Raw genomic sequence first — 57,671 nt, forward strand, 5'->3', positions numbered from 1 at the left:
ATCCACCGCCCGCACCTGCGCGGTGGAGGAACCACGCAGCTGCCCGGTCATCCGTGGCGGCACGGTGCAGCAGTTCCCCGATGCCGCAGCCGTCGATGCCTGTCCACACCTGCGGACAGGCGGGGGCGGTTCGGCGACGTGCATTCCCGTGACCGCAACCGGTCGAGCCGTCGGTGTGCTGCACGTGCCGGGCCCCCCGGGCCAGCTGCCGTCGCCGACGACTGTCGCGTCGCTGGAGACCACCATCACCGCGGTCGGCCGCCGGCTGGACCTGCTGCGGGTGATGGAGCGCACCGAGCTGCAGGCCGCCACCGACTCGCTCACCGGCCTCATCAACCGACGCTCGGTGGAGGGGGTGGCCGCGGACCTCCTGCGCCAGCAGGTGCCGATGGCCGTGGCGCTCGCCGACCTCGACCACTTCAAGCGTCTGAACGACACCCACGGCCACGAGCTGGGCGACCGCGCGCTGCGCCTCTACGCCGCCACCCTCCGTGGATCGATGCGCGAGGCCGACATCGTGTCGCGGTACGGCGGCGAGGAGTTCCTCGTCCTCATGCCCGACACCGACCTGGCGACCGCGGCGGCGGTGCTCCAGCGGAGCCGTGTCCGCCTCGCCGCAGCCCTCGAACGTGCGCAGATGCCGACGTTCTCCGCCTCCTACGGCCTCGTCCACAGCGGTGGCAACGACGACCTGGTCGAGCTGATCCGGCTGGCCGACCGAGCCCTGTACCGAGCCAAGGAACGCGGCCGGGACCGGGTCGTCATGGTGGATCCGGACGCTGCCGCAACGGATCCCTTCACCGTCGTGGCCCCCTCCCCGGGCGATCGCCACCTCGACGACGAAGTCAACGCCGCCGATGTGCTGGACAGCCTCCGCACCTGACGTCGCCGTCCGGCGCCACGGACACCAGCAGGACACGAGAGCGGAGACGTCGAATCACACGACATGAGCCGAATCGCAAACCGTCGTGTCCCCTCACTGCTGGCCGTGCTCGCGTTGATCGCGACCCTCTCGGGTCCGGCAGTCGCGCAGGCCGACCCCGGTGGGGAGACCCCGGACGGGGTGCTCGTGGAGGCCGACGACTTCACCGGCACGGCCGGACCGCTCACCGAGGGCCAGCTGGAGGTGGCCGTCCTCTCCACCCGGGCCGCGACGGTCACCGGCGGTGACGCCCTGATCGGGGTCCGAGGGGTCGACGGCGACCGGGTGACCGTGCACGCGAACGGCGTCGACGTGACGGACGCCTTCGCCAGCGAACCGGACGAGCTGAACCCCGGTCGGACGATGCTGGTCGGGCTGGTCGACGAGCTCGACGTCGGGGCCAACGACGTCACCGTGGTCGCGACCCACCCTGTCCACGGCAGCCGCACGGCGAGCCTGCCGATCGACAACCACCCGATCACCGGACCGGTGTTCTCCGGTCCCCACCAGGAGCCGTTCGCCTGCCGCGTCGCCGACCTGCACGACTACTCCCCCGAGCCCCGCGGCACCGACGGCAAGGCGTACCCCGTCCAGCTCGACGACGACTGCTCGATCGATCCCTACGTCCGCTGGTATTACCTGGCCGGCGCCGGTGACCCCACGGACTTCGACCCCGTGCAGGCCGCCGACGACGAGTCGGCCGCCGGGCTGGCCCTTGACTGGAAGCCGCTGCTGGACCCCTGGGGCGAGTACCCCGCCGACCTCTCGACGACGGTCACGACCGAGGGCGACGTCGTGCCGGCCATCGCCCGGGTCGAGACCCGCACCATCAACCGGGGCATCACCCGGGTGGCCATCCTCGACGACCCGGCCGATCGTGGGCCCGAAGCCCCCTTCGCGATGCCCGACGCGTGGAACGGCAAGGTCGTCTACAACTGGGGGGCCTCCTGCGGCATCGGCCGACAGCAGGGCATCAACACGCCGAACGAGGTGCTGTCCGGTGGTGTCGACGCCGGCGGCGAGGCGCTCGATGTCGGCCCCGAGATCTTCCGCCCGGCGGTCCTCCAGGGATACCTGGTCCCGCACTCGTCGATGACGATCTTCAACACCCACTGCAACTCGGTGCTGTCGGCGGAGACCATGATGATGGTCCGCGAGCACCTCATCGAGGCCTACGGTCGGTTCGACTGGATCATGGGCAACGGTGCCTCCGGTGGCGCCATCCAGCAGCACACGACCATGAACTCCTACCCCGGGCTGCAGGACGGCGGCCTGCCGCTGGTCAGCTTCCCCGACGTGATCACCACCGCGATGAGCCCGGCCGACTGCCGGCTGCTGCGCCAGTACTTCGCGCTGGACACCCAGCTGCTGCCCGGCCAGGCACAGCTGCAGGACGGGATAGGTCGTGAGGTGCCGGTCACCGCGGGCGGCCTGACGCTGGAGCAGCGCAACGCCATCACCGGCCACGAGTTCCAGGGCATCTGCGAGGACTGGGACGACATGTTCGCCGACCTCCTGGTCGCCGACGTGGACTGCTCCCGGATCCCCAACGACCTGCGGTACAGCCGCGAGGAGGGGGCGGTCAACATCCCCGGAGTCACGCAGCGCTGCACCCTGCAGGACAACCTCGTCCACTACCTGGGCGTGGACCCCGACACCGGCTGGGCCCGCCGTCCCGTCGACAACGTCGGTGTGCAGTACGGCTACCGGGCGCTGCTGGACGGGGTGATCGACACCGCCCGGTTCCTGGACCTCAACCGCAACGTGGGGTCCTTCGACGACGAGGGCTACGGCCCGTGGCACCCGGGTGAGGACCCCCACGCCGAACCCGGCGACGTCCAGCCACGCATGTCCATGGACGTCGACCTCGTCGAGGACCTGTACCGCTTCGGCTTCGTCACCGGCCGCGGCGCGATGGACCAGGCCCCGATCATCGACGTGAACCTGTACGCCGACCCCGTGCCGATCCTGGGCTTCCACGACCAGGTCCGCGGCTACATGATGGCCGAACGGCTGCAGGAGACCTTCGGTGAGCGGTCCTCCCACGCCGTCTGGTCCGGCGTCCTGCTGACCAACGACGCCTGGTCGACGATGGCCTCGTGGCTGGACGGCATCGAAGCTGCACGCACCGCCAGCGGCGGGGTCTCCGACGACGGGTCGTGGGCCGACGAGGTCGCGGCCGCACGTCCTGCACAGGCCGAGGACAGCTGTGTCGTCACGACGGCTGGCTACTCCCCCATGCCGCTGGCGGCACCGGGCCTTGCGTCGGCGGACGGCGACGGCGCCTGCGAGCAGGTGTTCCGTGTCGGCGGCAGCCCCCGCATCGCTGCCGGTGGCCCGACCACCGAGGACATCGTCAAGTGCCGGCTGACCACCCCGGAGCGGGCCGACTACCCGGGGGTGTCGTTCACCGCCGACGAATGGGGCCAGCTGCTCGAGATCTTCCCCGACGGGGTCTGCGACTGGACCCAGCCGGGCGTCGGGGAGGTGTCACGCTCCCTGGTGTGGCTGGACTTCGGCGACGACGACCGGGTGCTGGACGAACCGGTCGTCATCCCCAACACGGTGGCCCGCACGCGCTGACGCGCGGTCGTCGGGGTGCGCGCGCCCGTTCGTCCCGGGGCGGTCCCGGCCCACGAGGGGTGATGGCACACTCCGGACTCGAGGAGGACCCGTTCCTGCGACGGGTTCGCGATTCTCGGAACCCACGGTCTATCTTGTGACCCGACGGTGACCCGGGGGGCGAGGGAGACGCGTGGAGCAGTACCGGGAGGTGTTCGTCGACAGACGGGCACGTGCGCTGTTCCTCTCTGCCGCGGTGTCGGGCCTCGGCGACTGGATCGGCCTGGCCGGCCTGGTGGTCCTGGCCTACCAACGGTCCGGTTCGCCCATCGGCGCCGGGGCCCTGTTCGCGATCCAGGGCGGTGCCGCGGTTGCCGCGACGGTGCTGCTTGGCCCCTGGCTGGACCGGTTCGAACGCAGCCGGGGACTGGCTGCCACGTACGCCGTCGGCGCCGCGGCGCTGCTGCTGCCGCTCGTCGTCGGCGGCCTCTGGCCGCTGCTGGTGACCGCCGGCATCGTCGGGGCCCTGCGCCCGACCGCAGCCGCACTGCGCCATGCGATCGCCGGGGCCGAGCTTCCCCCCGAGCTGCTCGGGCCGGTGGTTGCCCTCCAGAAGGCCACCGGTGACGCCACGGCCGCGGTGGGACTCGCTGCAGGTGGTGCGGTGACGGTCGCCCTCGGGGCATCGCTGTCGCTGGGGCTGGACGCCGCCACCTTCGCCGTGGCTGCCGCGATGGCGCTGACCCTGCCGCACAGCCGGGGCGCCCTCGACGTCCGACGTGGTGCGCTCGTCGGGGCGAAGCTGTGGCTCCACGACCGCCACCTGCGGTTCCTGATGCTCGTGCTCATCGTGCTGGCGATGGTCTCCGCCCTGCCCGAGACGCTCGCGCCTGCCGTCGCCGGCGACAGCGGCTGGCTGCCGGCGGTCCTGGCAGCGCAGGCGTTCGGCTCGGCCATCGGGGGTGTCGTGCTGGGCCACCGCGACGACCTGGAACGCTCCGGACCGCTGGTCATCGGCATGGCCGCGGTCGCCGTCACCCTTGCCCTGGGGGCCGCCGCCGCCCTGGGGCACCCGGTGTGGCTGGCCGTCGCGAACCTGCTGCTGGGCCTGGCCCTCGGGGTCGGCGTGCTGGCACAGACCGCGTTCACCCGCTCGGCTCCCAGCGACCTGCTGGGTGCTGCGGTGGCGTCGGCCATCACCGCCGTCCTCGCCGCCGAGGGACTCGGGTCGCTGGCGCTCGGCGCCATCGCCGAACGTGGCGGTCCCGAGGCCGGCTACGCAGCGGCGGCCGCGGGGGTCGCCGTGGCGGCGATCGCCCTGCTGCGCACGGTCGACGACAACGCGCCGACCTACCCCTCCTCGTCGTCCTCGGTGTCGCCGCCGGCGCCCACGGCCCCGCCCGCCCCTGAGGCGTCGCGGCGCAGGTCGCGGGACGTGCGCACGTAGGAGCCCAGCCGGTCCTCACCGGTCCGGCGCAGGCGGTTCTTGCGGTACATCGCCCACAGGTCGGCGTCGACGTCGTCGATCGTGCCGACCGTCCCTGCGTCCCGGGAACCGTTCTGCTCCGGCGGGACCAGCTGCAGCTGCGCGAGGGGCCGGTGGGTGCGGAACTCCACGTCCAGTCCCGGGGTCGTCAGCTCGATGATGGTCGGCAACAACGACACCCACCACCCGGTCTCGATGATGCCCTCGAAGACGGTGTGGTCGGTTCGCGGGGGCAGGTTGGCCGGCCCGCGCACGAGGGTCGACCACCCCGGGGCGGTGCGCACGAGGACACCGCTGTACATCTCCACGCGGTTGGGGGCGTTGGGATCGGCGTTGAACAGCCCCGGTGTGTCCTCCTCCAGCCCCTGCTCCCGGAACTCGGCCGGATACCGCGTGCGGTAGTGCTCGATCCACGACGGGACGATGCCCTCCTCGCCGGGGGTGACGCGGTGCCAGGTGCCCTCGGGATCACGCCAGCTGGTCTGCTGCCCGTCGAAGCGCAGGGCGAAGTCCATCGGCGGGTACACGTACCACCCCAGCGACGTCGCCCCGACGACGGGCGGGCAGAACCGCAGCGCCTTGCTCGGCAGGTTGCGCACCATCGATCCGCCCGCCGGTGTGGGGCGTGGGGCCCCGGGCATCATCTGGTACAGCTCGATCAACGGACGCTCGGCGTCGCTCGTCCCCATCCTGTGCCTCAACCTCCATGCAGTCCGGCCGGCACCGTAGCCCACGACCGCCGAATCGTCGTGGTGGCAGGGTCGGTTCTACGCTGTCCGATCATGAGCGATGCCATGCCGGACCGAGCCGCCTGGACCGAGAGGGCCACCAAGGAGTTCAAGGGGGTTGCCCCCGAGGACCGACCGTGGCGCACCCCCGAGGGCATCGACGTCAAGCCGCTGTACACCGCCGACGACGTCGCCGACCTTCCCGACCCCGGGTTCCCCGGGTTCCCGCCCTACACCCGTGGGCCGTACGCCACCATGTACGCCAACCGGCCGTGGACGATCCGCCAGTACGCCGGGTTCTCCACCCCCGAGGAGTCCAACGCCTTCTACCGCCGGGCGCTGGCTGCCGGCCAGAAGGGCCTCAGCGTCGCCTTCGACCTGGCGACCCATCGCGGGTACGACTCCGACCACCCCCGCGTCGTCGGTGACGTGGGCAAGGCGGGTGTGGCCATCGACTCCGTCGCCGACATGCAGATCCTGTTCGACGGGATCCCGCTGGACGAGATGAGCGTGTCGATGACCATGAACGGCGCCGTGCTGCCGATCATGGCCTGCTACATCGTGGCCGGCGAGGAGCAGGGGGTGGCGCACGAACAGCTCAGCGGGACCATCCAGAACGACATCCTCAAGGAGTTCATGGTCCGCAACACCTACATCTACCCGCCGGGCCCGTCGATGCGGATCATCTCCGACATCATCGGCTACGCCTCGCGGGAGATGCCGCGGTTCAACACCATCTCCATCTCCGGGTACCACATGCAGGAGGCCGGGGCGACGGCCGACCTGGAGCTGGCGTTCACCCTCGCCGACGGCGTGGAGTACGTCCGTGCGGCACGCGCGGCCGGGCTGGACGTCGACGCCTTCGCGCCCCGCCTGTCCTTCTTCTTCGCCATCGGCATGAACTTCTTCATGGAGGTCGCCAAGCTCCGGGCTGCCCGCCTGCTGTGGGGCGAGCTCATGGAGCAGTTCGAGCCGGCCAACCCCAAGAGCCGGATGCTGCGCACCCACTGCCAGACCTCAGGGGTGAGCCTGACCGAGCAGGACCCGTACAACAACGTGGTCCGCACCGCCGTCGAGGCCATGGCTGCCGTCCTCGGCGGCACACAGAGCCTGCACACCAACTCCTTCGACGAGGCGCTCGGCCTGCCGACGGACTTCTCCGCCCGGATCGCTCGCAACACCCAGCTGATCCTGTCGGAGGAGACCGGCATCCCCAACGTGATCGACCCGCTGGCCGGCAGCTACTACGTCGAGTCGTTGACCCATGCCCTCGCCGACCGCGCCCGGACGATCATCACGGAGGTCGAGGAGCTCGGCGGCATGACCAAGGCCGTGGAGTCGGGCATGCCCAAGCTGCGCATCGAGGAAGCCGCCGCCCGACGGCAGGCCCGTGTGGACCGCGGCGAGGACGTCGTGGTCGGCGTCAACAAGTACGTGCCCGACGACGTCGAGCAGGTCGACGTCCTCGACATCGACAACACCGCGGTCCGCGAGGCCCAGGTCGCCCGCCTGGAGCGCCTCCGCGCCGACCGTGACGAGGACGCCTGCCGCGCCGCGCTCGAGGCGCTGACCGAGGGTGCCCGCGGTGACGGGAACCTGCTGGAGCTGTGCGTGGCGGCCGCGCGGGCCCGTGCCACCGTGGGGGAGATGAGCGACGCGATGGAGGTCGTCTTCGGACGCCACCAGGCCACGATCCGCTCCATCAGCGGCATCTACGGCGCGGCGTACGAGGGCGACGAGGACTTCGCGGCCGTCGTCGCCGACGTCGAGGCCTTCGCCGAGGGCCACGGGCGTCGACCGCGCATGCTGGTCGTCAAGATGGGACAGGACGGCCACGACCGCGGCGCCAAGGTCATCGCCACGGCGTTCGCCGACCTCGGCTTCGACGTCGACGTCGGCCCGCTGTTCCAGACCCCTGCCGAGGCCGCCCGCGACGCCATCGACAACGACGTGCACGTCATCGGGGTGTCCTCCCAGGCCGCCGGACACAAGACCCTCGTGCCGCAGCTGATCCACGAGCTCCGCGACGCCGACGCCGGGGACATCCTCGTCGTCTGCGGCGGCGTCATCCCGCCGCAGGACCACGCGATGCTGCGCGAGGCAGGTGTGGCCGCGATCTTCGGCCCCGGGACCAACATCCCGACGGCCGCACGTGAGGTCCTGTCCCTGCTCGATGCCTGAGCCGTCGTCGGTCGAGACGCTGGCAGCCCGCCTGGTCGACGGGGACCGGCGGGCGCTGGCGCGGGCCATCACCCTCGTCGAGTCGACGCGCCCCGACCATCGGGCCCGGGCGGCAGCCCTGCTGGATGCGGTGCTGCCGCACACCGGGACGGCGATCCGACTGGGCGTCTCCGGACCGCCGGGAGCCGGGAAGTCGACGTTCCTCCAGGCCTACGGCCTGCACCTGATCGTCGACCGCGGACAGCGGGTCGCCGTGCTGGCAGTCGACCCGTCCTCGACGCAGTCGGGCGGATCGATCCTGGGCGACAAGACCCGGATGCCGCGCCTCGCCGCCAGGCCCGAGGCGTTCATCCGACCCTCACCCGCCGGCGATTCGCTCGGTGGCCTGGCCCGACGAACCCGAGAGGTGCTGCTGCTGTGCGAGGCCGCCGGGTTCGACCACGTGCTGGTCGAGACCGTGGGTGTCGGCCAGTCCGAGACGGCGGTCGCGGGCATCATCGACACGATGGCGCTGCTGCTGCCGCCCGGGGCGGGGGACGACCTGCAGGGCATCAAGCGAGGCGTGATGGAGCTCGCCGACGTCGTCGTGGTCACCAAGGCCGACGGCGACCTCGCACCGGCCGCACGCATGGCCGCCGCCGACGCCAGGCAGGGGCTTGCCCTGCTGCGTCGTCGTCATCCGGGTTGGGACCCGGTGGTCGTGCTGACGTCGGCGCTGGAGGGGCACGGTGTGGACGAAGTCGCCGACGCGGTCGCTGCGCACCACCAGCACATGACCACCTCCGGCCAGCTGCAGGTGCTGCGGCGCCAGCAGGACCTCCAGTGGCTGCACGATCAGGTGACCGAGGGACTACTGGCGGCCTTCCGCGCCGACCCGACCTCGGCCGCGGCCCTGGAGCAGGCAGCCCACGCGGTTCGTTCCGGTGTCCGCAGCCCCACGCGGGCCGCCCAGGACGTCCTGAGGACCGCGCAGCACTCCTGACCTTTTTCCTCCACGGACCTGGCGCGGGACTCAGGTTCCCGTTTCGGGAGCCGAGTGGATCCTCGTCATGTCCCACGTGCTCCAGCGAGCGGTCGTCCGACGAGCAGCCACCCTGGCGGTGGTGCTCGGCCTCGTGCTGACCGGGGTGGTGACTGCGGCGCTGGCGTCATCGATGGACCGCGACCACGATGATCAGGTCGATCGGGCCACCGACGCGATGCTGGCCGCGCTCCACGCGGACCTCCATGCCCTGGAGTCCTCCCTGATCGCCATGCGGGACATCGCCACGATCCAGGCGCTGGCCCATCCAGCCGATCATGCGCTGGCGCATCCGGTCCTGCACGACTGGCCGATCCACACGCGCGAGATGACGACCTCGCTCGAGAACGGCTTCGACCAGGGCACCATCCCCCTCGCGCGTGCCGTGGCCCTCTTCCGTCGGGTGGAGCAGCGCGAGCTCGCCGCCTACGAGAACGCCATCAGCGACCGCGACGGCGTCGAGGTCACCGTGCACCCCTCTCCGACGGACCAGGCCTTCGTCGTCGAGCGCGTCGTCCCCCACGCACCCAACAGCAGCGCCCTCGGGTTCGACCTCGCCAGCGAACCAAACCGTCTCGCGGGCATCGAGGGTGCGAGGGACTCCGGCCTGCCCACGATCAGCGCGGCGGTCGAGCTGGTCGTGCCCGACGACCCGGCTGCGGTCATCCTCTTCGTCCCGACCTACGACACCGGCGCCATCCCCTCGACGGTCGCCGCTCGCCGCGACGGCTTCGTGGGCGGCTTCCTGGCTGCGGTCGAGCCGGCCGCCCTCGTCGACCGGGGACCGGCAGCCGCCCTCGCCCTGGACGTCCAGGTCTGGGACCTCGGGCCGGGTGCCGGCGGGTCGATCGAGCCGACGCTCCTCGTCGGGGACCCGACGGCGACCACGACGGCCTCGGCCAGGCTGGACGTCGCGGGACGCACATGGGAGGTGCGAACGTCTCCGACGGCCGCCTTCGCCCGGACCAACCGGTGGCCGGTGCTCGCACTCGGTGCAGCTGGCCTGCTGCTGACCATCGTCATCGCCGCCCTCGTCCACGTGCTCCGGACACGGGAGGCCACTGCCCAGGCCCAGGTCGAGGTTCGCACCGCCGACCTGCGCCGCAGCCAGGACGAGCTGGAAGCGGCCAACGCGGAGCTGCGACGGACCGACCAGTCGCGAACCGAGTTCCTGGTCACGGTCTCCCACGAGCTGCGAACGCCCCTGACCTCCATCCGAGGGTTCGCCTCGCTGCTGGAGCACCACAGCCACGAGCTCAGCGAGGAGGACCGCAGGGACTTCGTCGGCCAGCTCGCCCGCGGGGCGGAGTCGATGTCGGACATGCTGCAGGAGGTCCTGGAGTTCGCCCGGCTCGAGCACGAACAACCGTCGCCCGTCACGATGGAGCTGGACCTCCAGCAGATGGTCGCCGACGTCGTCGAGCGCCTCCCGTTCGCGCACGTGGTCACCATCACGGTCGATGGGGCGGCCCGGTTCGCCACACCCAACGGTGATCCGGTGGCTGTCCGCCGAGCCCTGCACAACGTGCTGGACAACGCGTGGAGCTACTCCCCCGCCGACAGCCCGATCGACGTCACCGTCCGCCTGGTCGACGGCGCCGACTGGGTCGAGGTCGTCGTGGACGATCGGGGCCCGGGGGTCGCCCCGGAGGACCGCGAACGGGTGTTCCAGCGCTTCCACCGCGGACACGAGGCCCAGGTGAGCACGGTGGCGGGCACGGGCATCGGGTTGACGGTCGCCCGGGCCCAGCTGATGCGCATGGCCGGTCGCATACACCTCGAGGACGCCCCGAGCGGCGGGACGAGGGTTGTCATCGGTCTGCCCTGTGCTCAGGTCAGCGCCCGCCGGGCCGATGAGATGGCACCCACATCACCATGACCGCACCCCCACGCCTCCATCCCGCAGCGACCTTCCTCCTGGTCGCCGCGGGTACCGGTGTGCTCCAGGGGCTGGCGATCGCGCCGGTGGGGGCCGGAACGCCCATGTGGACCCCCGTGGGTGCGGTGGCGTTCGCGGCAGTCCTCTGCCGGCGACCCACGTTCGTGAGCGCGGCACTCCTCGGGGTCGTGGCGACGGTCCCGATCCTCGACGCGCGTCGACTGTTCGCGGCCCTGGGTTCGCTGGCGTTCTGCGCTGGACTGGCAGCCGTGTGGAATCGCCGGGCGCGATCCACCCGCCCCGAGTTCGACCTGACGTTCCTGGTGATGGCCTCCACCACGGTCGTCGCCACGGTTTCCGGTGCCATCACCGCCGCCCTGCCCCTCCCTGACGCCATCTCCGGCGACTGGATGACCGACGCGGTGGGTGCCGGCATGTCGCTGGCCACCACGCTCCTGATCATCGCCCCCATGGCCCTGCCCGCACCGACCGGCCGTCATTCGTGGTGGCCGACGGTGACCGCCAGCGTGATCCTTGCCGCAGCCGCCGGGGCGGCGATGACGACGCTCCCTGCCGTTCGCATCCTGGGGCTCGTGGCCGCGCCCGTCCTTGCCTCCCGTACTCGCCCCTGGCAGAACAGCCTCGTCCTGGGCCTCGGGTTGACCGGCGCGACCGCCCTCGCCGCGATGCCGGGCAACGAGATCACTGCGACCACCGCCCAGACCAGGGTCGTCGCCGTCGCGCTCGCGGTCTGCCTCATCCAGGTCGTGGCGTACCGGCTGGAACGCGAACGAGAGCGGGCAGCACGAACCGAGGCGACCCACCGGACCATCCTCGACTCCCTGGCCGAGGCCCTGCTCGTGCTCGACGGCGCCGGTCGGGTGCTGCGGATCAACCCTGCAGCCGGTCGGCTGTTCGCCATCGACCCCGACGCCACGATGGGTACGGCCAACAGCTTCGAGGGCTACGCGTTCACCGATCGCGACGGCCGCCCCATCGCGGCCGAGGATCTCCCCGCTGCGCGTGCCCTCGGTGGCCACCAAGTCGACGGCCAGCTCCTGTGCATGGAACGCCCCGACGGCACCCTCCGATGGATCAGCGCCTCGACGCGCCTGCTGCCCGGCTGCGAGGCCCCCGAGGATCCGGCCGTGGTCATGACCGTCACCGACGTCACCACGAGGCACGAGGCCGAGATGGCCTCGCGCGCCGAGACCACGCAGCTGCGACACCGCGCCCTGCACGACGGCCTGACCGGCCTGCCCAACCGCACCATGCTGATGGACAGGCTGGGCGAGGCACAGCGGACCGCGTTGCGGCGTGGGGCCGGCACCGGCCTGATCGTCGTCGACCTCGACGGCTTCAAGGGTGTCAACGACCACCTCGGCCACGCCGTTGGCGACGAGGTGCTCGTCCAGGTCGCGCTGCGCCTCCGCTCGACCCTGCGGTCCTCCGACACCGCCGCCCGGCTCGGCGGCGACGAGTTCGTGGTCCTCTGCGAGGACCTGCATCCTGGCATGGCCGACCTCGAGGTCAGGCACATCGCCCAGCGCCTGCAGGAGCTGCTGAACCAGGTCTACGTGACCACCAGCGGGCCGGCCGAGATCGGCGCCAGCGTCGGCTGGGCGATCGCGGGTCCGGGCGAGACCCTGGACCTCGACCTGGTCGTGAAGGCCGACGAGGCCATGCTGGCCGACAAGCGGGAGCGCAAGGGCGCACCCGAGGAGCAGCGGCCCGAGGAGCTGGCCCGAAGCGTCACCGTCCCCACCGCTGGTGAGGCGCTGACCGTCTACATCGTGGACGACGACCCAGCGATGCGGTTGCTGGCCGGCCGGATCCTGGAGTCCAGCGGCACCGACCTGATCGTCATCGGCGAGGCCGCCGACGGCGAAACGGCCATCAGGGAGATCGACGAGCTCGCCCCGGACCTGGTGCTGTGCGACGTCATGATGCCGGTCGTCTCGGGCCCCGACGTGGTCGTCGCCGTGCGACGCCACCTTCCCGATCAGCGGTTCATCTTCTGGTCCGCCACGTCCGCGCCGGAGCTCGAACGGTTCGAGGCCGAGCTGCAGGTCCCGTTCGTCCTGAAGGACCGCATCGAGGAGCTGCCCGCTGCGCTGCTGAGGGCAGCCGGTCGTGGACCGTCCGGCGCCCGGGGCGTCATCCCGCAGCCGGAGACGACCGTTCCCTCAAGGTGACCGCCCGTTCGACCGAAGAAGTGGTGAAAGGGACGCCTTCCCACGTCCGACGTCGCCACTGAACGGAAGAACCACACACATGCGCAGCAGCATCCGCCTCCGGTTGATGACCCTGATGCTCGTGCCCGCTGTGGCCATGCTGGCCCTGTCCGGCATCCAGCTGCGGGCCAGCACCGAGGTGCTGGCCCAGACCCAGCAGTTCGCATCACTCGTGGACCTCGCCGACGCCCAGTACTCGCTGGTGCACGACCTCCAGATCGAACGGACGAGGACCCTGGAGGCGTTCCACCTCGGCGACGACGGCGGCATGGACATGTCAGGTGAGGACCTGCTGGCCGCACGGACCACCACCGACACGAGCCTGGCCCGCATGCACGAGCTGGCCTCCCCCGCCCTGCTGGCGGAGCTGTCGGCCCCCGTGGCCGAGGCCGTCCAGCGTGCCCTCGACGCCGCCGACGACATCGTCGTGCGGCGCGGCGACATCGACGCGGGGAGCCTGCTCGACGCGCAGGTCCAGCAGGCCTACGACGTCCCGGTCAGCGCCCTGCTGGGGATCGATGACATCCTGATCCCCGAGGTGACCAACCCGGTCATCCACACCCGGCTGCTCGCCAGCGCCGCGTACGCCCGACTGAAGGCGACGGCGCTCGACCGTGGCGACACCATCCTGCTGGCCGTGGCCGGCAGCATCGACTCGGGCACCGCCGGCCGGCAGGTCTCCGCGCTGGCCAACCAGCAGGCGCTGTGGCTGGACTCCCTCCACCGGCTCGCCACCGACGCCGAGGTCGCGCTGCTCGAGGAGACCGCCGACATCGATCCCTCCAGCGAGGTCTCCCGGGTCGCCGGCGGCCTGCAGGCCGGCAACCTCGGCACGATCGACGAGATCGCCGCCGACAACCGGGATGCCGCCCGCACCCTCCGGACCGTCGAGCAGCAGATGGCTGCCACCAGCCTGTCCGCCGCAGACGAGCTCCAGACCGAGGCGACACGGACCACGCTCGTCATCGGCGGCCTCGTCGTGCTCGCACTCCTCTTCGGTGTCTACCTGGTCTACGCCCTGAGCCGCAGCGTGGTGCGTCCGCTGAACCGCCTGACGACCCTGGCGAGCCGCATCGCAACCGTCCTGCCCGACACCGTGGAGGCCGTGGGCCGCGGCGAGGACGTCGACACCACCGTCCTCGACGACGCCGTCAGCACCGAGCTGCTGAACCGGCGTGACGAGCTGGGCGACCTCGCCCGCGCCCTGGGCGCGGCGACCGACCAGGCGACCACGGTGGCCCTGGAGCAGGCACGCACCCGCCATGGTGTCGCCCAGACCATCTCCGACGTCGCCCGCCGGGAACAGTCCCTGGTGGAACGGCAGCTGTCGCTGCTGGAGACCATGGAGGAGCGCGAGGAGGACGCCGAGCAGCTCTCGCAGCTGTTCCGCCTGGACCACCTCGCCACCCGCATGCGCCGCAACGCCGAGAACCTGCTGCTGCTGTCCACCGGTCAGCTGCCCGGGTCCGGTGACGCCTCGCACCAGCCGCTGGTCGACGTGATCCGTACCGCCGCGGCCGAGACCGAGCAGTACGCCCGGGTCGACGTCCGGGTCGGCATTCCCGTCGACGTCAAGGGGTACGCCGCCACCCCGCTGTCGCACCTCCTCGCCGAGCTGGTCGAGAACGCCACGAACTTCTCCCCACCCAACACACGTGTGACGGTGACGACGGCCCGCGAGGCGAGCGGCGTCACCGTGACCGTCACCGACCGGGGCCTCGGCATGGACGCCCAGGACCTGGAGGAGGCCAAGGCGCGCCTGATGGCCCCGCCGCTGCTCGAAGCAGCCGAGTCCCGCCGCCTCGGCCTGTACGTCGTCGGCCTGCTGGCCCAGCGCCTCGGCGTCGCCATCGACATCCGGCCCGGCGAGCCCGCCGGCCTGCACGTGCTGGTGTGGCTGCCCGACACGCTCTTCGTCACCCCGCCCCAGGCCAGGAGCGGACCGTCCGGGTTGGCGTCGGTCGTGGCCCAGTCGGTCGAACCGGCTGCGCCGGCCGGGCCCATCCAGCCCGCGGCGTTGCTGTCGTCCACCCCGCCCGTGGAGCGCTTCGTGGAACCAACCCCGACCGGGGCACCCGCACGCTTCTCCGAGGACGCCGCTCCGGACGCCCTGTCGGTCATGCAGCGACTGCTCGACGCCAGCCCGGCGACGCCACCTCCGCTGCCGCCCGACGTCCAGCCCGTCGCCAGCACGCTGCCCACCCGGGCGCCCCTGCTCCCCCAGCGCCAGCCCTCCAGCGACGAACCGGCCAGCGGCTTGAGCCTGGCCCGTGCCAGCAACGGCAGGACCGTGGAGTTCGATCCGGCCGCCGTCTCGGACCTGATCAGCGGGTTCGACCAGGGGCCCCCGTCCGCGTCGTTCCCCGCCGGGACGGCCGAGCAGGCCCCGGTTGCCCCGCAGCAGCCCGCCGTCCAGACCCCACCGCCGGCGACTGCGACGCCCTCGACTGCATCACTGCCCTCGCCTGCGTCACTGCCCGTCGATGACGTCCCGGCGGCCGCACCCACTCCCCCCACCACCCCCTACGGAGGTACCTCGTCGTGGTCAACACCGTTCCCTCAGCGGGACAGCGCCAAGTGAACGCCGGCACCGACCTCAACTGGCTCCTCAGCGGGTTCAGCAGCCGGACGCCCGGGGTGATCGAGTCGGTCGTCGTCAGCATCGACGGCCTGCTCATCGCCGCCTCCGAGGGCCTCGACCGCGCGACCGCCGACCGGGTGGCCGCCGTCGCGTCCTCGCTGGCCTCGATCACCCGTGGCGCGTCCCGGGTGTTCGATGCCGGCAACCTCAAGCAGGTCATGGTGGCCTACGACAACGGCTACATCGTCCTCACGTCGCTGCGTGACGGCGCGGTCCTGGCCGTCCTGGCAACCGCCGGCAGCGACATCGGGCTGATCGGCCACGAGATGCGCACGCTGGGCCAGCAGGTGGGCACCGCGCTCAGCCCCCAGCTGATCGAGGACCTCCGCGCACAGCTACCACGGTGAGGGTGATCCAGACGTGAGCGAAGCACGCCGACTTCGACCCTACGCCCTCGTGGGCGGCAGGACTCGTGCCGAGGCGAACCTGTCCATGGAGTCCATGGTCGTCGCCAGCGGCGTCCAACCCGGCGAGGACGTCGGCCCCGAGCAGCTGGAGCTGCTGGAGCAGTGCCGAACGCCGCAGTCCCTGGTCGACCTCAGCGCCGGCCTCGACGTGCCGCTCGGCGTCATCCGTGTCCTGCTCGGTGACCTGCTCGCGTCCGGACTGATCAGCCACGCCGGCGCCGTCGAGGCACCGACCGCTGTCCCCGCCCACCGCGACATCACCCTCCTCGGTGAACTGCTCGACGGAATCGAGGCCCTGTAGCCATGACTGCCACGTATCCCTCTCAAAGCCCCTTCCCCAACGAGGCCCACTCGATGCACACCCCGCCACCACGCCCGGTGCGTCGAGGCCCCACGTCGGTCAAGATCGTGATCGCCGGTGGCTTCGGCGTTGGCAAGACCACCATGGTCACCGCCGTCACCGAGATCACGCCGTTCACCACCGAGGTGCCCATGACCGAGGCCAGCCTCGGCGTCGACGACACCTCCATCGTCGGTGAACGCAAGACCCACACGACCGTGGCCATGGACTTCGGCCGCATCTCCCTGGGCAACGACCTGTACCTGTACCTGTTCGGCACCCCCGGCCAGGACCGCTTCAGCTTCATGTGGGACGACCTGACGCAGGGTGCCGTCGGCGCCATCGTGCTGGTCGACACCCGCCGCCTCGAGGAGTGCTTCCCGGCGATCAACTACTTCGAGCAGAAGGGCGTCCCGTTCGTCGTCGCGATCAACTGCTTCGACGGCCAGGTGCTGCACTCCCCCGAGGCCGTTCGTGACGCCCTCCAGGTCGGCGAGGACACCCCCGTCATGCTCACCGACGCCCGCGACAAGGCCCAGGTCAAGGTCGCGATGGCCTCCGTCGTCCGCCATGCCATGGCCCGCGCCAGGGCCACGCTGGGTTAGCCGGTTCTCCAGCTCGTTGTTCGTTGGTCCTCGCTCGCGTTTCGCCGGCGCCCTGCGGCAGTCGGTGGTCACTTCGGTCGCCGTGGTCGAGGTGACGTGTGCGATAGGCACCCCTGGAGGTGGTCGACCCCACCCGGGGTGAGGCCGCGTGTGGGATGCACGCCCCCTCGTGTCGTGGATGCCACACCTCGCCCAAGGGTGGGTGCGATCAGCCGCACCTCAAGCTGTCGTTCCCACACACCAGTCGTGTGCGGAGCGCGCCGGCGTCCTCACGCACCCCCGCACGACGCCCGGTGGGGCCGCCGTGATCAGAAACGGCGTGCGCGATGGGCACCTCTGAGGATGGCCGATCCCACCCGGGGTGCGGCCGCGTGTGGGCTGCACGCCCCCTTGTGACGTCGAAGCCACACCTCACCCAAGGGTGGGTGCGATCAGCCGCACCTCAAGCTGTCGATCCCACACACCAGTGTGCCGGGGCCCACCGAGGTGCCAACGCACCGCCGCAGGGCGCCGACGACTCCGTGGTGGCTCCCGCAGTGCCCCGATGCGAAGCGAGGGGTCGAGGAAGCCGCCGCGGATCGTCGGTCACGAGCCCGAGGACCCGACGAGCGGAGCGAGGACCAAACCTATCCGCTGAACTTGGCCTTCAGGTAGTCCTTGTTCATCTGCGCGATGTAGTCCAGGGAGATGTCCTTGGGGCACGACACCGAGCACTCGCCGATGTTGGTGCAGGAACCGAAGAACGCCTCCATGGTCTCGACCATGTTGAGGGTGCGCTCGGTCCGCTCGGGCTGGCCCTGGGGCAGCATGTTGAGCTGGCTCATCTTGGCCGACGTGAACAGCTGGGCCGCACCGTTGGGGCAGGCCGCCACGCAGGCACCGCAGCCGATGCAGGCGGCCGCGTCGAACGCGTCGTCAGCGACGTCCTTGGGGACGGGGGTCAGGTTGGCGTCGGACGCCGACCCGGTCGGGACGGTGATGTAGCCGCCCGCCTCGATGATCCGGTCGAAGGCCGAGCGGTTGACCGCCAGGTCCTTGATGACCGGAAAGCCGGAGGCTCGCCACGGCTCGACGGTGATGGTGTCCCCGTCGCTGTACTGGCGCATGTGCAGCTGGCAGGTGGCCGTCGACCGCTGGGGCCCGTGGGCCTGGCCGTCGATCATCAGCCCGCACGACCCGCAGATGCCCTCGCGGCAGTCGTGGTCGAAGTGGACCGGCTCCTTGCCGTCGTTGACCAGCTGCTCGTTGAGCTGGTCCAGCATCTCCAGGAACGAGCTGTCCTCGCTGACCTCGTTGAGCTGGTAGGTCTCGAACGCACCGGCAGCATCGGGGGACGGCTGGCGCCAGACCTTCAGGGTGAGCTTCATCAGATGATCGCCTACTTGTACGAGCGGGTGGTCGGGGTGACGTTCTCGAAGACGAGCTCCTCCTTGTGGAGGGTGGCGTTCCCGGTGTCGCCGGTGAACTCCCACGCGCCGACGAACTGGAAGTTCTCGTCGTCGCGCCTGGCCTCGCCCTCCTCGGTCTGATGCTCTTCGCGGAAGTGACCGCCGCAGGACTCCTCACGCATCAGCGCGTCCTGGCACATCAGCTCACCGAGCTCGAAGAAGTCGGCGACGCGGTTGACCTTCTCGATCGACATGTTCATGGTGTCGGCGCTGCCGAGGACCCGCACGTCGGTCTCGAACTCCTCCCGGAGCGCCTTGATCTCGCCGAGCGCCTTCTCCAGGCCGTTGGCGTTGCGCGCCATGCCGCAGTTGTCCCACATGATCTTGCCGAGCTCGCGGTGGAAGTAGTCCACCGTCCGCGTCCCGTTGACCGACAGGTACTTGTGGATCCGGTCGCCCACGTCGGCTTCGGCCTGCTTGAAGACCGGGTCGTCGGTGGGCACGACCTTCTCGCCCAGCTTCGGAGCCAGGTAGTTGCCGATGGTGTAGGGCAGCACGAAGTAGCCGTCCGACAGCCCCTGCATGAGCGCCGAGGCACCCAGGCGGTTGGCGCCGTGGTCGGAGAAGTTGGCCTCGCCGGCGGCGAACAGGCCGGGCACGGTCGTCTGCAGCTCGTAGTCCACCCACAGCCCACCCATGGTGTAGTGGGGGGCCGGGAAGATGCGCATCGGGCGCTGGTAGGGGTTCTCCCCCGTGATGCGCTCGTACATCTCGAAGAGGTTGCCGTACCGCGCGCTGATGGTGTCCTCGCCCAGGCGCTCGATGGCGTGGGAGAAGTCCAGGTACACGCCGTTCTTCAGCGGACCGACCCCGAGCTCGGCGTCGACCATCGTCTTGGCGTTGCGGGACGCGACGTCGCGCGGGACCAGGTTGCCGAAGGAGGGGTACTTGCGCTCCAGGTAGTAGTCCCGGTCGGACTCGGGGATCTGGGCGGCCGGCTTGCCGGTGTCGTCGATGTCCTTGGGGACCCAGATGCGGCCGTCGTTGCGCAGCGACTCCGACATCAGCGTCAGCTTCGACTGGTGCTCGTCGGAGGAGGGAATGCAGGTCGGGTGGATCTGGGTGTAGCAGGGGTTGGCGAAGAACGCGCCCTTGCGGTGGGCGCGCCACGCAGCGGTGACGTTGGAGGCCATCGCGTTGGTCGACAGGTAGTAGACGTTGGAGTACCCACCGGTCGCCAGCACCACGGCGTGGGCGGAGTGGGAGGTGATCTCACCCGTCAGCAGGTCACGGGTGACGATGCCGCAGGCCTGGCCGTCCTTGACGACGACGTCGAGCATCTCCGACCGGATGTGCATCTCGACCGTGCCGAGGCTGATCTGGCGGGCCAACGCCTGGTAGGCGCCGAGGAGCAGCTGCTGGCCCGTCTGGCCACGGGCGTAGAACGTCCGGCTGACCTGGGCACCACCGAAGGAGCGGTTGTCCAGCAGGCCGCCGTACTCACGGGCGAACGGCACGCCCTGGGCGACCGCCTGGTCGATGATGTTGTTGGACACCTCGGCGAGGCGGTAGGTGTTCTCCTCGCGCCCGCGGTAGTCGCCACCCTTGATGGTGTCGTAGAACAGCCGGTAGACCGAGTCGCCGTCACCGTGGTAGTTCTTCGCGGCGTTGATCCCGCCCTGGGCGGCGATGGAGTGCGCGCGCCGGGGCGAATCGTGGAACGTGAAGCACTTCACGTTGTAGCCGAGCTCACCGAAGGTGGCCGCAGCGGCGCCACCAGCGAGGCCGGTGCCGACCACGATGATCTCGTACTTCCGCTTGTTGGCGGGGTTGACGAGCTTCATGTTGAACTTGTGGTTGGTCCACTTGTCCGCAAGCGGGCCGTCGGGGACCCTGGAGTCGAGCACGGTCATGTCGTTCCTCTCGGTTTCTTCTCGTCAGCCGTTCGTCCGCCGTGTCACTCGGCGGAGAACTCCTCGGCGATGGCCTGGCACTCCTCGCCGCAGTCGATCACGCCGAACATCGTCCCGAGCGGGTAGGTCAGGTTGATGCTGGTGACCACGACGGCCAGGCCGACCGCCAGGTAGCGACGCCACGGGTTGAAGCGCTTGCTGGACCATCCCATCGTCTGGAACAGCGACCAGGTGCCGTGGAAGATGTGCATGCCGAGGGCCAGGACGGCCACCATGTAGAACAGCGCCACGGGGATGCGGGACAGGCTGGCGACCAGGTTGTTGGTGATCGCGCCGCGGACGTAGTCCGGGTTGGCCAGGCCCCAGGTGAGGTCGGCCAGGTGGAACAGGATGAAGGCCAGCACGATCGTGCCCGTGTAGACCATCGTGCGCGAGGCGTAGTCGGCAGCGATGTACTCGCGCGGCGCCTGGTAGGCGACGGGACGCTTCTTGCGGTTCATCAGGGTCAGCGAGTACGCCGCGTGCACGTGGCCCACGAGCGCGCCGAGCAGGCCGAGTCGTCCGATCCACAGCAGGAAGGTGCGTGGCACGAGCGGCTCGCCGATGTCACGGAGACCCTCGCCGTACTCGGTGAACTTGGCCGCCCCCTCGAAGACGTGCAGGTTGCCGACCGCGTGGATGACGATGAACCCCAGGCCGATGATCCCGGTGAGGGCCATGACGTACTTCTTGCCCATGGCCGTGCCGTAGAAGTCACGGACCCACATCTTCGGGCGTTCACGGTGCGGAACCGGCGCCTTCTCGAGGGGCTTGATCGCGCCGTCATTGCTGCGCGGAGTCGTCGTGCTCATCGGTCCTGCTCCCAAGTGCGGAGATCGTCACCGACCATCGGAACCCTTGGCCGGGAGGGGTGTGTACAGCTAGCCGGCAGCGTATCAGCGGCGACCCCCGAAACGGGATTCCACGGATTCCACCCGCAACAGGGGTTGCTAGTTCAACGTTCAACTGTTACGTTTCCAACTACCACGAACGCGACGGGCCCCCGAGCCCTCGAACCCCACAGGAGATCAGCCATGTCCACCACCACCTCCAGCCTCGACCGCACCGTCGACGGGCAGCCCTTCCCCGCCGCCGGCACCTACACCATCGACGGATCGCACAGCTCCATCGAAGCCGTCGCCCGCCACCTGATGGTCACGAAGGTCCGCGGCCAGTTCAGCGACTTCGAGGGCACCATCACCGTCGGCGAGACGCCCGAGGACTCCGCGGTCCAGGTGACCATCAAGGCCGCCTCGATCGTGACCAAGGACCCCAAGCGCGACGAGCACCTGCGCAGCCCCGACTTCCTCGACGTGGAGCAGTTCCCCGAGCTGACGTTCCGCAGCACGAAGGTCGACAAGGGGTGGACGGTGACCGGCGACCTGACCATCCGTGGCGTGACCCGCGAGGTGCAGCTCGACACCGACTACATGGGCACCTTCCAGAACCCCTGGGGCCAGACCGTCGCCGCGTTCTCGGCGAAGACGACGCTGAACCGCGAGGACTTCGGCATGACGTGGAACGCCCCGCTCGAGGCCGGCGGCGTGCTGGTCTCCAAGGACCTCAAGGTCGAGCTGGAGATCCAGGCCCCGCTGGAGGGTTGACCAGCTGTCTCGGCAGCGGCCGCTCAGCCGGCTTCCGAGACGAACATCTTCGCGCGGTAGTACGCGAGCTCGTTGATCGACTCCCTGATGTCGGCCAGCGCCCGGTGGCCCCCGTCCTTGGCGGGGGCCGCTTCCACGATGTCGGGGTGCCAGCGGCGAGCGAGCTCCTTGAGGGTGGACACGTCGACGTTGCGATAGTGCAGGTGCCCTTCGAGGGAGGGCATGTACTTCTTGAGGAAGGCGCGGTCGGCGTGCACGGAGTTGCCCGCCAGCGGGGCGCTGCCCGAGGCGGGCACGTAGTGCTTGACGAAGCGCAGGACCTCCTGCTCGGCCTCCGCGACCGTCAGCTCGCTGGCCCGGATCTCGGCGGTGAGGCCGGACCGCTTGTGCATCTCCTTCACCCGTGGATGCATGCGGGCCAACGTGTCGTCGTCGGTATGGATGACGAGGTCGGGGCCCTCGTGGACCTCCTGCAGCTGCCCGTCGGTCACGATGGCAGCGATCTCGACGATGACCTCGCGGTCGGGGTCCAGGCCGGTCATCTCCAGGTCGACCCACACGAGGGGCCAGCTCAACGGTTCACTCACGTCCACACCTTCCTGTCGGCCCATGCGGTGACCGAACACCGGGGAGTCATCCCTCAGCCATCTCCGCGAGCTCCAGCCACCGCATCTCGGCCTCGTCGAGGCGGGTCATGACGGCGTTCAGCTCCTCCGACAGCGTCTGGGCACGCGCGTAGTCATCGGCGGCGTCGGCGAGCAGCTGGTGCAGCTCGTCGCGGCGCCTCTCCAGCCGGGGGATCTCCACGCCCAGCTGGCCGAACTCGCGCTTGTCGTTGTAGGTCAGCTTGGCCGGCCGGCTGCCGGTCTCCGCATCGCTCGAGCGGGCGTCGCGCTGGGCGGCGTCGTGGGCCGCTCGCTGGGCCTTGACCGCCGCGGCCTCGGCCTTCTGTGCCTCGCGGTAGGCCGTCCATCCGCCGGGCTGGTGTCGCAGGGTCCCGTCGGGTCTGATGGCGTAGAGGTCGTCGCACACCCGATCCAGGAAGTACCGGTCGTGGCTGGCGACCAACATCGCGCCGGGCCAGCTGTCGAGGTACTGCTCCAGCACCGTGAGGGTGTCGAGGTCCAGGTCGTTGGTCGGCTCGTCCAGGATCAGCAGGTTCGGCGCATCGGCCAGGACTCGCAGGAGCTCCAGGCGACGGCGTTCCCCGCCCGACAGCTCCTCGACGTAGGCTCGCTGGGCGGGCTTGGAGAACAGGAATCGCTCCAGCAGGTCACCGGCGCTGACGACCAGGCCGTCCACCGTGGACGCCTCCTCGGCGACCTCCTTGACCGCGTCGATCACGCGGGTGCGGGGCGGCATCGGCGTGGGGTCCTGGCCGTACCAGCCGATGTGCACCGTGTCCCCGATGCGCACCGAACCCTCGTCGGGCTCCAGCCGGCCGGCCAGCATGGCCAGCAGCGTGGACTTGCCCGAGCCGTTGGGCCCGACGAACCCCCAGCGGGCGTCCGGTGGGACCTTCAGGTCGACGTCGCGCAGGACGGTGCGGCCCTCGAAGGACTTGCCGGCGTTGTGGGCGTTGGTGACCTTCGAGCCGAGCCGCCGGGACGGCAGGTCGATGGACAGCTCACGCTCCTCGACCTTGACCGCGGCGGCGGCGACGAGGTCGGTGGCCTTGTCCACGCGGTGCTTGGCCTTGGAGGTCCGGGCCTTGGGGCCACGTCGCAGCCACTCGAGCTCGACCCGGGCCAAGTTGGACCGTTTCCGCGCCTCGGCCTGCTCCTGCTCCTGCCGGGCCGCACGGGCCTCGAGGTAGTCCGCGTAGGACCCGTGGTGGGTGAAGACCTGCCCCTCGGCCACCTCGATGATCCGGGTGGCCAGCCGGCCCAGGAGGTAGCGGTCGTGGGTGACGAACAGCAGGCTGCCGGACCGGGCGGTCAGCAACCCCTCGAGCCACTCGATCACGTCGGGGTCGAGGTGGTTGGTGGGCTCGTCGAGGACGAGCAGGTCGGGGTCGTCGGCCAGCACCTCGGCCAGGGCGACGCGGCGGCGCTGTCCACCGCTCAGCGTGCCGACGGGCTGGGTGATGCCGCCGAGTCCGAGGCGGTCCAGGTAGGCCTCGGCCTCCCTGGTGCCGCCCGCGGCCTCGACCGGGGTGAGGTCGGGCGTCAGGACGGGCTGCTGGTCGAGGTAGCGGACCCGAAGCCCGCCGCGGTGCACCACGCGCCCGGAGTCGGCCGGTTCCACCTTGGCGATGATCTTCAGCAACGTGGACTTGCCCGACCCGTTGATCCCGATGACGCCGCAGCGGTCCCCGTCGTCGATGCCGACGTTGATGCCGTCCAGCGGGCGCTTCTCGGCGTAGGCCTTGGTGACCGCCTCGAGGCTGACGATGTTGGTTGCCATCAGGCGCGAGGCAGGAAGCCGACCCGGTCCCGGACGGTGGCCATGGTGGTCTCGGCGATCGCGCGGGCGCGGTCGGCCCCGATGGCCAGCAGCCGGTCGATCTCGGCGGGGTCCCTGGACAGCTCGGCGTGGCGTTCACGGGCGGGCCGGAGGAACTCGTTGACACCCTCGGCAACGGCCTTCTTGAAGTCGCCGTACATCTTGCCCTCGAACTCGGCCTCGAGGTCGGGGATGTCGCGCCCCGTCACCGCCGACAGCAGGTCGAGGAGGTTGGTCACCCCGGGCTTGTCCTCGCCCGCACGTACCTCCGACCCCGAGTCGGTGACGGCACGCATGATCTTCTTGGCGGTCGCCTTCTCGGTCTCGTCCAGCATGATCGTGCCGGCGTCGGACTCCGCGGACTTCGACATCTTGTTCGTGGGCTGCTGGAGGTCCATCACTCGCGCGCCCGCCTTCGGCATGGTCGCCTTCGGCAGGGTGAAGGTCTCCCCGAAGCGCCCGTTGAAGCGCTGCGCGACGTCGCGGGTCAGCTCGATGTGCTGGCGCTGGTCCTCGCCCACCGGCACCTGGTCGGCCTGGTACAGCAGGATGTCGGCGGCCTGCAGGACGGGGTAGGTGAACAGCCCCGCGCTGACCGACTCCTTGCCGGCCGACTTCTCCTTGAACTGCACCATCCGGTTGAGCTCGCCCATCTGGGTGCTGCACGACAGGACCCAGGCCAGCTCGCTGTGCTCGCGGACGTGGGACTGCACGAAGAGCGTCGCCACCTCGGGATCCAGGCCCGCCGCGAGGATCCAGGCGGCCAGGTCGCGGCTCTTGGTCCGCAGGACCTCGGGGTCCTTGGGGATGGTGATGGCGTGGAGGTCGACGATGCAGAAGACGTGTCCGTCCTCCTGGTCGGCCGCCCAACGGCTGATTGCCCCGATCCAGTTGCCGAGATGGACATCGCCGGTGGGCTGGATTCCCGAGAACACGCGGGGCACGGTCTGGCTCCTTGCTGGTGGTGAAAGGGCTGGCAGCGTTCGTGCTGCGGCCGCCGATGGTAAGGGGTCGCCCGCGGGTAGGCTGCCGCAGCGGTGGAAGGAGACGTCGGCCCCTGGGGTGTCGTGGCCTCGCTGGTCCTCGTGGCCGTGGCGGCCGCGGCGTCGTGGCGCTTCCGGCTGGGCCTGGTCCGGCCCCTGCTGGAGTCCGCCGTCCTGGCCTGCGTGCAGCTGCTCGTCGTCGGTGCCGCGCTGCTCCTCGTCATCCGGCCCGAGCAGCCCCTGTGGTGGTCGTGGCTGTGGGTGGCCGCGATGATCGCCTACGCCGCGTGGACCGTGCGCCAGCGGGTGCCGACCGCGCCCGCCGTGCTGTCGGCGGCGTTGGTGTCCTTCGGCGTGACCGCGCTGGTGGCCCTCGTGGTGCTGTTCGGCCTGCAGGTGTTCCCGGTCGAGGGGCGCACCGTGGTGCCCCTCGCCGGCATGGCGGTCGGCAACTCGATGACCGCCGCGGTCGTCGCCGCCCGCACCCTGGTGGACCGCTTCAGCGACCAGCGCGGCCAGGTCGAGGCGTCGCTGGCGCTGGGGATGACACCCCCGCAGGCGGTGCTGCCGCTGGTCCGCACCGTCCTCCGTGACGCCCTGTCGCCCCAGGTCGAACGCACCCGCACCGTCGGGCTGGTGTTCCTGCCGGGCGCGATGGTCGGCCTGATCCTGGCCGGGGTGGACCCGCTGGACGCCGTCCTCGTCCAGGTCGTCGTGATGTACCTCGTCCTCGGTGCCGTCGCGGCCAGCGCCACCACGATCACGCTCGTGCTCTCGCGTCGGCTCTTCACCCCTGACTGGCGACCCCGTGTGCTTTCCTGACCACGAGGGGTAGTCACTTCGGACCACGAGGAATGGCTCGATCTGGCGATGTCGGGGTCAGATGTGCGTACGTACGCTCAAGGCGCCCCCTCCCCGACCCGATCGGCATCCCATGAGCCGTCTGCGCATCCTCGTCGTCTCCGTCGTCTCCGTCGCCATGCTGGCGACCTCCGTCGGACCCGCCGCCGCGATCGGCCTGGGCGTCAGCATCACGCTGCCGGGCATCGACCTGTCCGTCGGCGTCGACGGCCTGGACATCGAGCTGGGGCTGGACCTGTCCGCGGAGCAGCTGGCCTGGGGTGGCAGCGGCCCGACGGCGACCATGGCCCACGTGGCCGAGGCGATCGGCGCGGACGACCTGCACGCGGACGGCATCACGGGGGCCGGGGTCGGCATCGCGATCATCGACACCGGCGTCGCCGACGTGGCGGGCCTGGAGGACACCCTCCGAGGCCCCGACCTGTCGCTGGACGCCCCGGTCGAGGGGCACTACGGCGTCGACGACTACGGCCACGGCACCCACCTGGCCGGCCTGATCGCCTCGGACCGTCCGGACGCCCGCGGCATCGCCCCGGACGCCACGCTGGTCTCGCTCAAGGTCGGGGCCGGCAACGGTGCGGTCGACGTCTCCCAGACCCTCGCGGCCATCGACTGGGTCGTGCAGCACCGCGACGACCACGACATCCGGGTCCTGGTCCTGGCCTACGGCACCGACGGTACGCAGGACCCGCAGCTGGACCCGCTGTCCCACGCCGTCGAGGTCGCCTGGGACCACGGCATCGCGGTCGTGGTCGCGGTCGGCAACCACGGCGAGTCCCGCGACCCGGTGGTCAACCCGGCGACCAACCCCAACGTCATCGCCGTCGGCGCCGTCGACACCCGGGCCACGAGCACGACGCTGGACGACCGCATCCCGGCGTTCTCCGCGCCCGGCACCCCCGAGCGCCGCCCGGATGTCTTCGCACCCGGTGTGGGCATCGAATCCCTTCGCGCGGCCGGCGGCTACCTCGACCAGACCTACCCCGCTGCACGACGTGACGGCCAGCTCTTCCGCGGCAACGGCAGCTCCCAGGCCGCGGCGATCGTCGGTGGGGCGGCGGCGCTGCTGCTGCAGGCCCGGCCCGACCTGTCCCCCGACGACGTCAAGGCCGTGCTGTCCAGGAGCGCCACCCGGCTCGACAACCTCCTGACCGGTCAGGGCGTGATCGACCTCCCCAGCGCCCTGGCCACCCCCGCGGTGCTGACCGACCAGGACCACCCCGCCTCGACCGGTACCGGGTCCCTGGAGGCTGCCCGCGGCAGCACCCACCTCGGGGAGGCCGACGACCTGCTGGCAGGCGAGGTCGACGTGTTCGGCCAGCCGTTCGACAGCGCAGCATGGGCGCAGTCCGCCACCGCCGGCACGAGCTGGCAGGACGGGGTCTGGAACGGCACCCGCTGGGTCGGCAACGACTGGGTGGACGGCCGCCTGGCCGCGGTCCCGTGGGACGCGTCCACCTGGAACGGCTGGAGCTGGCACGGGTGGTCGTGGCACGGCTGGTCGTGGCACGGGTGGTCGTGGCACGGCTGGTCGTGGCACGCCCAGGGCTGGGAATGACCGTGACGGCAGCTGCCGGCTCCACCACCCCCGGCGCCGCCCGCCGGATCTGGCTGGGCTCCGCCCTCCTCGCCGCCCCCCTGCTGGCCGTCACCGCGTCGTGGGGACCGTTCACCGCGTCCTCGACCCAGCTGTGGCAGGCGGCCGTGGTCACCGCCGTCGTCGCCATCTGCGAACGGTGGGTCTCCATCACCGTCCGCACCGGGACGCAGAGCCACTCCCTGACGCTCAGCGAGGCCCCGCTGCTGATCGGCCTGTTCCTGCTGCCGGTTCCCCTCCTCGTCGGTGCCCGCGTCGTCGGCATGGTCCTGGCCAACCAGGTCCTGCGACGACAGCAGGGCTACAAGACCGCCCTCAACGTCACGCAGACCTGGACCGAGACGCTGGTCGCGGCCGGCCTGTTCGGTGCGGTCGCCGGGCTCGGCCTCGCCGTCCACGTCGAGCTGCTGGTCGTGGCCGGCATCGTGGGCGTCGTCGTCAACACCATCGGCGTGGTGTTCATGACGGTCGCGGTGTCCAGCATCGCGGGCCACCTCGTGCTCGGGCCGGCCAGGCGGGCGGTCTGGACCGGCCTCGTCCCGTCGATCACGTCGGCGCTGGTGGGCGCCACCGCCGTGGCCCTGTGGGCCGTGTCCCCCGTGCTGGTGCTGGTGCCGGCCGTCCTGTCGGTCTTGCTCACGGTCGCCTACCGGTCCTGGCTGGAGCTCGTGGACGCGAACGACGCGCACGCCCGCCTGCTGGACTTCACCAAGGCGGTCGCCGCAGCGGGTGACCTCGACGCCACGATCGAGGCCATCGTGCGCGAGGCGCACAGCCTGCTGTCGCCTCGCCGTGTGGCGGTCCGGTTGCCGACCTCGACCGGCGAAGCCAGCGCCTGGGTGGGCGTGGACCCCGACACCGCGGTCGAGCTCGACCAGCTCCTGCAGGACCACCACGACACCTCGGGTCCCGGCGCGACGACCGGGCCGCCGGCGGACGAGGAGACGCTCTTCGTCCCCCTCGACACCGGCTGGCTCGCCGTGTCCCTGGAGCGCGACAGCATCCGTCCCCACGACCGACGGACCGTCGGCATGCTCGCCGCGCACGCCGGCGTGGTCGTGCAGAACATCCGGTCGGCGGACTCGCTGCGGGACCAAGCCGACGAGGCACGGCATCGCGCCACCCACGACGTGCTCACGGGCCTCCCCAACCGCCAGTCGTTGCTGACCGCGATCGTCGAGGCGGAGCTCGTCGGTCGGGCGTTCGGTCTGCTGCTGCTGGACCTCAACGACTTCAGGAAGGTCAACGACGCCCTCGGGCACCACGCCGGCGACCAGGTCCTGGTCGAGCTGACCCGGCGGGTCACGCCCATCCTCGACGACGTGCGGATGTTCGCGCGGATCGGCGGCGACGAGTTCGCTGCCGTCGTGGAGGGTGATGTCAGCCGGTGCACGCTCGTCGCCGAACGGCTGCACCTGCTGATCGGCCGGACCATGACCGTCGACGGCTACGACGTGGCCACCAGCGCCAGCATCGGGGTGGCCCTCGCGCCGGAGCACGGGTCGGACCCCTCGACGTTGCTCAAGCACGCCGACCTCGCCATGTACGGGGCCAAGCGGCGGGGCTGCGGCACCCAGGTCTACGGAACGGAGGCCGGCGGCCGTGCGCTGCGCGACCTCGAGATCAGCAGCGGCTTCCGCATGGCGCTGGACCGAGGGGAGATCGGCGTGGTCTTCCAGCCGATCATCGACCTCGACTCCGGCCGGGTCGCTGCCGTCGAGGCGTTGACCCGCTGGACGCACCCGGCGCTCGGGGTCATCCGTCCCGACGAGTTCATCGCTGCCGCAGAGCAGAACGGCATGGTGACGGAGCTGACCCGCCACGTCCTGCACGCCTCGTTGCAGTGGCAGCGGTTGTGGGCCGCTGCGGGGGTCGACCTGCAGGTCGCGGTCAACATCAGCGCCCGGTCGCTCGTCGACGACCAGCTGGCGGCGATGGTGGCCAACGCCCTTTCCCGCCACCGTGTCCCCGCGGACCGGCTGACCCTCGAGCTGACCGAGTCCAGCGTCGTCAGCGATCCGACGATCACGATCGCAACCCTCCGCGGGCTGCGGGCGCTGGGTGTCCGGCTGGCCGTCGACGACTTCGGCACCGGGTACTCCTCGCTGTCCTACCTGCGCGAGCTGCCCGTCGACGAAATCAAGATCGACAAGTCCTTCGTGATCCCGCTGGCCGACGAGGTCGACACCCCGCCGCTGCTGTCGGGGATCATCAACCTGTGCCGCGAGATGGGCTTCGAGCTCGTGGGCGAGGGCATCGAGAACGCCGAGGTCCAGGGCAAGCTGACCAACCTGGGCTGCTCACGCGGGCAGGGCTTCCACATCGCCCGCCCGATGGACGGCGCAGACCTCCTGGAGTGGCAGGCCAGCTGGCGCGCCCGGCAGACCATCGACCTCACCGTCTGAGCCCGGCCCGCGTGCAGATGCGTAGGTGCCGCACGAGCCGAAATGACCAGGCGACACCATCCATCGGGATGGTTTCGCCTCCCGCCACGGCGCACGCGCTCAAGGGCCGCCGGCGGGCCCCCGACACCCATGGCGATGCTCACCTTCAGTAACATCCGCCTCGCCCGCCTGCTCCTCGTCCTGCTCGTCACCAGCGTGCTCGGGACCCTCCCCACCTCGGCCCACGCCGAGGACCTGCCCGCGCTGCCCAGCGCGGAGGAGACCGTGGCGTGGGAAGCGGAGGGCACGACCGCGACCCTCGGTCACGTCGCCGAAGCCGTCAGGGCGGACCGGATGCACGAACGGGGCCTGACCGGTGCGGGGATCGGCGTCGCGCTGATCGACACCGGCGTGGCGCCGGTCGTCGGCCTTGCCGACGTGGTGCACGGCCCCGACATCTCGCTGGACTCCCAGGCCGAGCAGGCCCAGCACTACGACGTGTACGGCCACGGCACCCACCTGGCGGGCATCATCACGTCCGACCGCGAGGACGCACCCGGCCTCGCCCCCGGCGCCACGCTCGTCTCGGTGAAGGTCGGCGCATACAACGGCGCGGTCGACGTGTCGCAGGTCATCGCCGGCATCGACTGGGTGGTGCAGCACAGGGAGGAGCACAACATCCGCGTCCTCGTGCTGGCCTACGGCACGGACTCGACGCAGGACCCCGCGATCGACCCGTTGTCCCACGCCGTGGAGACCGCGTGGCACAACGGCATCACGGTCGTCACGGCAGCCGGCAACGACGGACAGCTCCGTGACTCCTTGGTGAACCCCGCGACCAACCCGTGGGTCATCGCCGTCGGTGCGGTGGACACCCAGGGCACGCGACGTGTCTCCGACGACACGATCGCCACCTTCTCCTCCCCCGGGACCGCCACCCGCCGTCCCGACGTGCTGGCGCCGGGCGTCGGAATGGTCTCGGCCCGCGTCCCCGGCGGATACCTGGACACCGCGTTCCCGCAGGCCCAGCGACCGGGTGACCTGTTTCGCGGCAACGGCACCTCGCAGGCGGCCGCCGTCGTCGGCGCCGGCGTGGCGCTCCTGCTGGAGGACGACCCGACGTTGACCCCCGACGACATCAAGGCGCGGATCATCGCCGGCAGCAAGCCCCTGCGCCAGGAGGGGTACGAGGAGACCTGGCAGATGATGAACCTCACCCAGATCCGTACGTCGGATGCCACGGGCGACCAGGCCCATCAGGTGAGCACGGGCGTCGGCTCCCTGGAGGCTGCCCGCGGGTCCTACCACCTGACGGGCGACACCCCACTGGTGGGCGAGCAGGACATCTTCGGGATGCCGTTCGACAGCGCGACGTGGGCTGCGGGGGCCACCGCGATGGCCTCGTGGGACGGCGGGACATGGAACGGCACCGAGTGGACCGGCTGGGGCTGGGACGGCTGGGGCTGGGACACCGTGGAGTGGACCGGCACGACGTGGGACGGCTGGGGCTGGGACGGCTGGGGCTGGGACGGCTGGGGCTGGGACGGCTGGGGCTGGGACGGCTGGGGCTGGGACGGCTGGGGTTGGGACGGCTGGGGCTGGGACGGTTGGGGCTGGGACGGCACCCAATGGGACTGAGTCGCTGATCGTCCTCACCGACGGTTCGCTCAACTCACTCGGAGCTTCGCCGATCGAGAGGGGGACGGGGGTCAACCCTTCTCTCGGATCGAAACGCACCATGCCGCAGGTCACCACATCCAACGGACCGCCCCTCGGGGCGGTTCGTCGCGTGTGGTTGCTCACCGCCCTCGTCGCCCTTGTCAGCGCGGCGGGCACGCTCCTGCTGCCGACCCCCCAGGTCGCCACCAGCGACCTGGTACGGGCGACGATGCTGATGGCGCTGGTCGCCGTCACGGAACGGTGGTCGATACGGGCACGACTCGGCCAGGTCTCCCACCGGTTGACGCTGTCGGAGGTCCCGTTGGTCCTCGGCGCCTTCTTCGTGGCCCCGATGCTGCTGGTCGGCGCGCGCCTCCTCGGCGGCTTCATCGGCCTCCAGGTGCTCAGGCGGCAGGAGCCGTACAAGACGGCGTACAACGTGGCGTACCTGTGGATCGAGACGCTCGTGGTCCTCGTGGTCGTCGACCTGCTCGACCCCACGTCCCTCGTCGGCGGTCCGCGGGGATCGCTGGCCATCCTGGCGATCGCCCTGTCGGTGGCCACGACCGGGGCGGTCGCGAAGGTCGGCGCCATCTCCGCCATGCAGGGACGCCTCGCCCGTGGCCTGGCCCTCCCGGGACTTCGCGACGGCATCGGCCCGTCGTTGGCCACCGCCGCGGCAACCACCATCGGGGTCGTGCTGTTCCGGACCGAGCCGACGCTGCTGTGGGCCCCGGCCGTCGTCCTCGGGGTCCTGCTGCTGGCCTACCGCTCGCACGTCAGGCTCGTCGAGGCCCAGGACCTGCAGTCCAGCCTCATCGCCATCACGCAGGGCATCACCGGGGAGGCCACACCCGACGAGACCGCCATGCTCATGGCGACCGCAACCCGGCGCATCCTCGACGCACCGATCGCCGCCATCAGCCTGGCGGACCCCGAGACGGGCAGGCGCACCTGGTACGGCGCCGACGCCGACAGCTGGACGAAGCTGGAGGAGGCCCGCCTCGCCGCAACCCGCACGCAGGAAACGGCCGCCCGCCATGCGCCCGGCGGCACGATCGCCGCCCCGGTGGACGCCGCGACCGACTCCTGGCTGGTTGTCGGCTACAGCCGCACGTCGGCCACGGGCGAAGCGGACCGCCAGACCGTCGGCATGCTCGCCAACCACGCCGCCGTGGCGCTGGCCAACGCCCACCGCGGGGCAGCCCTGCGAGCGCAGGCCGAGCAAGCAACCTTCGAGGCCACCCACGATCCGCTGACGGGGCTGGCGAACCGGGCAGCCCTGCTCGTCGCCATCGACACCGCCCTTGCCGAGGACACCGCGTTCGCCGTCCTCCTCATCGACCTCGACAACTTCAAGGAGATCAACGACGCCCTCGGCCACGCCGCCGGGGACACCGCCCTGGAAGCCATCGGGCAGCGCATGACGTCCTTCGTCGACGAGGCCCGACTGGTCTGCCGTCTCGGCGGCGACGAGTTCGCGGTCGTCCTCGACGGCGGTGAGGTGAGCGCCCGAGACCTGGCCGGCCGCATCCGCGACGCGATCGGCGAGCCGGTGCAGCTGGGCTCCTACACCCTGCAGGTCGGCTGCAGCGTCGGCATCTCCACCTATCCGCACCTCGGCCGTGACGCCGACGAGCTGATGACCCATGCCGACCTCGCCATGTACGAGGCGAAGGCACGTGGCGGAGGGGTCGCGACGTTCGGTGCCGCAGCCGGTGGCCGCGCGATGCGTCAGCTCGCCATCAGCTCCGGCTTCAGGTCCGCCCTGGGCAACGGCGACATCAACCTGGTCTTCCAGCCGCTCGTCGACCTCCAGACCACCCGCGTGGTCAGCATGGAGGCGCTGTCCCGGTGGACCCACCCGACCCTCGGACCGGTCAACCCCGAGGAGTTCGTCCGCGTGGCCGAGCAGTCCGGCCTGATCACCGACCTGACCCATCGTGTGCTCGACTCCGCCCTGTCGTGGCACCGCCGGTGGCTCGACGAGGGCGAGGACCTGCCCGTCTCGGTGAACGTCAGCGCGACGTCACTGCTGGACACCGGCCTGCCCCGCCTCGTCGCCACCACGCTGGACGCCCACGGCGTGCGTGCCGACCGGCTGACCCTCGAGCTGACCGAGTCCAGCGTGATCGGGGACCCCCAGCGCACGCTGGAGGTCCTGGCCCGCCTGCAGCGGCTGGGCGTGCGCACCGCGATCGACGACTTCGGGACCGGGTACTCCTCCCTGGCCTACCTGGCGCAGCTGCCCGTGGACGAGGTCAAGATCGACAAGTCCTTCGTCCTCCCCATGCTGGACGGGACCGGATCGTTGCCGCTGGTCGCCGGGATCATCCGCCTGTGCACCGAGATGGGCTTCGACATCGTCGCGGAGGGCATCGAGACCGACGAGATCCAGACGACCCTTCGCGACATGGGCTGCACCCGAGGACAGGGGTTCGGCATCGCCCGACCGATGGACCCCGACTCGGTCGTCCAGTGGGTGCGGCGGCACCACGGCCCCCGCACCCTCCACGTCGTCACGGACCCCGCTCGGCGAGGTCCGGACGTCAGCGGCTCCTGGCGGCCTGCTGCAGGGCGTTGACGATGTCGGGGTTGGCGAGGGTGGTGGCGTCGCCGAGGTCGGTGCCCTCGGAGATCTGCTTGAGGAGGCGTCGCATGATCTTGCCGGATCGGGTCTTGGGCAGGTCCGGGGTGAAGTAGATCTCCGCAGGTCGCGCGATCTTGCCGATGACCTCGGCCACGTGCGCCTTCAGCTCGGCCTCGAGGTCCTCGGAGGGTTCGTGGGTGCCGCGGAGCGTGACGAACGCGCTGATGGCCTGGCCGGTCAGGTCGTCGGCCCGGCCGACGACGGCGGCCTCTGCCACGGACGGATGGTCGACCAGCGCGGACTCGACCTCGGTCGTGGACAGCCGGTGGCCGGAGATGTTCATCACGTCGTCGACGCGGCCGAGCAGCCAGATGTTGCCGTCCTCGTCCTTCTTGGCGCCGTCGCCGGCGAAGTAGGTGTCGGGCCCGAACCGTGACCAGTAGGTGTCGCGGTAGCGCTGGTCGTCACCCCAGATGGTCCGAAGCATCGAGGGCCAAGGCTTGGCGATGACGAGGTAGCCGCCCTCGCCGTTGCCGACCTCCGTGCCGTCGATGTCGACGACCCGGGCGTCGATGCCGGGGAAGGCGGTCATGGCCGATCCGGGCCTGGCGTGGGTGATGCCGGGCAGCGGCGTGATCATGTGGCCACCCGTTTCGGTCTGCCACCAGGTGTCCACGATCGGCGCCTGCTCGCCGCCGATGTGGCGGTGGTACCACATCCATGCCTCGGGGTTGATCGGCTCGCCCACGGTGCCAAGCACCCGCAGGGAGCTCAGGTCGTGGCGCTCTGGATACTCCGTGCCCCACTTCATGAACGCCCGGATGGCGGTCGGTGCCGTGTAGAGGATCGACACGTCGTAGCGGTCGACGATCTCCCAGAACCGGTCCTTGTCGGGGAAGTCGGGCGTGCCCTCGTACATCACCGACGTCGCCCCGTTGGCCAGCGGTGCGTACACGATGTAGCTGTGCCCGGTGACCCAGCCGATGTCGGCGGCGCACCAGTAGACGTCGGTGTCGGGCTTGAGGTCGAACGTCAGCCGATGGGTGGCGGTGGTCTGGGTCAGGTAGCCGCCGGTGGTGTGCACGATCCCCTTCGGCTTCCCGGTCGTGCCGGAGGTGTAGAGGATGTACAGGACGTCCTCGGCGTCCATCGGTTCGGCCGGGCAGTCCGCCGACATGCCCTCCATCTCGTCGTGCCACCACACGTCACGGCCATCGACCATGTCCACGTCGGTGCCGGTCCGGTTGACCACGATGACCGTCTCCACCCGGTCGGACTCGGCCCGCTCGATGCCGGCGTCCACCGCCTCCTTCAGCCCGATGGTGTTGCCCCGCCGGTTGGCCCCGTCGGCGGTGATGACCAGCCGGGCATCGGCGTCGTCGATCCGGTCGGCCAGCGCCTGGGAGGAGAACCCGGCGAAGACGACCGAGTGGATCGCACCGATCCGGGCGCACGCGAGCATCGCCACGGGAAGCTCGGGGATCATCGGCAGGTAGATCGCCACCCGGTCGCCCTTGCCGACCCCCTTCGCCTTCAGCACGTTGGCGAACCGGCACACGTCCTCGTGCAGCTCCGCGTAGGTGATCGTGCGACGTTCGTCGACCGGTTCGCCCTCCCAGTGGTAGGCGACCCGGTCACCCCGACCTGCCTCGATGTGCCGGTCCAGGCAGTTGTCGGCGATGTTGAGCGTGCCGCCCACGAACCACTTGGCGTGCGGCGGGTCCCACTCCAGCACCCGCTCCCACGGCGTGGACCACCGCAGCTGCTCGGCCTGCGAGGCCCACCATCCCTCCGGATCCTTCGCGGCCTGCTCGTACACCCCGGCGTCGGAGACGTTGGCCTGCGCGACGAACGCCTCCGGTGGCGGGAAGGCACGGCCTTCGTGGTACAGGTTCTCGAGGCTGGACTCGCTCATCGCTCAATGCCCTTCTGTCGGCTCGGCGCAGTGGAAACGGCGTACCGGCAGGTCTAGCGCCAACAGGGTGTCCCTGTCGAGCCATCGGGGCCACCGAGCGGTCAGTCCCCACCATCCTCGGCCATCAGGCCCTCGAGGTCGTCGTGGGCCGAGGGCCGGTCGAACATGGAGACGTCGATGTCCTCGCGTGGGGTGCGGGCGAGGGCCTGCACCTCGTCGGGATCGATCCCCTCGTCGGCGAGGGCCCGCAGGTCCTCCTCGTCGAGGTCGATCTCGGCGGTGGCCGCGATGGCACGTCGACGGACCCCGTCGACCCGTCCCGGACCGCCGCTGCGCACCCGGCCGGTCGGTCGTGCCGGTGCGTTCCTGCGCTCTCTGGCCATGATCGAACCCCTGGACTCGTCGGTGCGTCGGGACTGTACCGCTCGTGGCCGACCGCAGGGCACACTGGGACGGCAGTGACCTCCCATGCGGATCCTGACCGCGCCCGACAGATCCGACGGCTGTACCGCCTCGGGATGTCGGTGCAGTCGGCGACCGATGCCGTGGACGCCGACCGGGTCACGATGGCGCTGGTCGACCACCTGACCGGCGGGCCACGGACCTTCACCCGGGAGGAGGCAGCGGCGCGCGCGGGCCTGCCCGTGCACGTCGCCGCCACGATCGACCGGGTCGCCGGTCTCGGGGACGACACCAGGTACTCCGAGTCCGGCATCCACCACCTCGCGCTGATCGCCCGCCTGCTGCAGTTCCTGCCGGAGGAGCAGGTGATGGAGCAGGTCCGCGCCGACATCCCCATCCTCCGGGCGCTCGCCCTGCGGACCCTCGACACCGCGCGGACGGTCTTCATCGATGCAGCCCGTCGGGAACACCCCGACCCCGTCGATGCCGGCGTCGCCCTGTCGGAGGTCGCCAAGCCGCTGCTGGACCTGTCGACGGAGCTCATCGGGGCGAGCTACCGACGGGTGATCCTCGAGCTGATGACCTCCGACATCGTCGTGGAGTCCCTGCGGTCGGAGGGGGAAACCGTGGACGTCGCCGTGGGCTTCGTGGACGTGGTCGGCTACACCTCGCTGTCGGCCCGGGTGGATCCCGGTGGCCTCGACGAGGTCCTGACCCGCTTCGAGTCCGACTGCCAAGCCGCCGTGGAGGCCCACCCCGCGGTGTCGCTGGTGAAGTTCATGGGCGACGCCGGCATGTTCGTGGCCCTCGACCCCGTTGAGATCGCGACCGCCCTCTTCGAGCTGGTGACGGCCCGGCAGGACGGTGACGAGGGGGAGTCCATACCGACCAGCGCAGGCATGGCCCACGGCGCGGCGCTGCTGCGGGGTGGTGACTACTTCGGCCCGCCGGTCAACGAGGCGGCACGCCTGACCGACCTCGCCCGGCGCAACAGCGTGCTGGTCTCCGACCAGCTGAAGGACGAGCTGTCGGACCACTTCCACCTACGCCGGCTGGCGCCCGTCTCGCTCCACGGGATCGGACGCCGGCGGCCCTACGCCCTGCGGCGCGCTCAGGACGAGGACTGACCGGACTGCGTCCGCGCGGCGCGCAGGGTGTTCTCCAGCAGCATGGCGCGGGTCATCGGGCCGACGCCGCCCGGGACGGGCGTGATCCAGCCGGCGACCTCGGCCACCGCCTCGTAGTCGACGTCCCCGACGAGCTTGCCGTCCTCGCCCCGGGTGATGCCGACGTCGATGACGACGGCGCCCTCGCGAACCATGTCGGCGGTCAGCATGCGGGCAACCCCGACGGCCATGATGACGATGTCGGCCGCGCGGGTGTGGGCGGCCAGGTCCTTGGTGCGGGAGTGGCAGCACGTGACCGTCGCGTCGACGCCCTTGCGGCTGAGCAGCATGGCCAGCGGACGGCCGACCAGGGTCGACCGGCCCACGATCACGACGTTGGCTCCCGACAGCGGGATGTCGTAGTGCTCGAGCAGGACCTGGCAGCCCAGCGGTGTCGCCGGGACGTACGTGGGCACCCCCCGCATGAGCTGTCCCTGGCTGTGCGGGTGCAGGCCGTCGACGTCCTTCTCCGGCGCGATGCGGTCCTGCGCGGCGACCTCGTCGAGGTGGTCGGGCAGGGGCATCTGCACGATGATCCCGTGGACCGCGGGGTCCTCGTTGAGCCGGTCGATCTCGGCGTGCAGCGCCTCCTGGCCGACGTCGGCGGGAAGTCGGGCACCCAGCGAGCGCATGCCCACGGCGGCGCAGTCCTTCTCCTTCATCCCGACGTAGACGTGGCTGGCCGGATCGTCACCCACGAGGACGGCGGCAAGGCCAGGCTGCACCCCCGCAGCGGTCAGGTCCGCCACCTCGGTGGCGATGCGGTCGCGTTGGGCTGCGGCGACGGCCTTGCCGTCGATTATCTGGGCGCTCATGTCGCCGCATGATGGCACGCCTGGTCCCGAGGATCAGCGTCGACCGCCGCTGACCATCACCCGCGGCACGGCGCCGACGAGCCGCACGGGCAGCCAGAGGGCCCATGCGAGCGCCCAGCCGAACCGTCCCGTGGTTCGGGCGTGTGCGGCCGCGACCATGATCAACGGCAGGGCCACGAGCGCCACGACGAGCGGCACCCAGCGCGGCAGGGTGCCCGCGATGGCGACCGCCACGACGCCGCCCCCGAGCACCAGCAGCCCCGCGACGGTGTCGGCCAGCCAGCGACCGCGATCGTCGCCGGCGTCGTCGAGGCCGGCGAGCAGGTCCCCCCAGGCCCACGGCGGGGCGAACAGCCCGAGCGCGGCCCGCCCGGTCACCGCGTGCACGACCAGGTGGAGCACGGCCGCCAGGGCGGCGACACCAAGGGTCGCCGACGCCGCGCCGTCGCCACCCAGCGCCCACGCCGCCGCGGGCCCGACCAGCACGGTCGCCAGCGCCGCCAGGGGCCAGCCCAGCCGGTGGTCGTCGTCCTCGACCGCGAGGTCTGTCGGGTCACCGACGTTCGCCAACGGGAGGAGGAGGGTCGACTGGCGGGGGTCGTCGCGAACGCCGTCGGCTTCCGCGCCGAGCTGGATGCGGGAGCGCGGGTCGACCACCGCGGCGCAGGTTCCCGGTCGTCGCGCCGGATCCGCCGCCACGCCGGCCAGCAACCCGCCGGGGAGGTCGTGGCCCGCGGGGTCCTCGCGGACCGCAGCCAGCAGCTCGGTCAGCGCGTGGGCCCGCAGCCCCGTCAGGAGGGCGATCCCGGTTGCCGCAAGGGAGTGGACGTCGGCCAGCGGCCCGAACCGCCCGGTGAGCACCTCGGGCGCCAGGTAGGCGGGCGTGCCCACCCTGGTCAGGTCGGTCGTGTCGAGCCCACGCATGGTCGAGGGGTCGACCAGGACGAGCCCGTCGTGGGTGGCGATCAGGTTGCCCGGCTTGACGTCGCGGTGGACCAGGGGGACCCCGTCGGACCACGCGCCGGCATGCAGCAGGTCCAGCGCCTCCGCAACCCCCGCCAGCGCCTCCAGGGCGTCTGGGCGGGGGCCGACCGTCGCCAGGGAGTCACCGGTCACGAGGTCCATCTCCACGAACCCCCAGCCGGCGAGGTCACCGGCGGTGAACCGGCCGCCCCGCGTCACGCGGACCAGCGCTGGATGGTCGATGCGGACCAGCCAGCGGCCACGGCGACGCACGTCCTCGGATCCCGCCAGCACCTCGGGGCGGATCACCTTGAGCGCGCACGGGGTGCCGTCCGGCCGTTCGGCCTCCCAGACCTCGCCCTCACCCCCGCGGCCGAGCGGGGCGACGAGCCGGCGGCCGGCGACCACTGCTCCACCACGCATCGACGCGACGTCCATTCCACCGCCACCGTAACCGTCGCCCTCCGGGCCGGCCGGGAGGGACGGGCCTCCGACGTCCTCCGCGAGGGCTACCGGGCGTGCCGCAGCGGGAGGACGGTGGGGATGCTCGGGTCCTGGCGACGAAGCAGGACGCCGACCGCCTCGGCGCTCATGGGGCGGTGCAGGTGGAAGCCCTGGCCGCTGTCGCAGCCCATTGCGGTCAGCAGGTCCAGCGCCGTCTGGTCCTCGATCCCCTCCGCCACGACGTGCAGGCGAAGGCTCTTGGCCATGCGGAGGATCGCCTCGGTGATCGCGCGGTCGTCGGCGTCCCTGGCCAGGTGGGTCACGAAGCCCCGGTCGATCTTGACCTCGTCGACGGGCAGGCCCTTGAGCTGGGCGAGGGAGGAGTAGCCGGTCCCGAAGTCGTCGATGGACACCCGCATCCCCGCGGCATCGAAGAGGGCCAGGATGCCGCTGCTGCGCTCTAGGTCGCCCATCATCTGCGACTCCGTGATCTCCAGGGTCAGCCGGTGGCCGGGGACCTCGTACTCACGGCACCGGTCGATGATGTGGCGGGCCAGCGACTCCTCCTGCATCACCACCGTGGAGAGGTTGACGGCCACGGAGATGTCGCAGCCGGCCTGGTCCCACTCGGCGGCCTGCCGGATGGCGCTGTCGACCACCCAGAGGGTCAGGGGCCGGATCAGGCCGGTCCGCTCGGCGACGTCGATGAACTGGGCTGGGGAGACGTAGCCACGGGTGGGATGCGCCCAGCGGGCGAGCGCCTCGACACCCTCGATCCGCCCGGTCGCGAGGTTGACCTTCGGCTGGTAGGCGATCGACAGGCCGTCGTCGTCGATGGCCCGACGGAGGTCGCTGGCGAGCTCCAGTCGCTCCGTGGCCGCGCTGTCGAGGTCGCTGGTGAACCATGCGATCTCCGCCGACCCGTCGGCACCGTGCTCGACCAGGGCGTTGGTGGCCCGTCGCAGCAGCTCACCGACGTCGGTGCCGTGACGCGGTGCCGAAGCCGCGGCGAAGGAGAACCGTGCCTCGAGCTGCAGGTGGGTCCTGGTGATGGGTCCACGCAGGGACTGGCGGAGGCTGTTGATCGCCTCCCGGGCGTCGAGCCGGTGCTCCATGCCCGGCATGACCGCGGCGAAGCGGTCGGGGCTGATCCGACCGACGGTGAAGCCGTGCTCCTCGCCGAAGCGCCGAAGGCGGTCGGCGGTGGACTGGGCGACCTCGACCGACACCGTGTGTCCGAACGCGGCGTCGATCATCTCGAGGTCCAGCAGCTCGGCGACCATGACGGTGCCGGCGTCCAGGCGGGACACGGCGTCGACGAGTCCATCGAAGTTGAAGAGCTGCGTGGCCGGGTCCCGGAGCGCGGACCGTTCCAGCTCCACGGATCGGGAGCGAAGCTGGTCGACCAGGCGTGAGGTGGCCACGGCGACGCCCGCGTGGCGCGCAAGCGCGCAGGCCAGCGCGACGTCGTCGGTGTCGAACTTGGGCATCGTGCCCCGGCGGCCCTGGAGGACCAGCGCCCCCTCGACGGACTCGTGGGCGAAGCTGGCCAGCAGCAGCTGCTCGCTGAGCGGTCCGATGATGCCGTGGTGGGGGTTGCGACCTCCCGGGTCGATGGTCAGGCCATCGACGGCGCCGGCGACGAGGCGCTTGGCCTCGCTCATCGGCAGCTCCTCCGACGACAGCAGGCCCGATCCGAGGGAGTCCAGCCGCACGGCCACGTCCCCGGTGATCAGCACGATGCCGGTCTGCTTGGCGCCGGTGACCTCCGCCGCTTCCTCGAGCACGTTGGCCAGCAGGTGCTGGACGCTGGTCTGTCCCTGGATGCCCTCCATGAAGGAGTAGAGGGAGGCAACCGACCGGTGTTTCTGCGACAGCGCGTGTCGCGAGCGGTTCGTGACGATCAGCAGGCCGAGCACGCCCGCGAACGCCACGGCCGTCACCGTCTCGGCGTCCACCAGCCGCGAGGCCACGGTCGCTGCGGCCGTGGAGATGGCGAGCGTTGCCACCACCGCCACCATGGCGGGACGCAACTGGTCGGCCCTCAATCGTCCCACGGACAGCCGAATGACGAGCAGCACTGCTGCGGTGGAAACGACCTCCGCGGCACCCATCCCGAGGATTATCCCGACGATCGTCTGACCATCCAGCAGCTCAGCGCCGTTCGAGACCCACCCGTACACGGACGCCAACACCCACACCTCGACGGCATGGGCCACGATGTTGAACCGGACCTTCTCGCTCGACCCCGCCCACCGGTAACGCACCGTCAGGATTCCGGCAAGAACGCGGGCAATCAACGTGGACAACGGCCCCACGAAGAGTACGCCCAGCACAACGACGAGTCCCGACAGCGTGCTGTGGAAGGACTGGCCGCGCACCTCCAGGCCCAACGGCCACCACTCGGCCACCAGGAAGCCGACGAACAGCAGTGCCGCCAGCGGGATCGCGTTGGTCCCTTGTCCCGCTTGGGGGGGCAGAACCAACCAGCCCACGCATGCGAGCAAGCCCAGAGCCGCCGTGAGGCGGTCAGCGGGCGAGGGGAAGCGCTGCATGTCGTGATTACTCCGCGGAGTTTTCTCCGTGCAAGAGGTTTACGTGCGAGCGCGGAGAACTTAACCTACAGGCAGGCGCACCCGACACGCTGCAATCGTGCCGAGTGTGCTCGTCCTGTTACTTGAATTCGTTTTGTCTGTTCTCTGGAAGGAACTGCAATGACTCGCAAGACCGATGGTGCAACCTGGGCTGGCGCAACCTGGGCTGGAGCCACTTGGGCTGGAGCCACTTGGGCTGGAGCCACTTGGGCTGGGGCCACCTGGGCCTAGCAACTTTCCTGTCGTGTCGGTCCATCGGCACGACGGTTCACCGCCTTTAGAAAAAACTTCGCGATACCCGAGAAAGAAGGCAGACCCGTGTCCGTGATGATTGACGAACGCGTTGCTGGCGGCCGACCCACCCGGCCGGTCAAGTACGAGATCCGCCGCCCGGCCTTCGGCCGAGTGTTCAGCCTGGTGACCACGCTGCTCGCGAAGTAGTCCTCGCCGCAGCGGACGTGACCGGGGTACCCGGTCGCGCCCGACCCGGCTTCGACGGCCGGCACATCCCTCGGATGTGCTGGCCGTTGGTGCGTTCAGGCGACGATGGGTCCCTGCGCGCGGACCAGGGTGCGGACCTGGGCGAGTGCCAGCAGGCCCGCCTGCACCGACGCCAGGCCCAGCCCGCCTCGACCTCGCCGGCTGCCCCGTGCCGCAGCCATGCCCAGCAGGACCGCACCGCTCGCCACGTTGACTACGACCGCGCGACGGAGCGGCGACTGCCAGTCCTCCGCGACCGCACCGACCGCCGAGGCCGCCGCCCACCCGGTCCAGGTGGCGCCGGCCAGGCGCACGAGGCCAGCCGACACTCCGGTCGACCGACCGATCGACCCCGCCGCCCCGACGGCCAGCAGGCCCTTCGATGCGGCCACGGCTGCGTCGAGGCTCAGCAGCCGACGTCCGTCGACCTCGGCCTGCGTCGGCACCGCCGGGTCGCTGGCCGAGCGGGCGTCGCTGGTCGCCTCCGGGCGGGGGTCGCCGTCGGTCACCGTCTGGTCAGTGCCGGAAGTGGCGACGGCCGGTGAAGACCATTGGCACGCCTGCGGCCTCGCACGCGGCGATCACCTCGGCGTCGCGCATGGACCCGCCGGGCTGGACGATGGCCCTGACCCCAGCCGCGATGGCGGCCTCCGGGCCGTCGGCGAAGGGGAAGAAGGCGTCGGAGGCAAGAACGGATCCGGTGTGGCGTCCCCCCGACTTCTCCACCGCGATCCGCACGGAGTCCACCCGGGACATCTGGCCGGCACCCACGCCGACGACGGCCCGGTCGGCGGTCAGGACGATGCCGTTGGACTTCACGTGCTTGCACACGGTCCAGGCGAACTGCAGCTCGGCGAGGGTTGCCTCGTCGGGCTTGGCCTGCGTGGGGACCGTCCAGCTGTCGGGGGTCTCGGGCGCAGAGTCCGGCTCCTGCACCAGCAGGCCGCCCGCGACGGACCGGATGATCCGGTCGCCCGCGGCACGGGTGGGACGGTCGATCGCGAGGATCCGGAGGTTGGCCTTGGTGCGCAGGATCTCCAGGGCGTCGTCGTCGAAGCCCGGCGCCACGACGACCTCGGTGAAGACCTCCACGATCTGGCGAGCGGTGGCCGCGTCGATGGTGCGGTTCGCCGCGACGATGCCACCGAAGACGCTGACGGAGTCCCCCTCGAACGCCCGCGGGTAGGCCTCGGCAAGGGAGTCCGCCACGGCCAGGCCCGCCGGGTTGGTGTGCTTGATGATGGCGATGCAGGGGTCGTCGAAGTCCATGGCCATCCCGAACGCGGCGTCGGTGTCCAGGATGTTGTTGTAGGACAGCTCCTTGCCGCCCAGCACACGAGAGCTGCCCAGACCCCACGGCTCGCCCCGTTCGACGTAGTACGCCGCCGCCTGGTGCGGGTTCTCGCCGTACCGCAGGGTCTGCTTGCGGGAGTAGACCGGGCCGAAGCGGTCGGGGAACGCCTCGCCGCTGGCGAACCACGCCGCGATGTCGGCGTCGTAGGACGCCGTGTGCGCGAACGCCTGGGCGGCGAGCCGGGTGCGGGTCGCCAACGACAGCCCACCCCCGTCGGTGATCTCCGACAGCACGTCGTCGTAGGCGTCCGGGGAGGTGACGACACCGACGTGGCGGTGGTTCTTCGCTGCCGCCCGCACCATCGTCGGGCCGCCGATGTCGATCATCTCGATGGCGGCGGCACGGGTGACGTCCGGGTCGGCGATCGTGTCGCGGAACGGGTAGAGGTTCACCACGACCAGGTCGACCGCCGTGATGGCGTGGTCGGCCAGCGCCTGCAGGTGCGCGGCGTTGTCGCGGTCGGCCAGGATCCCGGCGTGCACCGCTGGGTGGAGGGTCTTCACCCTGCCGTCCATCATCTCGGGGAAGCCGGTCACCTCCTGCACCTCGGTCACGGCCACGCCGGCCTCGCGGATGCGTGCGGCGGTCGACCCGGTCGAGACGATCTCGACGCCGGCAGCCGCCAACCCCGTGGCGAGCTCGGTCAGCCCTGCCTTGTCGTAGACGCTGACGAGCGCGCGGCGAACAGGGGTGGTGGTGTCCTCGGTCATTGGATCCTCGTGTGACGGCCGTCGATGGTGACCCGGCCGGCGCAGATCAGCGCCACGGCCTCGGGGAGCAATCGGTGCTCGACCGCCTGCATCCGCGCATGCAGGGTATCGGAGGTGTCGCCATCCTCCAGCGGCACGGCTTCCTGGGCGATGATCGGACCGTGGTCGACCTTCTCGTCGACGTAGTGCACGGTGACCCCGCTGACCTTGACCCCCCAGGCGATGGCCTCCTCGGGCGCATGGGCACCGGGGAAGGCCGGCAGCAGCGACGGATGCACGTTGACGGTCGGCCATCGGTCGACGAACGCGCCGGTCAGGATCTTCATGAACCCGGCGAGCACCACGAGGTCTGGCTCGGCCTCGGCCACGGCGGCGATGAGTGCCTGCTCCCATGCCTGCCGGTCGGGGTGGTCCCCGAGGGGAACGGTCACGGTGGGGATGCCCGCCCGCGCCGCACGTTCCAGCCCACCGGCGCCGGGGCGATCGCTGACGACGAGCACGAGGTCGCCGCCGAGGTCGCCGGCGTCGATCAACGCCTGCAGGTTGCTGCCCGAGCCGCTGATCAGGACCACGATGCGCCGGCGCCCGGCCCCGTCCGCGCTCATCCCTGGCTCCTTCGATTGCCGTTCAACAGGTGTTCCTCCGATAGACCAACCCCGAGCGGCGGCCGAGCGCATACCTTAACGGTGACGGGGTCGTCGACGATCTGACCCTGTGGCCCGACCCAACGGGACGGGCGCACCGTGATCGCTCCTGGAGATGCCCTTGTCCCTCACCCCCGACGCAGTCAGCCGGAGGGCCGCCCACGCCGTCGAGGTGGCCAAGCCCCGCCTCCGCGGGGTGACGCACCTCGCGATGGCGCCCATCGCCGCGGTGATGGCCGTGGCGCTGGTGTGGAACGCGACGGGTGCCAACAGGATCACGACCGGCATCTTCGGAGCGCTGCTCGTGGGCCTGTACGCCACGTCGGGCAGCTACCACGTCCCCAGATGGCGTGGACGGGTGCGCGTCTGGTGGGGGCGGGCGGACACCGCGATGATCGTGCTGTTCATCGCCGGGACCTTCACCCCGATCGCCTTCCACGCGCTGGACGGGTCATGGCGACTGTGGAGCCTCGTCGTGGCATGGGTCATCGCCGTCGCGGGGGCCGGCATCGCGATCTCCCCGATCACGGCGCCACGGTGGATGCGGACGTCCGGCTACCTCGCCATCGGATGGCTGATGGTGGTCCCCATGTGGAAGATCGCCGCGGCGCTTCCCCTGGCCGGAACGGCGCTGATCATCCTCGGTGGGGTGCTGTACACCGTGGGCGGCGTGGTCTACGCGATGAAGAGGCCCGACCCCTTCCCCGAGTGGTTCGGTTTCCACGAGGTCTTCCACCTGCTCGTGATCGCCGCGTCGATCTGCCACTACCTGGTGATCATCCGCTACATCGTGTGACCCACCCTCCCGTCCCACGGGAAGTTCTCCGAAGACTGCGCAACTTCAGCCCGTCCTCGCGGTCCTACGGATACGAGTGACCACCGGCCAGGCCGGCACGGGCCCTCGTCCGGCCGGCCCGGCTCCCCTCATCCGGGCCGGTCGGTTCCTCCGTCCGCAGCGAGCGAGCCGGGCCAGGGCAGGACCCGTCGCGCAGCAGCGTCGGGGACCCACCCGATCGACCGACCGACACGAGCGCGTGGGACCGTTATCCTCGGGAGCCAAGCGATCGGCGTTGCAGTGCGAGGCCCAGAAGGGCCACGCCGGACGTGCACAACGGTTCGCGAGGAGGCACGTGTTGCCGGGCATCCCACCCGACGTGTCCGCTGCCCTCGCACCCATCACCCCCTCGCCGCCACGAGTCCGTGGCGGTTGTCGAGACGATGGAGGAAACCCACAGTGAACGTTGACACGATCGGAAACCTGTCCTTCAAGGTGAAGGACCTCGGGCTGGCCGAGGCCGGCCGCCACCAGATCCGCCTCGCCGAGCACGAGATGCCCGGCCTGATGGCGCTCCGCGAGGAGTACCGCGACAGCCAGCCGCTGGCCGGCGCGCGCATCGGCGGGTCCCTGCACATGACCACCCAGACCGCGGTCCTCATCGAGACCCTGGTGGACCTCGGCGCCGACGTGCGCTGGTGCTCCTGCAACATCTTCTCCACCGAGGACGGCGCCGCAGCGGCCATCGTCGTCGGGCGCGAGGGCACCCCCGAGAACCCCCAGGGCGTCCCGGTGTTCGCCTGGAAGGGCGAGACGCTGGAGGAGTACTGGTGGTGCACCGAGCAGATGCTCGACTTCCCGGAGGGTCCGAACATTATCCTCGACGACGGCGGCGACGCGACCCTGCTGATCCACAAGGGCACCGAGTTCGAGGCCAACGGCGTCGTGCCGCCGGCCGACGAGGACGCCTCGGAGGAGTACCGGGTCATCCTCGACCTGCTGAACCGCTCGCTCGCCGAGGACCCCACCCGGTTCACCGAGATGGGCAAGAACATCAAGGGCGTCACCGAGGAGACCACGACGGGCGTCATGCGCCTGTACGAGTTCGAGCGGGACGGCAGCCTGCTGTTCCCGGCCATCAACGTCAACGACGCGGTGACCAAGTCCAAGTTCGACAACAAGTACGGCACCCGCCACTCGTTGGTCGACGGCATCAACCGCGCCACCGACACCCTCATCGGCGGCAAGACCGCCGTCGTCTGCGGCTACGGCGACGTCGGAAAGGGCTCCGCTGAGTCCCTCCGTGGCCAGGGAGCCCGGGTGATCATCACCGAGATCGACCCCATCTGTGCGCTGCAGGCGGCGATGGACGGCTACCAGGTGACGACCCTCGAGGACGTCATCGAGACCGCCGACATCTTCATCACCGCGACCGGCAACAAGGACATCATCTCCGCCGAGCAGATGCAGCGGATGAAGCCGCAGGCCATCGTCGGCAACGTCGGGCACTTCGACAACGAGATCGACATCGCCGGCCTGGCACGGATCCCCGGGGTCACCAAGACCGAGATCAAGCCCCAGGTCCACGAGTGGACCTTCCCCGACGGCTCCAACATCATCGTGCTGTCCGAGGGGCGCCTGCTGAACCTCGGCAACGCCACTGGCCACCCGTCGTTCGTGATGTCCAACAGCTTCACCAACCAGACGATCGCCCAGATCGAGCTGTGGACGAAGACCGAGGAGTACCCGGTCGGCGTCTACACGATCCCCAAGCACCTGGACGAGAAGGTCGCCCGCCTGCACCTCGACGCGCTGGGCGTGAAGCTCACCGAGCTGACCAAGTCCCAGGCCGAGTACATCGGCGTGGACGTCGAGGGCCCCTACAAGCCCGACCACTACCGCTACTGAGCACCGCGGTTCGCTCGTCGAACCGCACGCGCCAACGCGAAGGACCATACTGACGGCCGGCCCCCTGGGCCGGCCGTCGCCGTCGGGGCAGACGAGCGCTGCGTCCCATGTTTTGCGCGGAGTGTCGTCGGGCACGGTCGGCGTCTGACAGGATGACCGATGGGGCGGGGCAGTCCAGCACGAAGAGGCCTTATGCTTGCAGCAGTTAGCGCGCCATCATACGGTGGCGCAAATGAGTGACGCACCCGCCGTGGCGTCCGGAACCCCCACCGGATCACCGACCCCCCGCCCGTCCAGCGATGGACGCAACCTCCCCGGCATCGGCATCGCCGCGACCGCCGCCGGTGTGGCCATCGGCTCGGCCGCCGCCGGGGTGGCCCGTCTCCGACGTCGCCGCCCGAACACCGAGACCGTCCCGCAGGGCGTCGCCACGACCGACGGCCTCCGCCTGCACACCACGGTGCACGGCGACCGGTCCGCGCCCGCCGCCGTGGTGTTCGTCCACGGCTGGACGATGTCGGGGGAGTTCTGGACGGGGCATGCCGAGGCCCTGGCCCGACGGGGCCTGCTGACGGTCACCTACGACCAGCGTGGCCACGGTCGCTCGGGCCGACCGGGACGTGACGGGTTCGACCTGCAGCACCTCGGCAACGACCTCGCCGCGGTGCTCGACGCGACCGTGCCCACCCGGACCCCGGTGGTGCTCGTCGGTCACTCGATGGGCGGGATGACGGTCATGGCGTGGGCCGGCCGTGCACAGCCGACCCGCCACGACGTCCGCGCGACCGTCCTGGCCAACACCGCCGTCCACGAGCTGGTCACCGACGCCGTCGCCGCGCTGACCGGGACCACCAACCGGGTGGTCCACCAGCTGCTGCGCCAGGCCGCCAAGGTGCCGACCCCCGTGCCGACCACGCCGATCAACCGCCGGCTCGTCAGGACGCTGGCACTGAGCCCCGAGGCCCCGGCCTCTGCGGTCGAGCTGACCCACCGCCTCTTCCTCGCGTGCCCTCCGTCGGTCCGGGTCGGGTTCGCCCACCAGATCGACGTGCTCGACCTGCGTGAGGGGGCGTCCCGCCTCGACGTCCCCACGCTGGTGCTGACCTCGACCAACGACCGCCTGACACCCCCGTCCCACGCGCAGCGGCTGGTCGAGACCCTTCCCGACGCACGCCTCCAGGTCGTCCCCGGCAGCGGTCACCAGCTGCCGCTGGAGCGTCCGGCCGACACGATCCACCTGATCCACGACCACGTCCGTCGGTACGCGCTGGTGCCCGGCCCGCGGGACCGCGACCGTGTGCCTCCGCGCGACCCCGTGGACGCGTGACCCGGACAGGGCTGACGCGGATCACGACTGACACGACGACGGCCGGCCGGTGCGATGCACCAGCCGGCCGTCGTGGTTCGGCTGTCGACCGAGGCCGACCAACCGGGTCCTACTGGACGAGGCCCGCCTAGATCAGGCCGAGCTCCTTGACCGTGTCGCGCTCCTCGGCGAGCTCGGCGACCGACGCGTCGATGCGCCCGCGGCTGAAGTCGTCGATGTCGAGGCCCTGCACGATCGACCACTTCCCGTCCGCCGTGGTGCACGGGAAGGAGGACAGCAGGCCCTCGGGCACGCCGTAGCTGCCGTCGGACGGCACGGCCATCGACACCCAGTCACCCTCGGGGGTGCCCAGGGCCCAGTCGCGCATGTGGTCCAGCGCCGCGCTCGCCGCGGAGGCGGCGGAGGAGGCCCCGCGGGCGGCGATGATGGCGGCGCCCCGCTTCTGGACGGTGGGGATGAAGTCGTCCTCGAGCCATGCCTGGTCGTCGACCTGCGCAGCGGCGTTCTTGCCGTTGACCTCGCAGTGGAACAGGTCGGGGTACTGCGTGGCGGAGTGGTTGCCCCAGATCGTCATCTTCTTGATGTCGTTGACCGAGGCACCCGTCCTGGCCGCCAGCTGCGACATCGCCCGGTTGTGGTCCAGGCGGGTCATGGCGGTGAACTGCTCGTCGGGGATGTCCGGCGCGTTGTTCATCGCGATCAGGCAGTTGGTGTTGGCCGGGTTGCCGACGACGAGGACCTTGACGTCGGGGGAGGCGTGGTCGTTCAGCGCCTTGCCCTGGCCGGTGAAGATCGCACCGTTGGCCTCCAGCAGGTCGGAACGCTCCATGCCCGGGCCGCGGGGGCGGGAGCCGACCAGCAGGGCGTAGTCGACGCCCTCGAAGGCGACGTTGGGGTCATCGGACTGGACGGTGCCGGCAAGCAGCGGGAACGCGCAGTCGTCGAGCTCCATGACGACACCCTTCAGGGCGTCCATGGCCGGGGGGATCTCCAGCATCTGCAGGATGACCGGCTGGTCCGGACCGAGCATGCCGCCGCTGGCGATGCGGAACAGGAGCTGGTAGCCGATCTGGCCGGCGGCGCCGGTCACGGCGACGCGTACAGGACTGGTGGGCACGAGGCTTCACTTCCTCTGTTGGGGAGTCTTGGGTGGGCGCCGCACGACGGGCACCCCGAGCAGGCGCATCGTACCCGCCGCGTTTCCCCTCCCCCTCGCCGATCGGGTCAGTGCGCACCCGACGTCGCGATGACGTCGGCGTTCGGCAGGAACTGCTCGTCGATGAACAGCCTGGCCAGCTCGGCCCGCGAGCTGATGCCCATCTTGTCGTGGATCGACCGAACGTGGGTCCGCACGGTGTGGATGGAGATCTGCAGCGCCGAGCTGATCTGCTGCGCGCTGTCACCGCGCAGCAGGAGCGAGACGATCTCCTCCTCGCGTGCGGTCAGGTCGTGGGAGGCCACGACCAGCGGCCCGAGCTCGGAGGTGCGCGTCGGCTCGATCGTCAGGACCGTGTGGCCCATCCGGCCGTCGGGGGTGCGGGTGCAGGTGCCGCGCAACGTCACCCGCTGGCCGTCCCGCAGCACGATGCGGGCGGTCGCGTCCGGGGCGTCGAACCCACCGGCCAGGAACCGCGCACGCGCCCAGATGGCGTGGACGATGGCGTTGAGGAAGGCCGAGGAGTTCCCCGTGTCGACCGCTTCGGGGATGAGGTCGATCAGCTCGCGGGCCTGTGGGGTCATCGACATGACGTCGCCGTCCTCCCCGATGATGACGACCGCCGATGACGTCGACAGCTCGTCGCCGGCCATCTGGGGGCGGGCCAGCGCGGTCCGCAGCAGGTCCGCGATCGCTGGTCGGACGAGGTCCACGACCACGAGCTCGTCGTCGCTGAAGTCCGGCTCGCCCTCACCGCGGACCAGGTCCACCAATCCGTAGCAGCCGGACGTCGTCGAGATCGTCGAACGGAGCTGGGCGTCCAGCCCGAGGCCGCGCAGGATGTCGCGGTACCGCGCGCTGCGTTCGGGACGTCCCTCGGTGACCCGATGGAGCGTCCTCGGCGCCCCACCCTCCTCGTGCAGCCCCGCGATGCTCATGACGTCCGGCTCGAGGTACTCCTTGTCCCAGTACGGGCCACAGGACTCGGCCGGGAACATCTCGATGTACGCCGCACCCGCAGGCAGCAGCGAGCTCGGGTCGGTGCTGGTCATCGCGCAGGCGTCGAACGGCACGACGCTGCCGATGATCTCCGCGGACTGGTGGAGGATCGACACCAGCGGCATGTCGTCGTCAAGCTCCTGCAGCCTGCGCGACAGCCCCTCAGCTGCACGGATGGTGTTCACACCGCTGAGCGTAACGGCTCGACGCGCTCCGTGACAGGGCAGGGGCGGTACCCAAAGTTGGGTAGTCGGCCGGGTCCGCCCCCGTTCCGCGGGCCCGCTACCCAAAGTTGGGGATCGCGGCGTGCGGTCGGCGCACGCATCGTCAGTCGGGACGCGAGGGGTCGGCCCTCGCCGCCGTTTCGACGAAGGGACCCATCGTGAGCATGCAGACCCCCACCCTCCACGGCCCGGGCGAGGGCGACTGGTACCAGTTCCTCGCTGGTCGCAACCGAGTGCTCGCCGGCCGGAAGGCGACCGACGGCGCGATGTCGATCATCGAGTTCGAGGCACCTGCTGGCTTCGGGCCCCCACCCCACATCCATCGGCTCGAGGACGAGATGTTCTACGTCCTGGAGGGATCGGCGTCGTTCTGGTGCGACAACGAGGAGGTGACCTACGAGGCCGGCGGGTTCTGCTGGTTGCCAAAGGGTTTGCCGCACCGCTTCGAGATGGGACCCGAGGGAGGCCGGATCCTGCAGATCACGACCCCCGCGCAGTTCGAGGACATGATCGCCGACTACGGCTTCCCGATCGCCGCCGACGAACACCCCGAGCCGGAGCCGCCCGACGTGGCCCGCCTGGTCGAGGTGTGCGAGCGCTACCAGATCGACCTCCTCCTCCCCTAGTCACACCTGCCGCGGTCGACATCACCCTGCTGGGTGCGCCGCGGCATGCCAGCACGCACGATCCCGTCACGGACGTGCCCACCGAATGAGGGAAGCCAGCCATGCGCCACCGTCCGTTCGCCGTCCTCGGCGTCGTCCTCCTGCTCGTCGTCGGGCTGCTCGGCACACCGGTGCTGGGACAACCCGGTGACGTCGTCGCCCTGCAACGCGTGGCGGCAGGCGACCGCATCGGGACGGCGGTGGCGGTGTCGCAGCGGTTCTTCCCCACCGCGGACCACGTGGTGCTCGCTCGCGCCGACGGATTCGCCGATGCCCTGGCCGGCTCGCCCCTGGCCGGGCTCCGGGGCGCACCGGTGCTGCTGACCACCCCCAGCGCCCTGCCGACCGCGGTGGGTGAGGAGATCGCGAGGCTCGGAGCCACGGCGGCCACGATCCTCGGTGGCGAGGCTGCCGTCGGCGAGGCCGTGGCCGACCAGCTGCGGGCGGCCGGCCTGACGGTGGAGCGAGTCAGCGGTCCCGACCGGTTCGCCACCGCGGCGGCGGTGGCGACGGCCACCGGCGCCACGCCCGGCGGACGCGTCATCGTCGCCCTGGGCACCCACCCCGACGCCGACCGCGCATGGCCCGATGCCCTGTCGGCGGCCAACCTGGCGGTCGACGGCACGCCGGTCCTGCTGACCGCCCCGGACCTGCTGCCAGCGGCGACGCGGTCGGCCATCGCCGACCTCGCCCCGTCGGAGATCGTGATCGTGGGCGGTGAGCTCGCCGTCGGGCCGACGGTGGAAGCGGAGCTGACGGCGACCGGTGCCGGAGTCACGCGTGTCGCCGGCGACTCTCGCTACACGACCGCCCTGGCCGCCGCCGACGAGGCACTGGACACAACGGGGACCCGCGGGGCCACCGACGTCCCCCGGACCGTCGTGTTCACCACCGCCGAGGCCTACCCGGACGCCCTGGCCTCCGGGGCCCTGCTGCCGTACCTGCCGGCGGTCCTGGTCCTGGTCCCGACCGAGACACTGGACGAGTCCGTCCGGCGGTGGCTCGTGGGTCGGGCGGGCCAGTTCGACGAGGCCTACGTGATCGGCGGCACGGCCGCGGTCAGCGAAACCACGTTCGACGCGATCCAGGCCGCGCTCGGCGCGGACCCCGACCCCGACCCGACCACGGACCCGGCGCCCACGCCCTCGCCCTCGCCCACCGACGGTGGCCAGCCGACCCTCCCCGTGTCGCCCGGCGGCCCGGTGCCCGTGCCGACCCCGACCGACTCCGGTTCCCCCACCCCCACCGAGACCCAGGCGCCCGACCCCGATCCCACCCCGACCGACACCGAGACGCCCGAACCCGACCCCACCCCGACCGACACCGAGACGCCCGAACCCGACCCCACCCCGACCGAGACCGAGACCGAGACCCCGGATCCCGTCACCGGGCCCACGCGCTTCACCGATCTCCTCGACGCGCTTGCGCCGCTGTACGTCGGCGACGATGCCGTGCAGGTCGGACTCGATCCCTCCCTGCTGGACCCCGCCCGTACCGCGGGCCTGCGGGGTCGGGTACTGGATCGCGACGGCCAACCCCTCCCCGGCGCGCGTGTGGACCTGCTCGGCCATGCCGAGCTCGGCCACACCACGTCCCAGCCCGACGGGACGTGGACCATGGCCGTGGCCGGTGGGCAGGTGTTGACCGCGACCGTGACGCTCGAGGGACATGTCCCGGTGCAGCGCACGACGACCGTTCCGTGGGGCGACATCGCGACGCTTCCCGACGTCGTGCTGATGCCCTACGACGACCGCAGCACCACGATCGCCCTGCCGGTCGACGGTCCGACAGGGCACGTGGGATCCACGCAGACCGACGAGGACGGGACCCGTGCCGCGGGCCTGCTGTTCCGCGACGGGACGACTGCAACCATGACCCTCCCGGGCGGTAGCACCGAACCGCTGTCGTCCATGACCGTCCGTGCGACGGAGCTGACCGTCGGCAGCGTCGGCCCCCTCGCGATGCCGGGCGAGCTGCCGCCCGGCTCGCTCTACACCTACGCCGTCGAGCTGAGCGTCGACGAAGCCGTCGCTGCCGGCGCCGTCCGCGTGGACTTCTCCCAGCACGTCGCCCTGCACGTCGACAACTTCCTCGGCTTCCCGGTTGGTTCGGAGGTACCGGTCGGCGTGTACGACAGCGACACCGCGTCGTGGCTGCCGACCCCCGAACCGGGGATCGTCCTCGCCGTCGTGGGCGACGACGGCGGAGTCGCCCGGCTCGACATCGACGGCGACGGTGACGCCGACGCCGACGACGACGCACTCGCCTCGTCGCTGGGCATCGACGAGGACGAACGAGTCCACCTGGCAGGCCGAGCATCCGTGCTGCCGTCGTCGTTCTCACGGGTCCGCATCACCCACTTCACCCCGTACGACCTCAACTATCCCCAGGACGAGGACGACGAGGACGACGAGGAGGAGGAACCCGAGGACGACGAGGACGAGGAGGACGAGGATCCCTGCGACGAGGCCGCGTCCTCGATGATCGTCTGCGCCAGCCGGTCCCTCGTCGAGTGGATCGACCTCCCGGGAACCTTCCCGTTCTTCCGCGACTCCCAGGATGCCGTCGGTCACGTGCGCAGCCGATCGTTGACCATCCCGCTCACCGGACCCACCGTCTCCCCCGGAACCGACGCAGTCGAGGTCGTCGTCCAGGTCGCCGGCCAGCGACACGTCCACGTGGCCGAGGCCCCCGGACCCGAGCGGTCGTGGGAGTTCGTGTGGGACGGCCGCGACCTGTTCGGCCGCCAGGTCGTCGGCAGCGTGCCCGTCACGGTGACGCACTCGACCATGACGTCCTCGACCTACGCCACGGGGGCGTTCGGTGCACCGCCGACCACGGCCTCCACCAGCACCGGGGTGGACACCCGAGAGCCCACTTCGAGAACGCGCACGTGGACCTCGACCCTGGACGGCCTGCCGCGACCGCTCGACGACACCGTGGGTGGGTGGAGCCCCTGGATGCACCATCGCTACGACCCGGTCGCACGACGCCTGCGTCACGGCGACGGGACCTCTCGCACGACCGACGCGGTCGACGCGTGGGCCCACCTGTGGCGCGTCACCGGCGGCGGGACCGATCCCTTCGGCTCGCCCGCCGTGACGACGGCACCGGAGGCCAGCCGCATCGCGATCGCCGCCGACGGCAGCATCATCGTGGCCGAGGCATCGCAGCACCGTGTCAGCAGGATCACCCCCGACGGCGTGTGGCAGGCGTTCGCCGGTACCGGCGACCCGGGCAACGACGGTGACGGCGGTCCAGCCCTGGCGGCCACGCTGGACTCACCTGCGGCGGTGGCGGTACTGCCCGATGGTGGGGTTGTCGTGGCCGACGCCGGCCAGCACCGGCTGCGGCTGGTCGAGCCCGACGGGACCATCCGGGCCTTCGCCGGCACGGGCGAGGCGGGGATGGCAGGTGACGGCGGGCCGGCCGTGGACGCCCTGCTGGACGGACCCGTTGCGCTGGCCGTTCGGCCCGACAGCACCGTGCTGGTCGCCGATGGCAACAACGGCCTGCTCCGCTCGATCGACGCCGAGGGCCGTATCACCACGCTGGCAGGCGGTGGCGCGATCACTGACTGTGCGGCTGGATGCCTCCGCGACGAGGTCGACCTGACCGACATCGCCGACGTGGCCGTCTCCCCGGACGGTGACCGCGTGGCCGTGGCCGCGACCGGGAGCAGGGTGCTGGAGCTCGGCGAGGACGGACGGCTGCACGACGTGGGCCTGCGCGGCACCACCGTCGTGTACGGGCCGCAACGTGGTCTGTGGGTGGGCTCGGGCAGCGGGTTCGCGCGCTGGGACCTCGGCCTGCAGTCCGCCACCGACTTCACCATCCCCGAGGAGCTGTTCGGCTCCGACATCGGCCCCGTCGGCGCCCGCGCGACCGACCACCTGGTGGCGGTCGCCGACATGGCTCGCACCCCCGACGGCCAGTTGCTCCTCGTCGACGCGACCCCTCCCGACTCGGGTGCGGCGCCGACGGAGGGCATCTTCGTGCTCGGGTCCGCGCTGCCCCCGCGCCACACCGTGCCGACATCCAGGCCCGGGCTCCATGCCGCAGGACCGCTCGCCGAGGACGCCACGTACGTCGTCCCGGCGGAGGAGGGGACCCTTGCCCTGGTCTTCGACGCCGATGGCAGGCACCTGCGCACCGTCGACGCCGACCGGGGGGTGGTCGTGTGGGCCTTCGGCTACGACGCCGGAGGAGCCCTCGTCAGCGTCACGGGGCAGACCGGACAGACGACGACGATCGAGCGGGACGCGGACGGCAGCCCGACCGCCATCGTCGGCCACTTCGGCCATCGCACCGACCTGACCGTCGACGCCGACGGCCTGCTCTCCTCCGTGACCGATCCGCTGGGCCGGACACGGACGTTCGACTACGACGACGGGTTGCTCGTCGCGCACACCGACTGGGCGGGGAACCCCGCCAGCTACGCCTACGACGACCTGGGCCTGCTGACGGAGGCGGTGGCGACCGACGGGGTGTCGTTCACCCTCGAGGAGGAGGTCATCACCGAGACGCAGGTCGACGGCCGACGGGTCACCCTCGACATCGGCGGGGTGGAACGCCGTACCTACGAATGGGTCGTCGAGCGCGACCTCGACCTCCGCACGACCACCGCCACGCTGCCGTCCGGGGCGGTCAACCGGACCTAC

At 70.9% G+C, this 57,671-nt stretch carries 41 protein-coding genes (2 of these 41 only partly in view); 24 read left to right on the forward strand and 17 right to left on the reverse strand.

The features are described 5' to 3' along the window. The 3 genes from CUC05_RS19545 to CUC05_RS19555 form a co-directional block, all read left to right on the forward strand. On the forward strand, nt 1-883 hold the 3' portion of the coding sequence (locus CUC05_RS19545) for a GGDEF domain-containing protein (protein ID WP_108667817.1). The gene continues 455 nt to the left of window position 1, outside the view; only the last 883 of its 1,338 coding nucleotides appear in the window; its start codon lies off the left edge, out of view; it ends in the stop codon at nt 881-883. Between the two features lie 63 nt (nt 884-946). Continuing rightward, nucleotides 947-3,505 carry a DUF6351 family protein gene (locus CUC05_RS19550; RefSeq protein ID WP_108667818.1) on the forward strand — a complete coding sequence of 853 codons (2,559 nt, stop codon included), beginning with the start codon at nt 947-949 and terminating at the stop codon, nt 3,503-3,505. A 172-nt stretch (nt 3,506-3,677) separates the two neighbouring features. After that, nucleotides 3,678-4,931, forward strand: a complete 1,254-nt coding sequence (locus tag CUC05_RS19555) for an MFS transporter (RefSeq protein ID WP_108667819.1) — start codon at nt 3,678-3,680, stop codon at nt 4,929-4,931. Here the strand turns inward: CUC05_RS19555 and CUC05_RS24915 are convergent. Beyond that, a complete protein-coding gene (locus CUC05_RS24915) occupies nt 4,835-5,659 on the reverse strand; it encodes a DUF6065 family protein (protein WP_157965791.1) in 825 nt (274 codons plus the stop codon). The two genes, CUC05_RS19555 and CUC05_RS24915, sit on opposite strands and share 97 nt — an antisense overlap. Before the next feature lie 93 nt (nt 5,660-5,752). On the opposite strand from CUC05_RS24915, the gene scpA reads away from it, so the two are divergent. The 8 genes from scpA (at nt 5,753) to CUC05_RS19605 (ending at nt 17,006) form a co-directional block, all read left to right on the forward strand. After that, entirely contained in the window at nt 5,753-7,879 is a 2,127-nt protein-coding gene (gene scpA / locus CUC05_RS19570) for a methylmalonyl-CoA mutase (protein ID WP_108667822.1), read from the forward strand. Continuing rightward, nucleotides 7,872-8,861, forward strand: coding sequence for a methylmalonyl Co-A mutase-associated GTPase MeaB (meaB, locus tag CUC05_RS19575; protein ID WP_108667823.1), 990 nt, complete (start codon nt 7,872-7,874; stop codon nt 8,859-8,861). The genes scpA and meaB overlap by 8 nt, the downstream gene beginning before the upstream one ends. A gap of 67 nt (nt 8,862-8,928) precedes the next feature. Next, nucleotides 8,929-10,779 (forward strand): CHASE domain-containing sensor histidine kinase, encoded by a 1,851-nt coding sequence (locus CUC05_RS19580; protein ID WP_108667824.1) that lies wholly within the window; start codon nt 8,929-8,931, stop codon nt 10,777-10,779. Further along, the gene (locus CUC05_RS19585) at nt 10,776-12,974 is read left to right on the forward strand and encodes a diguanylate cyclase domain-containing protein (RefSeq protein ID WP_108667825.1); all 2,199 of its coding nucleotides are present in this window, start codon (nt 10,776-10,778) and stop codon (nt 12,972-12,974) included. Before CUC05_RS19580 ends, CUC05_RS19585 begins: the two co-directional genes overlap by 4 nt. A gap of 79 nt (nt 12,975-13,053) precedes the next feature. Next, nucleotides 13,054-15,594 (forward strand): sensor histidine kinase, encoded by a 2,541-nt coding sequence (locus CUC05_RS19590; protein ID WP_108667826.1) that lies wholly within the window; start codon nt 13,054-13,056, stop codon nt 15,592-15,594. After that, on the forward strand, nt 15,591-16,001 hold the full coding sequence (locus tag CUC05_RS19595) for a roadblock/LC7 domain-containing protein (RefSeq protein ID WP_108667827.1): 411 nt from the start codon (nt 15,591-15,593) through the stop codon (nt 15,999-16,001). Before CUC05_RS19590 ends, CUC05_RS19595 begins: the two co-directional genes overlap by 4 nt. A gap of 13 nt (nt 16,002-16,014) precedes the next feature. Beyond that, the gene (locus tag CUC05_RS19600; protein WP_108667828.1) at nt 16,015-16,362 is read left to right on the forward strand and encodes a DUF742 domain-containing protein; all 348 of its coding nucleotides are present in this window, start codon (nt 16,015-16,017) and stop codon (nt 16,360-16,362) included. A 53-nt stretch (nt 16,363-16,415) separates the two neighbouring features. After that, nucleotides 16,416-17,006, forward strand: a complete 591-nt coding sequence (locus tag CUC05_RS19605; RefSeq protein ID WP_108667829.1) for a GTP-binding protein — start codon at nt 16,416-16,418, stop codon at nt 17,004-17,006. 626 nt (nt 17,007-17,632) lie between these two features. On the opposite strand, the gene CUC05_RS19610 is transcribed toward CUC05_RS19605, so the two are convergent. The 3 genes from CUC05_RS19610 to CUC05_RS19620 are packed head-to-tail and all read right to left on the reverse strand — an operon-like array spanning nt 17,633 to nt 21,158. Next, nucleotides 17,633-18,373 (reverse strand): succinate dehydrogenase/fumarate reductase iron-sulfur subunit, encoded by a 741-nt coding sequence (locus CUC05_RS19610; RefSeq protein WP_108667830.1) that lies wholly within the window; start codon nt 18,371-18,373, stop codon nt 17,633-17,635. An 11-nt stretch (nt 18,374-18,384) separates the two neighbouring features. Further along, the gene (locus CUC05_RS19615) at nt 18,385-20,307 is read right to left on the reverse strand and encodes a fumarate reductase/succinate dehydrogenase flavoprotein subunit (protein WP_108667831.1); all 1,923 of its coding nucleotides are present in this window, start codon (nt 20,305-20,307) and stop codon (nt 18,385-18,387) included. Between the two features lie 44 nt (nt 20,308-20,351). Continuing rightward, a complete protein-coding gene (locus tag CUC05_RS19620) occupies nt 20,352-21,158 on the reverse strand; it encodes a succinate dehydrogenase cytochrome b subunit (RefSeq protein WP_108667832.1) in 807 nt (268 codons plus the stop codon). 222 nt (nt 21,159-21,380) lie between these two features. Here CUC05_RS19620 and CUC05_RS19625 point away from each other — a divergent pair, with 222 nt between their 5' ends. Further along, the gene (locus CUC05_RS19625; RefSeq protein WP_108667833.1) at nt 21,381-21,950 is read left to right on the forward strand and encodes a YceI family protein; all 570 of its coding nucleotides are present in this window, start codon (nt 21,381-21,383) and stop codon (nt 21,948-21,950) included. Nucleotides 21,951-21,973: 23 nt separating this feature from the next. Here CUC05_RS19625 and orn read toward each other — a convergent pair whose 3' ends face one another. From orn to trpS, 3 genes are read right to left on the reverse strand one after another with little or no spacing between them, the layout of a single operon-like run. Continuing rightward, nucleotides 21,974-22,537, reverse strand: a complete 564-nt coding sequence (gene orn, locus CUC05_RS19630; protein WP_240606290.1) for an oligoribonuclease — start codon at nt 22,535-22,537, stop codon at nt 21,974-21,976. A gap of 46 nt (nt 22,538-22,583) precedes the next feature. Further along, the gene (locus CUC05_RS19635) at nt 22,584-24,356 is read right to left on the reverse strand and encodes an ABC-F family ATP-binding cassette domain-containing protein (RefSeq protein ID WP_108667834.1); all 1,773 of its coding nucleotides are present in this window, start codon (nt 24,354-24,356) and stop codon (nt 22,584-22,586) included. After that, complete coding sequence (trpS, locus tag CUC05_RS19640) at nt 24,356-25,339, reverse strand: tryptophan--tRNA ligase (RefSeq protein WP_205712443.1); 984 nt, start codon at nt 25,337-25,339, stop codon at nt 24,356-24,358. Before trpS ends, CUC05_RS19635 begins: the two co-directional genes overlap by 1 nt. Nucleotides 25,340-25,432: 93 nt before the next feature. On the opposite strand from trpS, the gene CUC05_RS19645 reads away from it, so the two are divergent. The 5 genes from CUC05_RS19645 (at nt 25,433) to CUC05_RS19665 (ending at nt 34,463) form a co-directional block, all read left to right on the forward strand. Further along, entirely contained in the window at nt 25,433-26,200 is a 768-nt protein-coding gene (locus tag CUC05_RS19645; protein ID WP_108667876.1) for an ABC transporter permease, read from the forward strand. Nucleotides 26,201-26,312: 112 nt separating this feature from the next. Continuing rightward, complete coding sequence (locus CUC05_RS19650) at nt 26,313-27,797, forward strand: S8 family serine peptidase (protein ID WP_157965792.1); 1,485 nt, start codon at nt 26,313-26,315, stop codon at nt 27,795-27,797. Next, nucleotides 27,683-30,241, forward strand: a complete 2,559-nt coding sequence (locus CUC05_RS19655; protein WP_108667836.1) for a putative bifunctional diguanylate cyclase/phosphodiesterase — start codon at nt 27,683-27,685, stop codon at nt 30,239-30,241. Before CUC05_RS19650 ends, CUC05_RS19655 begins: the two co-directional genes overlap by 115 nt. 135 nt (nt 30,242-30,376) lie before the next feature. After that, on the forward strand, nt 30,377-31,858 hold the full coding sequence (locus CUC05_RS25440; protein ID WP_205712444.1) for a S8 family serine peptidase: 1,482 nt from the start codon (nt 30,377-30,379) through the stop codon (nt 31,856-31,858). A gap of 100 nt (nt 31,859-31,958) precedes the next feature. Beyond that, the gene (locus CUC05_RS19665; RefSeq protein ID WP_108667838.1) at nt 31,959-34,463 is read left to right on the forward strand and encodes a putative bifunctional diguanylate cyclase/phosphodiesterase; all 2,505 of its coding nucleotides are present in this window, start codon (nt 31,959-31,961) and stop codon (nt 34,461-34,463) included. On the opposite strand, the gene acs is transcribed toward CUC05_RS19665, so the two are convergent. Together acs and CUC05_RS19675 are read right to left on the reverse strand one after the other, a co-directional pair. Then, nucleotides 34,429-36,384: an acetate--CoA ligase gene (gene acs / locus CUC05_RS19670; protein ID WP_108667839.1), complete on the reverse strand. Its 1,956-nt coding sequence runs from the start codon at nt 36,382-36,384 to the stop codon at nt 34,429-34,431. The two genes, CUC05_RS19665 and acs, sit on opposite strands and share 35 nt — an antisense overlap. 101 nt (nt 36,385-36,485) lie before the next feature. Beyond that, entirely contained in the window at nt 36,486-36,767 is a 282-nt protein-coding gene (locus tag CUC05_RS19675) for a hypothetical protein (RefSeq protein WP_157965793.1), read from the reverse strand. A gap of 75 nt (nt 36,768-36,842) precedes the next feature. On the opposite strand from CUC05_RS19675, the gene CUC05_RS19680 reads away from it, so the two are divergent. Next, nucleotides 36,843-37,913 carry an adenylate/guanylate cyclase domain-containing protein gene (locus tag CUC05_RS19680; protein WP_108667841.1) on the forward strand — a complete coding sequence of 357 codons (1,071 nt, stop codon included), beginning with the start codon at nt 36,843-36,845 and terminating at the stop codon, nt 37,911-37,913. Here the strand turns inward: CUC05_RS19680 and CUC05_RS19685 are convergent. From CUC05_RS19685 to CUC05_RS19695, 3 genes are all read right to left on the reverse strand, one after another. Then, nucleotides 37,898-38,767 (reverse strand): bifunctional 5,10-methylenetetrahydrofolate dehydrogenase/5,10-methenyltetrahydrofolate cyclohydrolase, encoded by an 870-nt coding sequence (locus CUC05_RS19685; protein WP_108667842.1) that lies wholly within the window; start codon nt 38,765-38,767, stop codon nt 37,898-37,900. The two genes, CUC05_RS19680 and CUC05_RS19685, sit on opposite strands and share 16 nt — an antisense overlap. A 33-nt stretch (nt 38,768-38,800) precedes the next feature. Beyond that, nucleotides 38,801-40,168 carry a protein kinase domain-containing protein gene (locus CUC05_RS19690; RefSeq protein WP_108667843.1) on the reverse strand — a complete coding sequence of 456 codons (1,368 nt, stop codon included), beginning with the start codon at nt 40,166-40,168 and terminating at the stop codon, nt 38,801-38,803. Nucleotides 40,169-40,239: 71 nt separating this feature from the next. After that, nucleotides 40,240-42,660, reverse strand: coding sequence for a putative bifunctional diguanylate cyclase/phosphodiesterase (locus CUC05_RS19695; protein WP_170128067.1), 2,421 nt, complete (start codon nt 42,658-42,660; stop codon nt 40,240-40,242). 426 nt (nt 42,661-43,086) lie between these two features. On the opposite strand from CUC05_RS19695, the gene CUC05_RS25965 reads away from it, so the two are divergent. After that, nucleotides 43,087-43,209: a hypothetical protein gene (locus CUC05_RS25965; protein WP_276308925.1), complete on the forward strand. Its 123-nt coding sequence runs from the start codon at nt 43,087-43,089 to the stop codon at nt 43,207-43,209. Nucleotides 43,210-43,304: 95 nt separating this feature from the next. Here CUC05_RS25965 and CUC05_RS19705 read toward each other — a convergent pair whose 3' ends face one another. From CUC05_RS19705 to purN, 3 genes are read right to left on the reverse strand one after another with little or no spacing between them, the layout of a single operon-like run. Further along, nucleotides 43,305-43,757 (reverse strand): hypothetical protein, encoded by a 453-nt coding sequence (locus CUC05_RS19705; protein ID WP_108667846.1) that lies wholly within the window; start codon nt 43,755-43,757, stop codon nt 43,305-43,307. A gap of 7 nt (nt 43,758-43,764) precedes the next feature. Continuing rightward, nucleotides 43,765-45,312 (reverse strand): bifunctional phosphoribosylaminoimidazolecarboxamide formyltransferase/IMP cyclohydrolase, encoded by a 1,548-nt coding sequence (gene purH, locus CUC05_RS19710; protein ID WP_108667847.1) that lies wholly within the window; start codon nt 45,310-45,312, stop codon nt 43,765-43,767. Then, nucleotides 45,309-45,917, reverse strand: a complete 609-nt coding sequence (gene purN, locus CUC05_RS19715; RefSeq protein WP_108667848.1) for a phosphoribosylglycinamide formyltransferase — start codon at nt 45,915-45,917, stop codon at nt 45,309-45,311. The genes purH and purN overlap by 4 nt, the downstream gene beginning before the upstream one ends. A 160-nt stretch (nt 45,918-46,077) precedes the next feature. Here purN and trhA point away from each other — a divergent pair, with 160 nt between their 5' ends. The 3 genes from trhA (at nt 46,078) to CUC05_RS19730 (ending at nt 49,966) form a co-directional block, all read left to right on the forward strand. Beyond that, a complete protein-coding gene (gene trhA, locus CUC05_RS19720) occupies nt 46,078-46,752 on the forward strand; it encodes a PAQR family membrane homeostasis protein TrhA (protein WP_157965794.1) in 675 nt (224 codons plus the stop codon). Nucleotides 46,753-47,190: 438 nt separating this feature from the next. After that, nucleotides 47,191-48,639 (forward strand): adenosylhomocysteinase, encoded by a 1,449-nt coding sequence (gene ahcY / locus CUC05_RS19725; protein WP_108667850.1) that lies wholly within the window; start codon nt 47,191-47,193, stop codon nt 48,637-48,639. Between the two features lie 232 nt (nt 48,640-48,871). Continuing rightward, the gene (locus tag CUC05_RS19730; protein WP_108667851.1) at nt 48,872-49,966 is read left to right on the forward strand and encodes an alpha/beta fold hydrolase; all 1,095 of its coding nucleotides are present in this window, start codon (nt 48,872-48,874) and stop codon (nt 49,964-49,966) included. 127 nt (nt 49,967-50,093) lie between these two features. Here CUC05_RS19730 and CUC05_RS19735 read toward each other — a convergent pair whose 3' ends face one another. Then, a complete protein-coding gene (locus CUC05_RS19735) occupies nt 50,094-51,083 on the reverse strand; it encodes a malate dehydrogenase (protein WP_108667852.1) in 990 nt (329 codons plus the stop codon). 107 nt (nt 51,084-51,190) lie between these two features. Continuing rightward, nucleotides 51,191-52,306, reverse strand: coding sequence for a helix-turn-helix transcriptional regulator (locus CUC05_RS19740; protein ID WP_108667853.1), 1,116 nt, complete (start codon nt 52,304-52,306; stop codon nt 51,191-51,193). 203 nt (nt 52,307-52,509) lie between these two features. On the opposite strand from CUC05_RS19740, the gene CUC05_RS19745 reads away from it, so the two are divergent. Continuing rightward, complete coding sequence (locus CUC05_RS19745) at nt 52,510-52,971, forward strand: cupin domain-containing protein (protein ID WP_108667854.1); 462 nt, start codon at nt 52,510-52,512, stop codon at nt 52,969-52,971. Between the two features lie 101 nt (nt 52,972-53,072). Then, nucleotides 53,073-57,671: the 5' portion of a cell wall-binding repeat-containing protein gene (locus CUC05_RS19750; RefSeq protein ID WP_108667855.1), read on the forward strand. Its footprint extends 2,469 nt past the window's final position; the window shows 4,599 of its 7,068 coding nt (coding positions 1-4,599); its start codon is at nt 53,073-53,075; its stop codon lies beyond the right edge, outside the window.

The organism is Euzebya rosea, assembly GCF_003073135.1.
In the GTDB taxonomy this organism is placed as follows: domain Bacteria; phylum Actinomycetota; class Nitriliruptoria; order Euzebyales; family Euzebyaceae; genus Euzebya; species Euzebya rosea.

Coding starts and splice junctions, on each gene's coding strand:
- CUC05_RS19620 (WP_108667832.1), bottom strand. CDS start 21,158: ATGAGCACGACGACTCCGCGCAGCAATGACGGCGCGATCAAGCCCCTC.
- CUC05_RS19605 (WP_108667829.1), top strand. CDS start 16,416: ATGCACACCCCGCCACCACGCCCGGTGCGTCGAGGCCCCACGTCGGTC.
- CUC05_RS19665 (WP_108667838.1), top strand. CDS start 31,959: ATGCCGCAGGTCACCACATCCAACGGACCGCCCCTCGGGGCGGTTCGT.
- CUC05_RS19625 (WP_108667833.1), top strand. CDS start 21,381: ATGTCCACCACCACCTCCAGCCTCGACCGCACCGTCGACGGGCAGCCC.
- CUC05_RS19675 (WP_157965793.1), bottom strand. CDS start 36,767: ATGGCCAGAGAGCGCAGGAACGCACCGGCACGACCGACCGGCCGGGTG.
- CUC05_RS19590 (WP_108667826.1), top strand. CDS start 13,054: ATGCGCAGCAGCATCCGCCTCCGGTTGATGACCCTGATGCTCGTGCCC.
- acs (WP_108667839.1), bottom strand. CDS start 36,384: ATGAGCGAGTCCAGCCTCGAGAACCTGTACCACGAAGGCCGTGCCTTC.
- CUC05_RS19585 (WP_108667825.1), top strand. CDS start 10,776: ATGACCGCACCCCCACGCCTCCATCCCGCAGCGACCTTCCTCCTGGTC.
- CUC05_RS24915 (WP_157965791.1), bottom strand. CDS start 5,659: ATGGGGACGAGCGACGCCGAGCGTCCGTTGATCGAGCTGTACCAGATG.
- CUC05_RS19650 (WP_157965792.1), top strand. CDS start 26,313: ATGAGCCGTCTGCGCATCCTCGTCGTCTCCGTCGTCTCCGTCGCCATG.
- CUC05_RS19690 (WP_108667843.1), bottom strand. CDS start 40,168: ATGGACGTCGCGTCGATGCGTGGTGGAGCAGTGGTCGCCGGCCGCCGG.
- purH (WP_108667847.1), bottom strand. CDS start 45,312: ATGACCGAGGACACCACCACCCCTGTTCGCCGCGCGCTCGTCAGCGTC.
- CUC05_RS19615 (WP_108667831.1), bottom strand. CDS start 20,307: ATGACCGTGCTCGACTCCAGGGTCCCCGACGGCCCGCTTGCGGACAAG.
- CUC05_RS19745 (WP_108667854.1), top strand. CDS start 52,510: ATGCAGACCCCCACCCTCCACGGCCCGGGCGAGGGCGACTGGTACCAG.
- meaB (WP_108667823.1), top strand. CDS start 7,872: ATGCCTGAGCCGTCGTCGGTCGAGACGCTGGCAGCCCGCCTGGTCGAC.
- CUC05_RS19580 (WP_108667824.1), top strand. CDS start 8,929: ATGTCCCACGTGCTCCAGCGAGCGGTCGTCCGACGAGCAGCCACCCTG.
- purN (WP_108667848.1), bottom strand. CDS start 45,917: ATGAGCGCGGACGGGGCCGGGCGCCGGCGCATCGTGGTCCTGATCAGC.
- CUC05_RS25440 (WP_205712444.1), top strand. CDS start 30,377: ATGCTCACCTTCAGTAACATCCGCCTCGCCCGCCTGCTCCTCGTCCTG.
- CUC05_RS19550 (WP_108667818.1), top strand. CDS start 947: ATGAGCCGAATCGCAAACCGTCGTGTCCCCTCACTGCTGGCCGTGCTC.
- CUC05_RS19685 (WP_108667842.1), bottom strand. CDS start 38,767: ATGAGCGCCCAGATAATCGACGGCAAGGCCGTCGCCGCAGCCCAACGC.
- CUC05_RS19730 (WP_108667851.1), top strand. CDS start 48,872: ATGAGTGACGCACCCGCCGTGGCGTCCGGAACCCCCACCGGATCACCG.
- CUC05_RS19635 (WP_108667834.1), bottom strand. CDS start 24,356: ATGGCAACCAACATCGTCAGCCTCGAGGCGGTCACCAAGGCCTACGCC.
- scpA (WP_108667822.1), top strand. CDS start 5,753: ATGAGCGATGCCATGCCGGACCGAGCCGCCTGGACCGAGAGGGCCACC.
- CUC05_RS19610 (WP_108667830.1), bottom strand. CDS start 18,373: ATGAAGCTCACCCTGAAGGTCTGGCGCCAGCCGTCCCCCGATGCTGCC.